This is a genomic window from Flavobacteriales bacterium (assembly GCA_020635395.1).
Taxonomy (GTDB): domain Bacteria; phylum Bacteroidota; class Bacteroidia; order NS11-12g; family UBA9320; genus UBA987.
The window spans coordinates 519,044-576,714 of the sequence record JACJZV010000001.1; the positions used below are offsets into that span (position 1 = coordinate 519,044).

The 57,671-nt window shown below is 38.4% G+C and carries 44 protein-coding genes (2 of these 44 running past the window's edge); 26 read left to right on the top strand and 18 right to left on the bottom strand.

Annotated features, from left to right (window positions below; all coding sequences use genetic code 11):
* The 4 genes from H6607_02235 to H6607_02250 all read left to right on the top strand — a co-directional run.
* A protein-coding gene (locus H6607_02235; protein MCB9261180.1) for an efflux RND transporter periplasmic adaptor subunit crosses the window boundary here: on the top strand, nucleotides 1-1,416 show its 3' portion. Its footprint begins 384 nt before the window's first position; only the last 1,416 of its 1,800 coding nucleotides appear in the window; its start codon lies beyond the left edge, outside the window; it ends in the stop codon at nucleotides 1,414-1,416.
* A 26-nt stretch (nucleotides 1,417-1,442) separates the two neighbouring features.
* Complete coding sequence (locus tag H6607_02240) at nucleotides 1,443-1,697, top strand: hypothetical protein (protein ID MCB9261181.1); 255 nt, start codon at nucleotides 1,443-1,445, stop codon at nucleotides 1,695-1,697.
* Between the two features lie 86 nt (nucleotides 1,698-1,783).
* On the top strand, nucleotides 1,784-4,507 hold the full coding sequence (locus H6607_02245) for a copper-translocating P-type ATPase (protein MCB9261182.1): 2,724 nt from the start codon (nucleotides 1,784-1,786) through the stop codon (nucleotides 4,505-4,507).
* A 1,064-nt stretch (nucleotides 4,508-5,571) separates the two neighbouring features.
* Complete coding sequence (locus H6607_02250; protein ID MCB9261183.1) at nucleotides 5,572-6,084, top strand: hypothetical protein; 513 nt, start codon at nucleotides 5,572-5,574, stop codon at nucleotides 6,082-6,084.
* A 148-nt stretch (nucleotides 6,085-6,232) separates the two neighbouring features.
* On the opposite strand, the gene H6607_02255 is transcribed toward H6607_02250, so the two are convergent.
* Nucleotides 6,233-7,039: a hypothetical protein gene (locus tag H6607_02255; protein MCB9261184.1), complete on the bottom strand. Its 807-nt coding sequence runs from the start codon at nucleotides 7,037-7,039 to the stop codon at nucleotides 6,233-6,235.
* Nucleotides 7,040-7,111: 72 nt separating this feature from the next.
* Here H6607_02255 and H6607_02260 point away from each other — a divergent pair, with 72 nt between their 5' ends.
* The 3 genes from H6607_02260 to H6607_02270 all read left to right on the top strand — a co-directional run bounded on the left by H6607_02260 (nucleotide 7,112) and on the right by H6607_02270 (nucleotide 11,088).
* Nucleotides 7,112-7,624, top strand: a complete 513-nt coding sequence (locus H6607_02260; GenBank protein ID MCB9261185.1) for a thermonuclease family protein — start codon at nucleotides 7,112-7,114, stop codon at nucleotides 7,622-7,624.
* Between the two features lie 462 nt (nucleotides 7,625-8,086).
* Nucleotides 8,087-10,147 (top strand): NACHT domain-containing protein, encoded by a 2,061-nt coding sequence (locus H6607_02265; protein MCB9261186.1) that lies wholly within the window; start codon nucleotides 8,087-8,089, stop codon nucleotides 10,145-10,147.
* Nucleotides 10,144-11,088 (top strand): hypothetical protein, encoded by a 945-nt coding sequence (locus H6607_02270; protein MCB9261187.1) that lies wholly within the window; start codon nucleotides 10,144-10,146, stop codon nucleotides 11,086-11,088. Before H6607_02265 ends, H6607_02270 begins: the two co-directional genes overlap by 4 nt.
* Nucleotides 11,089-11,191: 103 nt before the next feature.
* On the opposite strand, the gene H6607_02275 is transcribed toward H6607_02270, so the two are convergent.
* On the bottom strand, nucleotides 11,192-13,312 hold the full coding sequence (locus H6607_02275) for an RNA-binding transcriptional accessory protein (GenBank protein MCB9261188.1): 2,121 nt from the start codon (nucleotides 13,310-13,312) through the stop codon (nucleotides 11,192-11,194).
* A gap of 163 nt (nucleotides 13,313-13,475) precedes the next feature.
* On the opposite strand from H6607_02275, the gene acs reads away from it, so the two are divergent.
* The 4 genes from acs (at nucleotide 13,476) to H6607_02295 (ending at nucleotide 17,855) form a co-directional block, all read left to right on the top strand.
* Nucleotides 13,476-15,377, top strand: coding sequence for an acetate--CoA ligase (acs, locus tag H6607_02280; GenBank protein MCB9261189.1), 1,902 nt, complete (start codon nucleotides 13,476-13,478; stop codon nucleotides 15,375-15,377).
* 160 nt (nucleotides 15,378-15,537) lie between these two features.
* Entirely contained in the window at nucleotides 15,538-16,674 is a 1,137-nt protein-coding gene (locus H6607_02285) for a hypothetical protein (GenBank protein MCB9261190.1), read from the top strand.
* A gap of 5 nt (nucleotides 16,675-16,679) precedes the next feature.
* On the top strand, nucleotides 16,680-17,234 hold the full coding sequence (locus H6607_02290) for an RNA polymerase sigma factor (GenBank protein ID MCB9261191.1): 555 nt from the start codon (nucleotides 16,680-16,682) through the stop codon (nucleotides 17,232-17,234).
* A 3-nt stretch (nucleotides 17,235-17,237) separates the two neighbouring features.
* Nucleotides 17,238-17,855 (top strand): hypothetical protein, encoded by a 618-nt coding sequence (locus H6607_02295; GenBank protein MCB9261192.1) that lies wholly within the window; start codon nucleotides 17,238-17,240, stop codon nucleotides 17,853-17,855.
* A 5-nt stretch (nucleotides 17,856-17,860) separates the two neighbouring features.
* Here the strand turns inward: H6607_02295 and H6607_02300 are convergent, their stop codons facing one another.
* Nucleotides 17,861-18,766 (bottom strand): SRPBCC family protein, encoded by a 906-nt coding sequence (locus H6607_02300; GenBank protein ID MCB9261193.1) that lies wholly within the window; start codon nucleotides 18,764-18,766, stop codon nucleotides 17,861-17,863.
* Between the two features lie 92 nt (nucleotides 18,767-18,858).
* On the opposite strand from H6607_02300, the gene H6607_02305 reads away from it, so the two are divergent.
* Entirely contained in the window at nucleotides 18,859-19,590 is a 732-nt protein-coding gene (locus H6607_02305) for a hypothetical protein (GenBank protein ID MCB9261194.1), read from the top strand.
* Nucleotides 19,591-19,601: 11 nt separating this feature from the next.
* Here H6607_02305 and H6607_02310 read toward each other — a convergent pair whose 3' ends face one another.
* The 3 genes from H6607_02310 to H6607_02320 form a co-directional block, all read right to left on the bottom strand.
* Nucleotides 19,602-20,681, bottom strand: a complete 1,080-nt coding sequence (locus tag H6607_02310) for a Fic family protein (protein MCB9261195.1) — start codon at nucleotides 20,679-20,681, stop codon at nucleotides 19,602-19,604.
* 74 nt (nucleotides 20,682-20,755) lie between these two features.
* Nucleotides 20,756-24,115, bottom strand: a complete 3,360-nt coding sequence (locus H6607_02315) for a hypothetical protein (GenBank protein ID MCB9261196.1) — start codon at nucleotides 24,113-24,115, stop codon at nucleotides 20,756-20,758.
* 15 nt (nucleotides 24,116-24,130) lie between these two features.
* Nucleotides 24,131-27,541: a hypothetical protein gene (locus tag H6607_02320; GenBank protein ID MCB9261197.1), complete on the bottom strand. Its 3,411-nt coding sequence runs from the start codon at nucleotides 27,539-27,541 to the stop codon at nucleotides 24,131-24,133.
* Nucleotides 27,542-27,775: 234 nt separating this feature from the next.
* Between H6607_02320 and H6607_02325 the strand changes: the two genes are divergently transcribed.
* Nucleotides 27,776-28,282, top strand: a complete 507-nt coding sequence (locus H6607_02325; GenBank protein MCB9261198.1) for a DUF1905 domain-containing protein — start codon at nucleotides 27,776-27,778, stop codon at nucleotides 28,280-28,282.
* A 57-nt stretch (nucleotides 28,283-28,339) separates the two neighbouring features.
* On the opposite strand, the gene fahA is transcribed toward H6607_02325, so the two are convergent.
* From fahA to H6607_02360, 7 genes are all read right to left on the bottom strand, one after another.
* Nucleotides 28,340-29,569, bottom strand: coding sequence for a fumarylacetoacetase (fahA, locus tag H6607_02330; protein ID MCB9261199.1), 1,230 nt, complete (start codon nucleotides 29,567-29,569; stop codon nucleotides 28,340-28,342).
* 173 nt (nucleotides 29,570-29,742) lie between these two features.
* The gene (locus H6607_02335) at nucleotides 29,743-30,201 is read right to left on the bottom strand and encodes a hypothetical protein (GenBank protein ID MCB9261200.1); all 459 of its coding nucleotides are present in this window, start codon (nucleotides 30,199-30,201) and stop codon (nucleotides 29,743-29,745) included.
* Entirely contained in the window at nucleotides 30,198-30,863 is a 666-nt protein-coding gene (locus H6607_02340; protein MCB9261201.1) for a hypothetical protein, read from the bottom strand. The genes H6607_02335 and H6607_02340 overlap by 4 nt, the downstream gene beginning before the upstream one ends.
* An 11-nt stretch (nucleotides 30,864-30,874) precedes the next feature.
* Nucleotides 30,875-31,318, bottom strand: a complete 444-nt coding sequence (locus H6607_02345; GenBank protein MCB9261202.1) for a hypothetical protein — start codon at nucleotides 31,316-31,318, stop codon at nucleotides 30,875-30,877.
* Nucleotides 31,319-31,596: 278 nt separating this feature from the next.
* On the bottom strand, nucleotides 31,597-32,556 hold the full coding sequence (locus tag H6607_02350) for an HmuY family protein (protein MCB9261203.1): 960 nt from the start codon (nucleotides 32,554-32,556) through the stop codon (nucleotides 31,597-31,599).
* Entirely contained in the window at nucleotides 32,553-34,769 is a 2,217-nt protein-coding gene (locus H6607_02355) for a TonB-dependent receptor (GenBank protein ID MCB9261204.1), read from the bottom strand. Before H6607_02355 ends, H6607_02350 begins: the two co-directional genes overlap by 4 nt.
* A gap of 12 nt (nucleotides 34,770-34,781) precedes the next feature.
* Complete coding sequence (locus tag H6607_02360) at nucleotides 34,782-35,975, bottom strand: T9SS type A sorting domain-containing protein (protein MCB9261205.1); 1,194 nt, start codon at nucleotides 35,973-35,975, stop codon at nucleotides 34,782-34,784.
* A 175-nt stretch (nucleotides 35,976-36,150) separates the two neighbouring features.
* Here H6607_02360 and H6607_02365 point away from each other — a divergent pair, with 175 nt between their 5' ends.
* Nucleotides 36,151-37,011 carry a helix-turn-helix transcriptional regulator gene (locus H6607_02365; protein MCB9261206.1) on the top strand — a complete coding sequence of 287 codons (861 nt, stop codon included), beginning with the start codon at nucleotides 36,151-36,153 and terminating at the stop codon, nucleotides 37,009-37,011.
* Nucleotides 37,012-37,020: 9 nt separating this feature from the next.
* Here the strand turns inward: H6607_02365 and radC are convergent, their stop codons facing one another.
* The 3 genes from radC to H6607_02380 form a co-directional block, all read right to left on the bottom strand.
* On the bottom strand, nucleotides 37,021-37,710 hold the full coding sequence (gene radC / locus H6607_02370; GenBank protein MCB9261207.1) for a DNA repair protein RadC: 690 nt from the start codon (nucleotides 37,708-37,710) through the stop codon (nucleotides 37,021-37,023).
* Between the two features lie 69 nt (nucleotides 37,711-37,779).
* On the bottom strand, nucleotides 37,780-38,031 hold the full coding sequence (locus H6607_02375; protein ID MCB9261208.1) for a 30S ribosomal protein S20: 252 nt from the start codon (nucleotides 38,029-38,031) through the stop codon (nucleotides 37,780-37,782).
* Nucleotides 38,032-38,150: 119 nt separating this feature from the next.
* Nucleotides 38,151-38,732 (bottom strand): acyltransferase, encoded by a 582-nt coding sequence (locus H6607_02380; GenBank protein ID MCB9261209.1) that lies wholly within the window; start codon nucleotides 38,730-38,732, stop codon nucleotides 38,151-38,153.
* Between the two features lie 275 nt (nucleotides 38,733-39,007).
* On the opposite strand from H6607_02380, the gene H6607_02385 reads away from it, so the two are divergent.
* Nucleotides 39,008-39,787: a restriction endonuclease gene (locus H6607_02385; GenBank protein MCB9261210.1), complete on the top strand. Its 780-nt coding sequence runs from the start codon at nucleotides 39,008-39,010 to the stop codon at nucleotides 39,785-39,787.
* Nucleotides 39,774-39,947 carry a DpnD/PcfM family protein gene (locus H6607_02390; protein MCB9261211.1) on the top strand — a complete coding sequence of 58 codons (174 nt, stop codon included), beginning with the start codon at nucleotides 39,774-39,776 and terminating at the stop codon, nucleotides 39,945-39,947. The genes H6607_02385 and H6607_02390 overlap by 14 nt, the downstream gene beginning before the upstream one ends.
* A 41-nt stretch (nucleotides 39,948-39,988) precedes the next feature.
* On the opposite strand, the gene H6607_02395 is transcribed toward H6607_02390, so the two are convergent.
* Complete coding sequence (locus H6607_02395; GenBank protein ID MCB9261212.1) at nucleotides 39,989-41,407, bottom strand: oligosaccharide flippase family protein; 1,419 nt, start codon at nucleotides 41,405-41,407, stop codon at nucleotides 39,989-39,991.
* Nucleotides 41,408-41,470: 63 nt separating this feature from the next.
* Here H6607_02395 and H6607_02400 point away from each other — a divergent pair, with 63 nt between their 5' ends.
* Nucleotides 41,471-42,712, top strand: coding sequence for a mechanosensitive ion channel (locus H6607_02400; protein ID MCB9261213.1), 1,242 nt, complete (start codon nucleotides 41,471-41,473; stop codon nucleotides 42,710-42,712).
* A gap of 21 nt (nucleotides 42,713-42,733) precedes the next feature.
* On the opposite strand, the gene H6607_02405 is transcribed toward H6607_02400, so the two are convergent.
* Nucleotides 42,734-43,780: a hypothetical protein gene (locus H6607_02405; protein MCB9261214.1), complete on the bottom strand. Its 1,047-nt coding sequence runs from the start codon at nucleotides 43,778-43,780 to the stop codon at nucleotides 42,734-42,736.
* Between the two features lie 34 nt (nucleotides 43,781-43,814).
* Between H6607_02405 and H6607_02410 the strand changes: the two genes are divergently transcribed.
* The 9 genes from H6607_02410 to H6607_02450 all read left to right on the top strand — a co-directional run.
* Nucleotides 43,815-44,540 carry a PorT family protein gene (locus tag H6607_02410; GenBank protein MCB9261215.1) on the top strand — a complete coding sequence of 242 codons (726 nt, stop codon included), beginning with the start codon at nucleotides 43,815-43,817 and terminating at the stop codon, nucleotides 44,538-44,540.
* A gap of 9 nt (nucleotides 44,541-44,549) precedes the next feature.
* Nucleotides 44,550-46,187 carry an NAD+ synthase gene (locus H6607_02415; GenBank protein ID MCB9261216.1) on the top strand — a complete coding sequence of 546 codons (1,638 nt, stop codon included), beginning with the start codon at nucleotides 44,550-44,552 and terminating at the stop codon, nucleotides 46,185-46,187.
* 71 nt (nucleotides 46,188-46,258) lie between these two features.
* Nucleotides 46,259-47,557, top strand: a complete 1,299-nt coding sequence (locus tag H6607_02420; protein MCB9261217.1) for a hypothetical protein — start codon at nucleotides 46,259-46,261, stop codon at nucleotides 47,555-47,557.
* Between the two features lie 122 nt (nucleotides 47,558-47,679).
* Nucleotides 47,680-48,486, top strand: coding sequence for a hypothetical protein (locus tag H6607_02425; GenBank protein MCB9261218.1), 807 nt, complete (start codon nucleotides 47,680-47,682; stop codon nucleotides 48,484-48,486).
* 79 nt (nucleotides 48,487-48,565) lie between these two features.
* On the top strand, nucleotides 48,566-49,009 hold the full coding sequence (locus tag H6607_02430; protein ID MCB9261219.1) for a hypothetical protein: 444 nt from the start codon (nucleotides 48,566-48,568) through the stop codon (nucleotides 49,007-49,009).
* Nucleotides 49,010-49,071: 62 nt separating this feature from the next.
* Nucleotides 49,072-50,751, top strand: a complete 1,680-nt coding sequence (locus H6607_02435; protein MCB9261220.1) for a DUF4139 domain-containing protein — start codon at nucleotides 49,072-49,074, stop codon at nucleotides 50,749-50,751.
* 155 nt (nucleotides 50,752-50,906) lie between these two features.
* Nucleotides 50,907-51,932 (top strand): DUF4340 domain-containing protein, encoded by a 1,026-nt coding sequence (locus H6607_02440; protein MCB9261221.1) that lies wholly within the window; start codon nucleotides 50,907-50,909, stop codon nucleotides 51,930-51,932.
* Nucleotides 51,933-52,022: 90 nt separating this feature from the next.
* The gene (locus H6607_02445; GenBank protein ID MCB9261222.1) at nucleotides 52,023-57,434 is read left to right on the top strand and encodes a PKD domain-containing protein; all 5,412 of its coding nucleotides are present in this window, start codon (nucleotides 52,023-52,025) and stop codon (nucleotides 57,432-57,434) included.
* A gap of 155 nt (nucleotides 57,435-57,589) precedes the next feature.
* On the top strand, nucleotides 57,590-57,671 hold the 5' portion of the coding sequence (locus H6607_02450; protein MCB9261223.1) for a phosphoesterase. 488 nt of this gene lie beyond the right edge of the window; 82 of the gene's 570 nt are visible here — the first part of the coding sequence; it begins with the start codon at nucleotides 57,590-57,592; its stop codon lies beyond the right edge, outside the window.

Genomic DNA, 57,671 nt, shown 5'->3' on the forward strand with positions numbered 1-57,671 from the left:
CTGGTTTCTCATATTCCGGGAAGAATAGAAAAACTATATGTAAGCTATACCGGTGAGCAAGTAAACAAAGGTCAGAAGATAGCAACGATCTACTCACCAGAACTAATAACTGCTCAAAAAGAATTGTTAGAAGCTCAGAAAATACAAGATATAAGCCCCGGCCTTTTAGCAGCAGCCAGGAACAAGTTGAAGTATTGGAAAATCGGAGATCAGGTAATACAAGACATTTTGAGTTCCGGTACTATACGAGAGAATTTTAGTATTTATGCCGATCATTCAGGAGTCGTAAATCAAAAAAGAGTAGCTGTTGGAGATTACCTTTCAACAGGCGAAGTGCTATTTGATGTGCAAAATTTGTTTAGCCTATGGGCTTTATTTGATGTGTATGAAAATGACTTACCAAATGTCAAAGTTGGCCAAACCATAAACTTTACAACTCCTTCAACACCCAATAAAATATTCAAAGCCAAAATCACTTTTGTTAATCCGGTTATTGACCCCAATACAAGAGCGGCAACCATAAGAGCTGAAGTGAGCAACACCACCGGAAAGTTGAAACCTGAAATGTTCATAACAGGTGAATTAGCGACTTACAAAAAATCAAATGTGCTTACAGTTCCTAAATCAGCGGTCTTGTGGACAGGACAGCGTTCAGTGGTTTATGTAAAAGTTCCTGATACAGACATTCCTTCATTTGAATACAGGGAAATTGAATTGGGTGAAGCCAATCAAACAGGATATAATGTTATTAGTGGCTTAGAATATGGAGAAGAAGTGGTGACCAACGGAGCGTTTGTAATTGATGCTTCCGCTCAATTAAATAATCAAGCAAGTATGATGAATAAAAATGTGATGGCTAAAAATACTATTCACTCAAGCCACCTTCCCGACTATACTGCTAATACACCCACAGCATTTAAGGAGCAACTAACAACGTTGGCAGACACATACTTCGCAGTAAAAGACGCTTTGGTTGAGAGCGATAGTGAGAAAGCCATTGAAGCAGCAAACGGAGTGCTCAATAGAGCAGCAAAAATAGATATGTCTTTGGTGAAAGACAAAGCACATATCTATTGGATGGAACAATTAAAAGCCATTCAATCACACGGAAAGAAAATAACCGAAACAAAAGACATTGAAGAACAACGAAAACAGTTCGATTTTCTCTCTCAGGCACTCATTAAATCTATAAAAGTATTTGGTATTGCTAATGATACTTTTTATGTACAACATTGCCCAATGGCGAATGACAATGAAGGAGCAGATTGGCTGAGTAAACACGAAAAAGTGCTTAACCCATATTTCGGAGATAAAATGCTGACCTGTGGAACAGTACAAGATACAATAGACATAAACTTCAAAAACCCACCGATGCAAGAGCAGTCAAACGTTCAAATCAATTTACATAATCATTAATTATTCACAATTTAAATTTTATTACAATGAAAAAATCAAAATTCAAATTTCTAATCGTAGCACTATTTGCTATAGGTCTCACACTTACTTCGTGCGGCAACAAATCAAACAATTCCACCCAAACTGAACAATCAGAAAAGCAAGGAAAGGAATACACTTCAGCCTATGTATGTCCGATGCACTGCGAAGGAAGTGGCAGTGATGAAGCAGGTAAGTGTCCGGTTTGTGGAATGGACTATGTAAAAAATGAAAACCATAAAAAAGACGGGCATAAACATTAAGTCTATTCCAAATGATGTAATTCTTAACCAATACTTTGAAAGCCTATGGTTGCGATAGTAGATAAATTTGCATAAAACAACAGAATATGATTCACAACTATCAACTACAAGGTATGACCTGTAAAGGTTGCTTACGTAATATCCATACAGCATTGTCTGAAATAGATGGTGTTATAGATGTCGATATTGCTTTTGAAGAGTCTATTGCTACCATAAAAATGGAAGAACATATACCATTGGAAGTTTTGGAATCAGCTGTCCAAAAGAAAAACACCAAGTATCATATCCATCCAGATAAAGGTGATGGTTTAATCACAAGGACTTTTCCTGTGAATGGGATGACCTGTAATGGCTGTAAAGCTCACGTAGAAAAAACACTTTCTTCTGTTGAAGGTGTTCAAAGCGTATCAGTAGATTTAGAAAAAGCCGAAGCTACCATTGATATGAAACCAGAAATACCAATCGAAAAATTTCAAAAGGTTTTAGAAAAAGATGGTGGCACGTATAGCATTTTTAAAGCAGGTCAAAGACCTAATGTTAATAAGGAGAAACAAGAAAAACCAAAAGGTAAAGGCACAGGAACGTTTTATTGTCCTATGCATTGCGAAGGTGACAAAACCTACGATGAGCCAGGAGACTGTCCTGTTTGTGGTATGGATTTAGTCGAAGAAGTAAGTCTATCCACAACAAACAAACAGCAATGGACGTGTCCTATGCATCCAGAAGTTGTAAAAGATGAAGCGGGTGCTTGCCCTATCTGTGGTATGGATTTAGTTCCAATGCAACCCGACCTTTCCGCAGAAGAAAAAACCTATAAAAGTTTACTGAAGAAATTTTGGATAGCAACTGTTTTTACAGTACCCATATTTATTATTGCAATGAGCGAAATGCTCAATAACAATCCATTGTATGATATAATAGAACAAAAATATTGGAATTGGATTCAGTTTGCACTATCTATTCCAGTTGTGTTTTATGCCACTTGGATGTTTTTTGAACGTGCCTACAAAAGTGTTAGGACGTGGAATCTCAATATGTTCACTCTTATAGGCATTGGTGCAGGTGTGGCGTGGTTGTTCAGCGTTGTAGGAATGTTGTTTCCAGATATATTTCCAGATCAGTTCAAAACGGAATCAGGAGCGGTCCACGTTTACTTTGAAGCAGCAACAGTTATTCTCACATTAGTTCTTTTAGGTCAGTTATTAGAAGCTCGTGCACATAGCAAGACAAACTCTGCCGTAAAGGAATTACTAAAATTGGCACCTAATAAAGCGGTCAAAATTATTGATGGGGAAGAAGTCGAAGTCAGCATTGATAGTATTGAACTAAACGATATTCTCAAAGTAAAACCGGGTGATAAAATTCCTGTAGATGGTGTAATAACTGAAGGTGATACCAGCATAAATGAATCTATGATTACAGGAGAGCCAATTCCAGTAAATAAGGCAGCCGGTGATAAGGTGAGTAGCGGAACAATCAATGGCAATCAATCTTTCTTAATGAAAGCTGAAAAAATTGGAAGTGATACTTTGTTATCACAAATAATTCAAATGGTAAATGATGCCAGTAGAAGTCGTGCACCTATTCAAAATTTGGCAGATAAAGTATCCGCCTACTTTGTTCCGGTTGTGGTCATTATATCCATATTCACATTTATCATTTGGTCATTATTTGGTCCTGAGCCAGCTTATGTTTTTGCTTTCGTTAATGCCATTGCGGTTTTAATCATTGCTTGTCCTTGTGCATTGGGTTTGGCTACACCAATGAGTGTTATGGTTGGCGTAGGCAAAGGTGCTCAAAATGGTGTGCTTATAAAAAATGCAGAAGCACTCGAAAAAATGAATAAGGTAAATACACTTATAGTTGACAAAACAGGAACAATCACCGAAGGAAAACCGACAGTAGAAAAAGTAGGTTCATTTAATGATGATTTTAGTGGAAGAGAAGTACTGAATTACATTGTTTCATTAAATGCTAACAGTGAACACCCGTTAGCAGAAGCCACTGTTAAATATGGAAAAGAACATAATGCTGATAAATTAAAAACAAACGACTTTAATGCTGTTACTGGTAAAGGTGTAGAAGGCATAGTTAATGGTCATAAAACTGCATTGGGAAATCCAAAAATGATGGAATATGCTCAAGCAGAAATCACTTTCGAGAAGCGTTCAGTAGCCGACCAATATCAACAACAAGGAAAAACGGTCTCGTATTTGGCGATAGGTGGTAAAGTTATCGGGTATGTGGTTATTGGTGATAAAATTAAAAAGACCAGTGCCACTGCAATAAAAAGTTTACAAAAGCACGGAGTAGATGTAATTATGCTTACAGGTGACAATCACAATACCGCACAATTTGTTGCTTCTGAGTTACACCTATCTGGTTTTAAAGCCAGTATGCTTCCCGAAGATAAACTCAAAGAAGTAGAGAAGCTTCAAAAAAGTGGCAAAGTGGTGGCAATGGCCGGAGATGGGATAAATGATGCACCTGCGTTAGCCAAAAGTGATGTAGGGATAGCAATGGGAACAGGTACAGACGTTGCGATAGAAAGTGCTACGATAACTTTGGTAAAAGGGGATTTACAAGGAATTGTAAAGGCTAAAAATTTGAGTACCGCTGTAATGAAAAACATTAAGCAGAACCTATTCTTTGCACTTATCTATAATACATTGGGGATACCAATCGCAGCAGGAGTTTTGTTTCCATTTTTCGGAATATTGTTATCACCAATGATTGCTGCTCTGGCAATGAGTTTCAGTTCGGTATCAGTCATAGCAAATTCACTGAGATTAAAAGGTGTGAAAATATAGTCCCACCCAAGCCAACCCACAAACACGGCTAATGTAGTGACCCAACCCACAAAGCCAACGCAATTCACTACATTCTATGGTACTGCCGCCATTTTTAACTGTCATACTTTTTGTGTGGTGTGAGCCACCCTTTCAGCACATTGCTTTTAATTGGTTAAGCATTATTTTATTAATGGTACGATTTAAAAGCAAAGAGCTGAGCCAACCCTTCACACCAAACAAAAAGACCGCTACATTCCAACCACCACCACCATTTCGCTTATGCCAGTATAAAAATGTCGGAAGCATACATTAACATAATGTGGCATTATAGTACTTTATCCCCTCGCTTATAGGCGACTATGCCAACCCTATAAAGTCCTATAATAACATTATGTTAAGTAGCCAGTACCATAGCTGTCCTTATCAGTCCAGAGCCGTGTTTTAGCCACCGCACCCCACCCAAAATCCAACAATTCCCCACCACCCTTTTCAGCGGTCAGAAAAAAAATAAACTATGTCTTGTTTTCGGCTTTTAGTAGGTGCTATTCCGTTTCTCTACATACCACCCACTACAGCCTATAATAGCCAAGCAAGAGTAACTACTGCATTCCATTTCACGAAAGCAACCCTCAATTCCATTACGCAATCCGTATGCTTATCCAAGCAATAAACTTTGCAGTTATGTAAAGTTTGCAAAGTTTGCAATCCTGCAAAGCATACAGGAGTGCTTCATTTCATTCCCACCCAATTCGTTCCATTTCATTCCGTCACTACACTTGCAACCCTCAATGCCCTCGCTTCTAATAGCGGTATAGTTTATTTTTTTCTGGTCATATTACCCCAAATGGAATTGAAATCTGCATATCAATAAGAAATAATAGTGATGAAATCATTTGAGCAAAAAGGAACAAAAAGGGCAGCAAAAATAGGGCGGCTCGCTCAATGCCAACCCTCTTAAAAAGCCAAAAGACTACGGCATAATGAAAGGCAAATATTAGTTGATTATTAAATAAGGTATTTGCCTTTCAGCCTTCGGCACTTATTCCGTTTCCTTTTGTCTTTTTAGCCTCGCCACCCTGTCAATGGGCTTTCTTTTTTTTCCGTTTTTTTCTTTGTCAAAAAATTTTTGTGGTGAAGCGAAGCGGAACAATCCAAAAGTCCGTTTTATGAAACAGAAATTCACAGTTAAAACAAACAGTCCTTCAGCTAATCTGAACAAACCACACTTTTACGTCCTATCTAAAGGATTGAACAGCGGAAAGCCACTTGATGCACCTTGTCCGAATTGCTTTATCGTTACTACACGTAATGAAGCCTTAAAAGAGCAGTTGTACTGGCTTTGTCATAGCTTGTTGCAATCAAAAGCCTTACATAAGCATTTAAGAGGTTCAGTCATTCCCTTTATTTCCATAGTAGAATTTAGAAAAGTACTTTCTTTAAATTTTGAAGAGGTGGCAAAAGATGAACCGAGATTTAAAAAGTCTGTTCAAGCTCTACAAGCCTTGGATAAAAAGCAATGCCAATATTCAGAGAATATCAGACTAATTGAAGAAGCAAAGAGAATTGTTATGTATCGCTACATTAAAAGGCGGTAGATACGTGTTTAAGTCCACTTTAAACCGTATTTAATTCCACCCTAAAGGCACACCTTTGGAAAATGAATGCAAACTATACCAACAAAGAAAAAGCCCAACTGCCATAGGCAGAAGGGCTTCTTAATCCAAAATTCTAAATAACGGCTTCTTAGAATAGTTCGGAGATTTTCATTGCGTTACCTTGTGCGAACACGTAGTAATCTGAATTTACTTGTTGGTAGAACTCAATACCAACCACATTCACCACCATAACGTCAGTAGTCATAGTTGGAGTACCAGGTAATGTAGCTACCAGTGAGGTAGTAGTGGTGATTGCTTGGTCTACAGGAAGATAGTTTGAATACTCAACCGCTTTTAGCTCATTCAATGCTGCGTCTTTTGGTTCATAAACCTTTGTAGCTGCATTGTACTCAAAATCAGAAATCACACTTATCCCATTGATGATTCTGAAGTGAGTTGCACCAGAAGGAATGTTCAAATAGTTCAGTGGGTTGAACGCTGGAACGTCTAAAGTTGACTCGTCCCGGTTAGCACCTGCGGTAATGGTATAAGGTGCAGAGAATGTTCCGTCAAAAGATGTGAAGCGATTAAACTCGAAACCACTTAAATACTGTGGAACTGAAGAAATAAGAACAGCTCTTTTACCTCTGGATTCTGAACCGTCTTCCAAATTGATTTTCTTCATAATAGCAGTAAGTCTTCCAGTCACTTGACTGTCAGCCATATTTTTCATTAGGCTTGCTAACCCAACTCTAATAGATTTTCCTGCCAATGCACAACCGCCAAACTCGTTCATATTTTCACGAGTTCTTTGGAATGCAGGATCTGTTGCGATTTGGTCGGCTGTTGGACCACCTGTTAGTCCAGCAAAATAGCCTTGATTTCCCTTGATTTTAAAATGTCTAATGTCGCCAAGAGTTCCGACATACTTTAATGGTCCTTTTTGCCTTGCCATAATTTTAATTTTTTAATGTTATACAAATAATTATTACTATTGCAAAGTAACTAATAACTAATTGATTATCAGTTGTTAAAAGAAGGTAAGCAAGTGCAAACAAATGCAAACAAACAAATAGTGGTAAGACCACATTTTGAAATCGTCAAAATACTTGATGGTGATGGTATGATTGTAAAAAATATTTTCAACAATAAGGAAGAAGAAATTAGACTATTAGGAATTGATGCACCAGAGATAAAAGTCAGTTCAAAGACCAAAAAAGATGAAAGGGAAACTCATATACCTGCACAACTTTTACTGGAGCTTGGCTATAAGTCAATGAATTTTCTAATCAAGAAAACAAAAAACCAAAGTTCTGTTACACTAATCCAAGAGCGAAAGAATTTGAAAGACCGATACGGAAGAAGTTTAGCTTATGTTCGTTTGCCTAACGGTAAAACTCTTAATGAAATTCTAATCCGTAGAGGCTATGCAAAGCCATATAACAAAGTTTATTGCTCTGAGCTACACAACTATCAAAAGCTAAATCTAAGAGCAAGAACAAAGCAAAAAGGCTTATATTCGCTTACTCAATCCTTCTAATAATCTGACTTTATTTATCTTTGTTTTCCTTTGATTATCAACTTATTGTTGCCCATTTGTTGCCGAAAACACCTAACTAACTGATAATCATATATCAATTATTTATTGTATTGGGAAGTGAATATACAAAAAATAGTATTAGGAATTAAATAATAGGTGTCCACAATGTTGATTATAAGTTTAATCTGAAAACAGTTGTTCGTCATTATTGAATCGAAGTAATTTGATGTTTCAAGATTTCAACAATTAAGAGTTTTATTCCACATTTATTTTTACCCAACTCAGAGTAGCTTAAATTTACCTTTAAATTGGTCTTTCAACAAAGCAAGACTGAAGGTTGGTTTCAAATCAAAATTATATTTAATGACTAAAATTTTAAATTACAAGGAGGTTGATAGGTTATTTCTTTCTTATAACTATCAGTTGTCTTCGTTGTCTAGTACATCAATTAGGATTTATACATTGAAGTACGGCATGTATAATGCTGCGGAAATTGTTAAACTCGAAGAATCCGAAGATATTGAGAATTTTAAAAGTGAATTTTCGCATTTAGGCTATGCGACCATTGTAAAACATTTCGACAATTTAGTAGATATTGAAGAGTACCTTTTTAATGGTTTTTTTATAGAGACACCTCTTGGGAATGAACTCAAAAGAAGATATGAGAAATTTGTAAAAGGTCAGCTTAAGAACTTACCTCCCAAAAGCAAATACGAGTATATTGATAGTGCTTTTAGCTATGTCTTACAAGATGAAAATGGTACAGTCCTAGAAAATAGTTTTGTTGAGGGGAACGAGGTAAAGCTTATTGATAAAATAAGTGAAGTGCTAAGCCAAATCAATAGAGCCATTTTTATTATTATTGAGGCTCCAGCCGGATTTGGTAAGACATGCAGTGCGTATGAATTGTTAAATTATTTTTCTTCGGAAAATTTAAATAAGCTACCATTCTTTAGTGAGCTTTCAAGAAATCGAGAAGCTAGAATTTTTAAACATATTTTACTTAACGAGATAAACGACCAATTTCCACTCGGAATAAAGGATAACATAGTTCTTGAGCAAATAAAAAAGGGGCGTATTCCTTTGATTGTGGATGGTTTTGATGAGCTTATAACGCGTGATAGTACTAAAGAGGAAATTGAAAGCATGCTATCCACAATCTTGGAACTTTTAGATGGTAAAGCGAAAATTATAGTGACAACAAGAAAAACAGCTTTGTTTTCTAGTGAGGAGTTCTTTGAAAGTGTTGAAAATAGTACGAAAGATTTCCATGTTGCTCGGTTTGAAATTTTTCAACCTAATATTGATAATTGGCTAAGCAAGGATAAAATTAACCTTATCGAACTTCATGGTATCCCAAAAGAATCAATTGAGAATCCGGTTCTTTTGTCTTATTTGCGAAATATCTCATACGAAGTATATTCAAATTATTTTGGAGTAAATGCTACTGATAATCTAATAGATAAGTATTTGAATTACTTATTGATAAGAGAGAAAGAAAGGCAAAATATAAAACTGAGTCCAACACATCAACTTCTAATCTTTAGGCGACTTGTGGCTTTGATGGCTGAATTTAACTTTACATCAGAAAGTAAACCAGTTTTTAAGGAATTTATCCTATCATTTAATGATGCAATTTTGAAGGGTAGTTTAACAGAATATCCGGTATCTGAAAAACCAACGCTTGAAGAATTGTCTGAAACTCTTACTAATCATGTGTTTCTGGATAGAAAAACCAACGAAGAGATAGGTTTTGTAAACGATTTCATTTTTGGAACTCTAGTTTCACAAAATTTATTAGATGAAGGATTTTTAGAAGAAAATCCAAATTTCATTAGATGCCTACCGCAAGATTTTGCAATCAAATCCCTCCAAGCGTCTAAAATTCAGAGTTCTGAGGTAAAAAAATCACTTTGGGATTCATATAACGGCTTCAGTAATCAAGCCTATGATGTTGGTTTTAATTTTTACCTTGATTATCACTTTAATAAGGAGACTAAAAGAAATTTTGAAAGTCTAATTTTGGACAATTGGAACATCAAAGACTTTGAGTTTACACAAAGCCACTTTAGCAATTGTGTTTTTACATCCATTAAATTCGAGAATTGTTTGTTCGATCTTAGCCTATTTGATGGCTGTTCTTTTCAAAATTGCAAATTTATTAATTGTATGTTGGCGGCTTCGATATGTATAATAGAGCATAATAATTTTGCTCTTTATGCATGTGAGTCCAATAATGATTTTGTAAAAAGGGTGGGTGATCGACAGAATTTGAATGATAAAGAACAAATCGTTTTGCCAGATATTGAAATACTTAATCTTTTCCTAATCCCGAAGAAAAATAATGTTGTCCCAAGAACTATTGGATTCATCAAAGAGAGTTTGAAAAATTACCCGAAGCCAGCAATTAATAAATGCATAACTAGTTTAAAGGGCAATTCTCTAATATATTTTCGAGATGATCTTTGCTTCATAACAAAGAAAGGTTTGGATTATAGAACAAAAATTAACAGAAATAGATGAACAGACCTCACAAGTTGGCAGGTGCCGAAATAATCTGTAGGGAAATTGTGTCGGACATATCCTTTCAATTGGATAAAGCAGGCTTATTATACCGAATTTTTTCAAGAGTGAAGGCACTTGATTCAATAGGTGAAAAATTCATCAGAAAAAAATCAGAAGGAGAATCTTATTCAAATGGTGGAAAAATGTTGCAGGATTTCATTGGAATAAGAGTTACATCTTACTTCCATGACGACATCCATCCAATAATGGAGTTAATAAAGTCTCTTTCCAAGTATAAAATTGTTGATGAAAAAATCGACCTGCATTCGTCAAGCGAGTTTAAGCCAAAAAGAACCAACATAGTATGTAAAATGTCCGAAAGTCAAAAGGAAGATTTCTCATTTATTATACGCTCATTAGGAAGTGAATATGAAGGAAAAATAGATTCCACTTTCGAAATTCAGCTAAGAACAATAATTTCCGAAGGATGGCACGAAATAGACCATAATCTTAGATATAAATGTAAAGAAGATTGGATTTCTCATTTGGAAAGTGACAGAATGTTAAATGGAATCTACGCATCGTTGGAGACAAATGAGGTAGCATTGAAAGAAATGTTCGAAAGACTGGCATATAATCATTATAAGGAAAAAAATTGGGACGCATTATTAAGAACCAAATTTAGATTGAGGCTTCAGCTAGATTCAATATCAAACGAACTAAAAGCAATTCTAGATGCTGATAACGAATTAGGGAAGAAAATTCTGAAGGCAGAAAGGGCTGAACTAATTAAAACTTTTATAAAACTGACAGATTCCGTACCTGTCACAATGGATAATATAATTTATATAATAAATTTATTGGGTTCGGGAAATGAGAAAATATTATATCTAACACCAAAAACAATTTCCCAAGATGATATTTTTAAGAAAACAAACGAACAAAAGTTAGCTGTTTAATTTACCCGGAGAACAGAATACCACTTGTAGTTTTGCATGTAATCGCAGGATAAGCTGAAGTAATTAGATTGATGCCATTTGGTTGAACTAAATCTACAATTCCTCACCCCTCCACCAAACTTAACGAAATCCGTTTTCGGGCAATGTCCACCTCCACCACTCGGGGGTAAACTTCCTGTCGCAGTTTTAGCACTTCGTTGGGCGAGGAAATGCGGTTGTGGCTCATTTTAGATATGTGAATGAGGCCATTTTCTTTGATGCCTAAGTCAACAAACGCACCAAAGGCCGCCACATTGGTAACAATTCCTGCCAGTTTCATGCCCACCACCAAATCGTTTATAGATTTTATTCGGGGGTCGAAGGCAAAGGTTTTTCGTGGTTCTCGCGGGTCGAGGCCGGGGTTTTTAAACTCAGAAACAATGTGTTTTAAGGTAGGCAAACCTACTTCAGGTGTCACAAAATTTTCCAACGAAATACCTTCCAATTTTTGAGGATTTACGAACATATCCTCCGGTTTTGCACCAACGGCATGGCACATTTTTTTGGCCAAATCGTAGCTTTCGGGGTGAATACCCGATTTGTCTAACACATTTTTGCCATCGCTTATTCTCAAAAATCCGGCACATTGCTCAAACACTTTATTGCCCAACCGAGGAACTTTTTTAAGCTGCTCTCGGGTATCAAACCGACCATTTTCTTTTCTGAAATCGATGATGTTTTCGGCGGTTTGCTGGCCGAGGCCACTCACAAATTGCAACACATGTTTGCTGGCAATATTCAAATTTACCCCAACCTTGTTTACGCAACTTACTACCACTTCGTGTAGTTTTTCTTTGAGTAGGGTTTGGTTTACATCGTGCTGATATTGCCCAACACCCAATGATTTTGGGTCAATTTTTACCAATTCTGACAAAGGGTCTTGCAATCTTCTGCCAATGCTGATAGCCCCTCTATACACCAAATCAAGGTTCGGAAACTCCTCTCTGGCGGTTTCGCTGGCCGAATAGATGGAAGCTCCGTCTTCGTTTTCGAGAAATATCATCGGTTTTGCATTTCCAAAATCTATGTTTTGAATGAATTGTTCTGTTTCTCGTCCAGCCGTGCCGTTGCCCACCGCAATGGCCTCAATGTTCAGTGCTTTTACTTTTTGTTGAATAATCTGGCTACTCTTTTCAGGCTCCCTGTCCGGAAAAATAGTTCCCTTTTCTAAAAAAGTGCCAAACTTGTCGAGGCAAACCCATTTGCAACCCGTGCGAATGCCCGGGTCGATGGCTAAAACCGATTTGTTGCCCAACGGTGGAGCCAAAAGCAAATGTTTCAAGTTGTCGGCAAAAACCAATACAGATTCTTTATCGGCTTTCTCTTTTAACTTCTTTTTATATTCCGATTCAATTTGGGGTTGCAACAGCCGTTTGTAGGCATCTTCCGCTGCTTTGGCAACCAGTTTGCCGCAATTGTTGCGTTTCGGAACGCATTTAAACACAATGTCGTTAATGGCTTTTTCGGCATCAGGTTCAATCGAAACGGATAAAAAACCTTCCTTTTCGCCACGCATCATGGCCAAAAACCGATGCGATTGAATGTGTCTCAGGTTTTCATCGTGTTTAAAATAATCTTTATAAACCGCCGCTTCGGGTTCTGTGTCTTTTTTGCGTTTTACTCGGCACGATACCACACCAAATTTTTCAAAACGGTCTCTTACCGAGTTTCGCATAGAGGTATTCTCGCTCACCCATTCGGCCACAATATGCAAAGCTCCTTCAATGGCATCATCGGCAGTCTTTACATCGCCTTTTACAAAACTTTTTGCCTTAAAATAGGGGTCAAATTCACGTTGAGCATAAATGATTTGTGCCAAAGGTTCTAATCCGTTTTTTCGTGCAGTTTCGGCTTTGGTCGATTTTTTTTCTTTATAGGGCAGATAAAAATCTTCGAGTTGGTCGGCATCAAAACAGCCGTTTATTTGTTTTTCGAGTTCGGCAGTTAGCTTGCCTTTTTCTTTTATTTTCTGCAGAATAAAATTTCGCCTTTTTTCTAATTCTTTGAAAAAAGTGTAAAGGGTTTCTATCTCTGAAATCTGCACCTCATCCAAACCTCCAGTTTTTTCCTTTCTGTATCGAGCAATAAACGGAATGGTAGCCCCTTCATCAAGCAATTTCACCGTGCCGGAAATACTTTTTGGGTTTACATCTATTTGGCTGGATATGTAGTTTTCTGCAAGCATTTTTAAATTTGTGTTGCGGCGAAATTATGTGTAATAATGACAATTCAACCAAAAAAAGAAACACAAGCTATGATAAAAATTGACCTTTTACGTGTGTCGATATTGATATTTTCTCATTAGTTTTGGAATGACAGAGGTTCAGTTAAAAAAATAAAAGTAACAGATGAACTACATAGTTTCAAATATAGAAGAATACCAGAAAGCTTATGAAGAAAGTGTAAACAACCCTGAAGCATTTTGGGATGGCTTTGCCAAAGAGTTTGTGTGGCATAGGCATTGGGATAAAGTGCTGGATGCCAATATGCACAAACCGGAAATACATTGGTTTGTTGGGGGAAAACTAAACATTACCGAAAACTGTATTGACCGACATTTAGAGACAAAAGGGGAGCAAATTGCCATCATATTTGAACCAAACAATCCGAATGAAGCTTCGCAGCATATTACCTATCGGGAGTTGGCCAAAAACGTAAACAAAACGGCGAACATGCTGAAAAATATGGGAGCCAAAAAAGGCGATAGAATTTGCCTTTATATGCCCATGGTGCCGGAATTGGCGTATGCCGTGTTGGCCTGTGCCCGCATTGGGGCTGTGCATTCGGTGGTTTTTGCAGGTTTTAGCAGCAAAAGTTTATCCGACCGAATAAACGATGCTGAGTGCAATATTTTAATTACCGCAGATGGGGGACTTCGGGGTGATAAAATAACGCCATTAAAAGATATTGCAGATGAAGCATTGTGTTCGTGCAACACCATTCAGAAGGTTATTGTTTTGAAACGGGCATTGAACAACTGCAATATGACGGCTCAAAGAGATGTATGGTGGCACGAAGTTTTTGAGCCTGCCTCAACTGAATGCCCTGCGGAAGTTATGGATGCAGAAGATATGCTGTTTATACTTTACACCAGCGGAAGCACAGGCAAACCAAAAGGTATGGTACACACCTGCGGTGGCTACATGGTATATACCAATTTTAGTTTTAGAAATGTGTTTCAATATGCCGCCGGAGATATTTATTGGTGTACGGCTGATATAGGTTGGATTACAGGACATTCCTATATCCTTTATGGGCCTCTCAGTGCGGGTGCCACTACCGTTATATTTGAAGGTGTGCCCAGCTATCCCGACATGGGAAGATTTTGGGAGATAGTAGAAAAACACGAGGTGAACATCTTTTACACCGCACCAACGGCCATTCGCTCGCTCGCACAGTGCGATGACTCATTTGTAACAAAACACAATCTTTCTTCTTTGAAAACACTGGGCACTGTGGGCGAACCAATAAATGCAGAGGCTTGGGAGTGGTATGATACAAACATTGGCAAACATAACTGCCCCATTGTGGACACATGGTGGCAAACAGAAACGGGGGGAATTATGATTTCGCCATTGGCAGGCATAACGGAGACAATTCCAACATTTGCCACCCTGCCGTTGCCCGGAGTGCAGCCCTGCCTTATGGATGAGTCGGGTAATGAAATGGAGGAAATGGAAGCCGAAGGCAGACTGTGTGTAAAATATCCGTGGCCGGGCATGGCCAGAACCATCTATGGCGACCATCAACGATTTAAAGACACCTATTATTCCAGTTTTGCTGGAAAATATTTTACTGGAGACGGAGCAAAACGCGATGCAAAGGGCAATTATCGCATTACAGGTCGGGTGGATGATATTGTAATTGTGAGTGGTCATAATCTTGGAACAGCGGAGATAGAAAATGCCATCAATGAACATCCAGAAGTGGCCGAATCGGCGGTGGTAGGCTATCCGCACGATATAAAAGGCAATAGCATTTACGCTTTTATAACGCTTAAAAACAACAGCCAATTGAGCCAAGCGGCATTGGAAAAAGCCATTGCCGATTTGGTTTCTAAAACCCTGGGGCCAATCAGCAAACCCGAAAAAATACAGTTTGTCAATGGTTTGCCCAAAACAAGAAGTGGGAAAATAATGCGGCGAATATTGAGAAAAGTGGCGGCAAACGAGTTGGAAAATTTTGGAGATACCTCAACACTTTTAAACCCCGAATGTGTAGAAGAAATTGTTAAAGGCCGAAAAATGTGATTTTGGAGCAAATAAAAATTTTACCCAAAAAAGTATTTAAGCAAATTTATCTAACTGATATTAAGTGTGTTGCTATGTAAATCAATTGGCTCGACTTTTCATTTCTTTTTAAAATTGAAAATTAATCTGAACCTTTTTACTTGTTTTGGATACTATGGGTATGAAACGATTTTATTTTTATTTACTGGCAATGGCAATAGGCTTGGGGTCTTTTGCTCAAAGCGAAACAAAGCCCGAAAAGGTTTACTCATTGGTGAAGCAACGACGCACAACCGAGTGGTATAGAATTCAGGCCGAACTTTGGAAAAAGGAAATTGATAAAAACCAACAAAATGTGGATGCATGGCACAATTATTATCGAGCCAAAAGAATGTTGAAAATTTATAAAGAAGGGGTGACGCAAAAAGATCTCGACAGCATTGTGTCCACAATGAGTACAGCCATTCCAAACACGTTCGAGTATCACTACATTTCTTTTTACAACTCTGGTTTTCGGAATCCGGAAATAGATGTGACACATTTAAGAAAAGCACAAGAACTGGGGCCTGACAGAGTAGAAATTATGGCGGATTTAATGACCTACTACGAAGTAAAACGTAACCATAAACAACTTGAAACAATTGCCCAAAAATGGTTTGCATCCAACGACATTTCGACCGGTATTTATAGCTTTTGTTACAATATGCTTATGAGTGTTGATGATAATGCTATTCTGATAACCTACGGTGATAATGATACCTATCCATGCTGGATTTTGCAGTATGTGAAGGGTATAAAACCAAATGTCAGCATTATTAATGCATCGCTCATTATGCAGGATGAATACAGGCATTTGCTTTTTAAAGAAATGGGGTTGCCCGATTTAAAATTTGATACGACTAAAAGTGATTGGTTTAACACTGCCGAAGAGAAATTGCTCAGACACATTAAATCAAACACCAACCGACCTGTTTATCTGGCAGTTAGTGTTCATAAAAATCGGTACGAGTTTATAAAAGATGAGGTGTATAATGTGGGGTTGGCTTATAAATGGTCGGACGAAAAATTTGACAACATCGCTGTTATTAAAAAGAACTACGAGAAATATTTTTTGAAAGATTACATAACGCACCAGTTTCAAAACGACATAAGTCAGGCAGTGGTGGATGATATGAATTCGAACTACCTGGTGCCGTTGGTTACGCTTTATCATCATTATAAAGAAAGTGAAGACCCTGAGCAATTGGCTTTAAAAAGTGTCATATTAACCATTGCAGGTCAGGTAAATCAGTTGGAAGAAATAAAGAAACTACTCTAATCTGGGTGAATAAAATTCACAACCATACCGACGAATCGTTGATGAGCTTTGTTCAGCAAGGCTCATCTTCGGCGTTAGAAGAGTTGTATAAAAGATATAGCAAACCCCTGTTGGTGTTGATATACAGAATGCTCAACGGCAACGAAATTGCAGCTCAAGACTTGCTGCATCAGGTGTTTCTAAAAATTATGGAGAAACCTAAAAAGTTTGATACAACCAAAAAATTTAAACCCTGGCTGTTTGCCGTTGCTGCCAATGAGTGTAGAAAATCGTTTCGACAAGCTACCACAGAAAACCTAAGTGAAGTAGCTGATTGGGCTAATGCCGATTCGCAAACGGCAAGATATGAGCAGAGAGAGTTTTACCATCAACTTGAAATAGCGTTGAACAAATTGAATTACGAAATGAGAGAAGTATTTGTTTTAAAACACCAACAGCAGTTGAGTATAAAAGAAATTGCCACCGTTTTGGAGATACCCGAAGGCACCGTAAAATCTCGGTTGCATTATGCCCTTAAAACATTGGCCACACAGTTAAATGAGTTTAATCCGAAAAAATAGTTTATGAAACAGTTAGAAGAGGAAATAATGGAATGGGCAGAGAAATATTCGTTCGACCAACTCAGCCCCGACATGCAAAAAAGTGTGCTTTCTTCTATTTCGAGCGAAGAATACAATCAAGTACACGAAACATTTAATAGCTATTCCGCTTTGTTTGGTGCCGACGAGAATAAACTTCAGCCTTCTGCACATATTTTGCCAGATTTGATGCAAAAACAAAATGCTAAAAAGAATGGTTTGGCAAAAATATTGGTTTACAAAATGCCTGTTTATCAAGCTGTTGCGGCTTGTTTTTTGTTGTTGGGTTTGGCCTATTTTTCTTTAAAACCAAAGGTGGAATCGGCTGCTGAAATTGCGGTACAAAAGCCTGTAGTTGAAAGAATTTACGACACGGTTTATATAGAAAAACCATCAATAGAAAAAGAACCACGGGTAATTGAAAAAAAAGTGTTTGTGCAGGGCAAGTGCAACGAGCCGCATTTAAACAAGGTCAATGCCTCGCGAGAAAAGTTTTTGGCACACGATAGTGTTACTCCAATTTCGGTGGGTGATATAGTGCGGTCGTATGGCAACACGACCGTAAGTGCAGAAAAACTCGAAAAATTTAAGATGCCGATGTAAGCAAATTACACAGCAAAGCAAATATCGCTTATCAGGTTTTCGGGGGCCGTATCTTTTGGACTATTTCGATAAAACTCGTAAGGATGAATGCCTTTTTTGGGTTTAAATTCTTTGGCACGAATCATCATTTGCGAAGCTGCCCATGCATTTCCAATATGGTCGTATGATCCTATGTGTCTTATAGTGTGAAGATTGCATTTCTCAATTTCGCCCTTAACCCAACCTGCCGGAAGATTTTCCGGATATTCGGTAACGCAAACCGCCGAGGTAAATTCCACTCCACCATTAACAATATCAAATTTGTGATATTGCGAAAACCAAACGTCGGATAAGTGTTGCGAACCATTAAATTCGTTAAACAAAGCATCAAAATCTTTTTGCATAACGTCGCCAATGGTGTGCATTGTTGCGTTTCGTTTTATGCCAACGTATTTTCCTCCATTAAATGGCTGAACGCCTTTAAATTCGAGTTTGCTGTGAATGTTTCCGGTTTCGCAATAGTCTTTTAGCATTTTTAAACCACGTTCAAAATCCATACCGATGCCGGCTTGCATTATTTTTTTAAAGAAGAACATGAAGAAGGGTAATGAGCCATGCATTTCCCAAGAAACAGAAATTTTTGAGTCCTTTTCCTTTAACCGAAAATAAATTTTTGAGGTTGACTTCCACGGCTTTAAAAAGGTTAAATCCATGTCAATAACATCACCCGTTTGCCCATTATTTTTCATATTTCCGCTTCCGGTTCGTTTGCCTTGCCATTCATAAAAATCGGCTTTTTCATTAACCGAAATTTTTACCTCTGGCTCTAAAATAGCCCATGGCGACCATTTTTGCCAAATAGTGTAGTTGTTGATGGCTTGCTCAACCGAAGCTCGGTTAGCATTAATTTCAATAGATCGAGAAACGAACATTTTGGGCATAACTGAAAAATTTTGGCTCGAAAATAGATTATTTAGTTAAACCTCGTGTTAAGAAAAAAAATGAAAAAAGGATAGATTTGAATATGCGAAATCCTAAAGCACAATTCTGCACCAACGGCTTTGTTGAAAATCCTTACAGCACAATCGGTATGGCCACTGCCGCCGGAATGGGTTTAATGTTTATGGGAATCATGACTGGGTTGCATGTATATATTTGCATGGCTCTGCTTTTTGGAGGTATTCTATTGGTTTTCGGTTTTTCCATTGCTACCATAAAATATGAAATATTTGATGATGGAATAACTCAGCAAATAAGACGAAAAATACCTTATCAATTATGGAAAAAAGAAGAAAATAGAACCATAAACTGGCATGAGGTAAAGTCGTATAAAATTGATTTTGACAAAAATCGGTCGGGAAAGGAATATGAGTATATCAAACTTTACCTTAAAAAATCGCCTGGTCAAATCTGGATAACCGACCAAATAAATAGAACAGGATTTGTGGAGTTTAAAGAAGTGTTTTTACAAATAATAGAAAAGCATGAACCTCAAAAACCAACCGCCACACCTCAAACCGAAAGGGCTGTGCAGCCACCTCAATTAAAAGCTGAGCATATCGTGATTGAAAGAAAATCAAGTTTTTACGACACTTTTTTCGCCAAAATCGTAACCGTTTTCTTTTTGATTCTTACGGCTATATTGCTCGCTATTGGATTTATTCACGGGTTTTCCGGCACCCAATGGTGGAAAGTGAACATCATTTTATTGCCCGGAACTATATACATGATGCGGCGGGTATTTTTTGCAAAATAAAAAACCCTGCACTACACAGGGCTTGAAAGCTCAATATGCTCTTTGAGCGACTCTTCGGCCTTTTCAATAATTAAATCGTAAAAGGGTGTGGTGTCATTATCAACCTGAACGGCCTCCAACGCATCATAGTAGCGTTTTCTTGAGGTCAAATCACCCTTTAAGGAAGTGATAGTGTAGCCATTTTGAAGTAGAATAAAATTCATTATTAACCTCGATGTGCGGCCATTGCCATCAATAAATGGGTGGATGCTTACCAAACGCTCGTGCATTTCGGCTGCTAAAAGCACCGGATGCATGCGTTTTTTTTGTATCTCATAGTGCATAAAATATTCTTCCATCATTTTTTCGAGAAGATACGGCTGAGGCGGAACATGCTGGCTACCCGAAATGCGAACTGGAACATTTCGAAACCTTCCGGCATTTTCATTATCAATACTTTTTAGCACTAAACGATGCACCTCTAAAAGCGAACGGCGATTAAACTTTTCTTTTCCCGAAACCAAATCTTCAATAAAATCAACAGCTTCGGCGTGGTTGATGGCCTCCAAATGCTCTCGCATACTTTTTCCGCCAACGGTGATTCCTTCGTTTATAACCAAATGAGTTTCTTTGAGAGTCAGCGTATTCCCTTCTATTTGGTTGCTGTCGTAGGTATATTGAATTCTGAAATACTCCTTTAGCTTATACAAAGCCGAGCCTTGCAATGGTTTTAGAGCCTTCAATTGATTTTTAAGCTTATCTAACTTGTCGAGTTTTTCGGTATAACCTGTGGGCAACTCGGGCAAAATCAATGCTTGATTTGATGTGAGGTATTCTACACGGCTCTCGGCCACCATCAATATTTCGGCATAATTTTGCTCGTATTGAACGAGCTTGGCAATTTTATCTGCCAACAATTCTTTTTTGATTTCCGAAAAATCAATGTGCATTGCCTCTGAAAGTTGAACCAAGTGTTTTTCGGAAGGAACCCGCTTTCCGGTTTCGTATTTGGATAAAAGTGCTTGATCTATACCAGTTTTGGCTGATAATTCAAGCATGGTTTTGTTGCTTTCGGTTCTCCATTTTTTAAGCGATAGGGCAAGATTTTTCATAATAGACAAAATTTAACATGACAAATTTAGTCATATTTTAATGTATTTTTACATTTTTCTCTTTTTTGACTTTTTTAATACAAAGGGAGAAAGATTATATATCTCCTACCATAGGGGTTGCCATTGTCTTTGTAGGTGGTTTCTTCTATACGAAAGGAGTCTGTGATTATTCCGGTTTTATAGATGTCATCTGTCTTAAAGGCACCAACTTCGCCCGGTAGGCAAATATTTTCGTAGTAGGGTACTGCTTCCAAATCGCCACTTATCCAAATGCCGGTACGCTCGCCATTTTCATATTTACCCATCTCTTCGAGGTGGCCATTGGGGTCGTAAAACTTCCACATTCCATTTCTTTTGCCGTTGGCAAATGTTCCTTCCAATCGCTTTTCGCCATTGTTGTGATATTCGGTTATTGTTCCACCGGAATAGTCGAGCGTTTGATTGCCGTTTTTGTCGTAATATGCTGTGTAATAAATATTTTCAAAGTCAACTTTCATTTCTTGGTCGCATTTAAAACGCTCAAAACTGGACAACACCAAACCGCTAAGAAGTTTATTACCGTTAGGATTCCACATTTCTATAGTGCCGTAATACTTTGTGGTGTCGTTGGTTATGGGGTTTATATACCACCCGGTGTCGTAGTTTACAGTCTTGTACTTTTGTCCATTCAAATTATTATAAACCCAAAGCCCAACTTTTGCACCTTTCTCAACCCTTCCCACACTGGCCACAACCCCGTTTTTGTAGTAATAGGTATAATCGCCCGTGCGGGTGCCATTAAAAGCAATAATATTTGATCTACTTAAAGACGCATTGCCAATTATTCTTGGATATTTTATGAAATTATCCATACTGTCTCTGCCCCAGTATGAAAATGTGGAAGTATTGTCTTCGTGTGAATAACCATGATCCATAATACGGACATTTTCGGAATAACTTAGCTCGTAAGTGTAATCATTTTCGGAATAGTTATGCGAACTATATGAAGAATTCTTTAAATAAAAGACACTGTCTTCCAAAGAGTTATAAACTTTTACTTTTAAGCCACCTTCTTTGAAATAGTAATAACCGGTATCAACAAAGAAGCCGTGATGCAGGTTTACCTCCACCGAAGTGGGAGCCGTCACATTGCCTCTCCAGTATCTGCCATGTGGGTAACCTTTCTCAAACGTAACGGTTTGACTTAGCTCTTGTGGTCGAACAAAACTTTGAAATGGCCCGTGCAGTGTATCGAGATGATAATATGCCTTATATTCAATTTGGTTTGGGTAATATTTTTCCGGCGAGTAATAATCAAAACCAATACAATATCCATGTAGTTTGTCATAATAATATTCTTTCAAAAAGGACGAACTATTTCCATAGAGTCCGTGTCTAACCCCCTCAATATAGTTGGCATTGTATGGAAAATCGTAGGCGGAAGAATATGTGCCGTCTATTTTATTGTTTTTGTAATGGATTGTAGTTCCCCAATTCTGCTGAATTGAAGTAACATTTCCCGATTCAACATAAAGCGAAGATTTTTTCCGCCAATTATAATGACTGCTGTTGCCCGAATATTGGCGTGGTTCCTTCACAAACAACATACTGTCGATTGACCCATCTTTATGTTTAATTGTTTTTAATTTTACCTCGTATGCTTGCTTTTTGGAAGTTTTTGAGTTTATCTCTCCAGTATATAAATGATTTTGATAAATCACAGAATAGTCTAATTGCTTAGGTGTATTAATCAGGTCTGATTTTCCAAGTATCTCTTTTGTGCCAATCTTAGAATATATACGGGCGGCATATCTACTTTCTTCCCCATGTTCATCCATCAATTTTGGAATTTCGACATAGTCTATAGAAGTTACCTTAAAATCTTGATTTTTATCTTGCCAAAAATGCCTAAGTTGCAGATAATCCTTTCCATTCGAGTCAATCCTCTGCCATTCGGTATATTTCGTTGTGTTTCGCTTTTTGTCTTTTACTGCTCGATAATATTCATCGGTGTGCAGAAGGCAAAAGGTTGTGTCGGTATATTTTTTTTGAGGTTCTATTTTGCAAACAACAAACCCGGTACTATCTCTATATTTTTTCGACAGAAAGTAGTTAGAGTATTCTTCAAACACAATTTCCTCTTTTTTGCCGTACACAATTCTTTGAGAAGCGTTAGAACCGTTGTAATTGTCAAACCGTTTCATGCCGGTCTTTTTTGTCCAATATTTATTTTCTGTTGGGCTTGAAGAAGTATAATAATAAGTTCTAAACTCCATTTTTTTTCCGCTTTTGGGGTCAAAACGGGTTACGTTATAGTATTTTTCAATTTCATTTCGCTCAAATTTTTCGAGTACTATTCCCTTGTCGTTATATAGATATATGGGTTTTGTAAATGTATCTTTAGTTAGGTCAAACTCCAATTCAACCAATCCATTTTTATGATATTTTTTAAACGAAACAGTATTGTCAGGAACAATGTTAATGTTTTCGACATAAAGCATTGAATTGTACCAATAGGGTATCGTCCATTTTTTAGTTGCTTTATACTCACTCAAATAAAAATATTTAAAAGAGGTATATTCTCTTTTTACATTTCCATTTTCAAAATAAGAAATCGTACGACCCATGCCAGTGCTATCAAACCAAAATTTTTGATAGGTTAATTTTCCGTTGGAGTAGCCTTTCTCATACGTGCCATCGCCAAAATTGCGGTTATACCAATAGGTAATTTGCCCTTTTTTATCATATTTTTTTTCTTCAATTAGTCTGCCCATGTCGTATATCCACTCGCCGGAAATGCCATTTTTATATTTGCTCTTAAAATTCTGCTCTTTTCCGTTTTTGACTCCCAGTACATAATTTGCTGTATGACTTAGCCTGCCTTCGTAATATGTTTTGTGTTCGCCATTAAACTCCCCATCTTTATAGGTATAATGATATTCTTTATTTTTTCTAAGAATTTTCCAATCTCCGGTTTTAATGTTGTCGGCATATTCTCCGGTTTGCACAATGTTATGCCCTTTGCCATAGTCATACCACACCGCCTTTCCGTTCTTTTTATTTTCTTTAATTGAAAAAAGCACCGCCACAATGGTGGTGTCTATATGGCTATATACGGGGTTGCCCCATTCATCAAATTTGTACTTGTCTTTGGCGTAATAAATCAAATAGTCGCCATCGGGTAGCTTAAATGGATTGTAGGGCAAAAAAAGTTCATCATCCGAATATCCTTCCCATATTCCCGATATTTTGGTTTTAGATTTTCGCGAATGACGAGAATAACCATTTCTGCTATAATACCTATCGCCATAGTATTCATGGTTGCCACTATTAAATGGCACTCTTACTGGATAGATATTATATGTTTTACCTTCAAATGTGGTATGAGTAATTTTTAGCTGAGCCCAAGTTGATATTGGCCAACAGGCTATTATCAGAATTATTAGTCTATTCATTATGTCCTTTCTTTTTTAAAATAATGGTAACAATTTGATATACTGCACATCTCCGTCATAAGAGGCACCATATCGGGTTTCGGTTATACGTATGGGACTAACTACCACATTTGTCTCGTCAATATCCGGAAATTGGTAGGCATTTACATCGCCTTTTACGCACATGTTTTCGTAATATGGCACAGCTTCTAAATCGCCTTTTACCCATAGTCCCGCACGTTTGCCGTCCTCATATTTGCCTATTTCTTCCAATCGACCATTGGGGTCGTAAAATTTCCAAACGCCATCGCGTTTGCCATATTTAAACTCACCTTCCAATCGTATCAATCCATTATTTTGATATTCATAAATTTTACCACCTTCATAATCTAAAGTTTGGTTGCCGATCGAGTCGTAAAATTCGGTATAGAGCAATCGTTCAAAATCAACTTCCATTTCTTGGTCGCATCTAAAACGTTCTTCGCTGTTTAATATCAATCCTTTCAGCAGTTTTGTGCCATCAGGCCGCCACATTTCTACCGTTCCATAATATCTTGTAGAGTCGTTGGTAATTGGGTTTACATGCCATCCGGTGTCATACATTACCCGTTTGTGCAATTGGCCGTTTAGGTCAAAATAATCCCAACTGCCCACTTTTTGCCTATTTTCTACTCTGCCCACGGCAGCCACCACATTGTTTTTGTAGTAATAGGTGTAGTCGGCCGTGTTGTAATTGTTGAAATGAAGTAGCATACCCTTCAAGTCTTCATATCCGGTTTGAGGTACAGGTTTTGTTTTGGTGGATGGGTAATAACGCATATACTCATTATTCTGTACTGATGCGTAATAAACACTATCTTGAAGTCGATAAAATACCTTGGCCTTTAAGTTGCCTTCTTTAAAATAATAATACCCTGTATCTATCAAATAACCATGATGGAGGGTGGCCTCCACCGAGGTGGGAGCAGTGACATTTCCTTGCCAATATTTGCCATGCGGAAACCCTTTCTCAAAAGTTACTGTTTGGCTTAGCTCTTGTGGCCGCACGAAACTTTGAAACGGGCCGTGCAGCGTGTCGAGAGTGTAGTAGGCTTTGTATTTTATTTGGGTACTTAGTTCCTCTTCGGGGCTGGTGTATCCATAGTCCAGCACCAGTCCGTGCACCATTCCTTTATAATATTCTGCCATGCCGCCTCCGTTTTCGGCTCTGCCGTGTAGCAAGCCATCTTTGTAATAGGCGGATGAATTATACGATGTTACTTCCCCTTGTTTTTTGTTATTCTGATAGCTAATTCCGCCAATTTCGTATGGTTTTCCTTGAGAAAGCAAAATTCTGGCTCTACTCATATCTGGCGATATGCCGTGCGATGTATGGCTATGATATCTACCCCCATAATACCCTTCATACACTGGATATGCATGTTTATTTTTCTTTCTTTTTAGGGCATATTTTAATTTTCGCAGAGGTTTGAATTTTTTCTTACCATACCCATAATAGTCATAATCCCGATTTTTGTTCCGTTTGAACTTTTTTCTATTAAAAAACCTTTCCATTCCGGGTTTTCGGTACATGTAATTTTTAAAAAAATCATCAGCTTCAGGATTAATGGTTACTTCATAAACATAATCTTGCAACTTCTCCGATAATTTTTCGTCGTATGTGAAGCTGTATTTGTATGGTTTAAATTTTTTTGAACGCTCGTACTTAACCAATCTTACTTGCCCGCTTATTGTTTCGCCGTTTGCAAAAACCGTGTAGTTCAGCGAATCGGCGGCTTTCGATAGCTCCAGTACTTTGTCAGAATAAGAAACTCCTCCATACGATTTTTTGTTTTGGAGAGAATAAACGGGGAAAGCAAATCTATGAACAACCTTGTGGCTGGTATCTTGACCGTATTCAGTTACAAAGGCTTCCACCATTTCTTTTTTGGTAATGGAGTCTAAAAACTGATTAGACGAGAATGAAGATATTACCCTACCATTGAACTCGTTGGTTTTAAAGGAGATATATGGGCTGTGTAACAAATAAAATTCCCGCTCAATTTCTTTGTTTTTCTTTCCATAGGTTCTATTGGTTGCAGATTTTAGTATGAATCCTGTTTCATTTTTGTGCAGCGAGTCGAGATATTTTGACGAATAGTGTTCCTTAACAACAACTCCATTTTGGTCATATTCTTTTTCCATTAAAGAAGAATAGCTCCCACTCTTGGTTTTTTCAGAAATTAATTGGCCGTTTTCTGGATTGTATTCATATTCATGCAAATAAAAGTTAAATACGGGGTCACGTTCATATTTGTTTGTTATTCTGCCTTCTTGGTCATATCTATAAACGGGCTTTGTAAATGTATCCTTGTCAAGGTCGTATTCTAACTCCACTTGTCCGTTCGGCCAATAGCTTTTGTATTTTTTACAATTTTCCATTCCATTAATGGTTTGAGCCATAGTCATAAACTTTTGACTGGTTAAAAAATCAAACGTTAATGACTTGTTCAAATAAGAATAGTAGTAATAATAGTAATACCATTTTTCGAAATCTGAAACGATATTTCCATTTTTTGAATAGAAGGTAATGTGTTCACCAAAACCGAACGAATCAATTTTTTGTGAGGTAGTTTGTTTCAACACTCCACCTTCATATAACCTATAGTTAATTCCATCAACGGGATCGGCCACAAAATGTTCTTCCAGTTTTCCTGCTGCGTTATATTTTTTGTGTTCTGTTTTTAATCCAAAATTGTAGTTGTATTCCGTTTTAATGTGGTATGGTTTTTCATCGTAATAGGTAATGGATTGCCCATTTATTACCCCTAAAACATAGTTGGCCGAAAAAGTCAGTCTATCGCCTCTCCACTTTTTATGTTCTCCATTTAGCAAGCCATTTTTATAGCTGTATGTTTCTTTACTAAATTCGGAATATAAATTCCATTCGCCTGATTTTTCACCGTTTTCGTAGCCTCCGGTTTGTATTATATGTTGCTCATCGGAGTAGTCATACCAAGTGGCGGAGCCATTTTTTCGGTTATTTTTTATAGTGAAAATTGCGGCCACCAAGGTGGTGTCGGCATGGCTGTATATGGGGTTGCCCCACTCATCATAATTTACTGCTCGCTTTTCATAAAAAACCAAATAATTACCATCGGGTATTTTAAACGGATTGTAGGGCAAGAATTGCTCTTTTGGCCATTGATTCCAGTATGTTTCTGGGGTGTCTTTTTTCTTCTTTTTATTCTTCTTTGCACTTCGTTTGGTGGTTTCCACAATATCATAAATGTCATAATCAATTTCTCCAAAATCCACATAATCCACTATGCGTTCAAAATCGCCATAGTAATCATAATCATACCTATCTGGTATTGGTATTCGCACCGGATATACGTTGTAGGTTTTTCCTTCAAATGTGGCTTGCGTTATTTTTAGTTGGCCATTAGATGCAAAATAGCATTGCACAATTAGTGCAATTAATAGGGTCTTTTTTAGCATTTAGTTGTTGTTTTTGTACGAATTAACGCAAAAAAACGAATCACATTGCCAAGAATTTTGTAAATGTCTCAATTCGTTTGAAATTCGGGAATTTTCAGTATTTGTTAAAATGTAGAGTAAGGTATTGAGGCCATAGTTAACAATTATTCTTTTTTTTTGTAATGATGATAAAATAATCACCCACAATTCGGAATATCAAGAATGAAGGACAGGTTTGAAACGGTATTGGAAAAGTTGGACAGCAAGGTTTGGAGTGTGGGCATCAAAGTGCCTTCTGAAGTTTCAAAAAAATACATTGGTCAGGAATACAAAAGAGTGCTTTGTACACTTAACGATATACACACGTATCAAGCCCCGCTTTTATCAATGGGAGAAAGCAATTACTATATCAATGTAAATCAGCAAATTCAGAAGAAACTAAAGATAGGAATAGGGGATAGCATAATGGCCGAAATAGAACCCGACAACAGCAAATATGGCCTGCCCATGCCCGAAGAACTGAGCGAGCTACTCAAAATGGACAATAAAGGAAGCGAGGTTTTTCATAAACTTACTCCCGGCGTTCAACGAAATCTCATTCATATTGTTGGCACACCAAAATCATCCGAAATTAGAATCAGAAAGGCAATAGCCATTGTGGAATATATAAAGCAGGTGGACGGAAAAATCGTTTTTAAAGAATTGAATATTGCATTAAAAAATGGGTAGATACGCAATGTAGAGACGCAATGCATTGCGTCTCTACATTGCGTATCCATTGCGTATCTATTCTAATATTTTTCCCACACATTCACCAAAACCCACCCGAAATTGGTTGTTTTCTGAATAGGCTCTCATGGTTATCGTATCGCCGTTTTCAATGAATTTTCGGGTTTTCCCGTTTTTTAGAATGATGTCTTTTTGGCCGCTCCAACTCAATTCCAACATACTGCCAAAACTATCTTCAGTTGGGCCGCTTATAGTTCCGCTGGCCATCACATCGCCCACATTTACATTGCAACCGCCAACGGTGTGATGTGCCAATTGTTGAGCCATATTCCAATACATATATTTGTAGTTGCTATGGCAAATGGTGGTGCTTTCATCGCCTTCTGGGGCAATGGCTACTTCCAATTTTATGTCGATGTTTTTGTTTCCTTCAAATTGAAGGTATGGTAAAACTTCCGGATCTTGTTTTGGACTTTCTATTCTAAATGGGTCGAGAGCTTCCATAGTAACAATCCAGGGTGAAACCGTGCTTGCAAAGTTCTTGGCCAAAAAAGGGCCAAGCGGCACATACTCCCATCTTTGTATGTCGCGGGCACTCCAGTCGTTAAAAATCATCATTCCAAAAATGCAGTTGTCGGCTTCATTTACAGAAATTTGTTCTCCAAGTTTCGTTGTTTTTCCAACCACAAAAGCCATTTCCAATTCGTAATCCAACCGTTTTGAGGGGCCAAATATGGGTTGCTCAGCGTTTGGTGGAACGGTTTGGCCATGAGGTCTTTTTATATCGGTGCCGCTTATCACTATTGAGCTGGCTCGGCCATGATAGCCAACCGGAAGGTGTTTCCAATTCGGAAATAGAGCATTGGCGGGGTCTCTAAACATTTTTCCAACGTTTGTTGCATGGTCAATGCTGCTATAAAAATCGGTGTAATCGCCAATGTGTATCGGTAACAACATCTTTGCTGAAAGTCGGTCTTTCAAGATATCGTTTTGATGATTAAATAGTTTGGAAGTATTGTTGCACAACTGTTGTTGCATTTCTTTTCTAACAGCACTCCAAGTGCTTTTTCCGCAGGCAATAAAATCATTCAAAACACAACTATCAAATACAGTTTTGTCAAAATGGATATTATCAAATACCCCCAAATTGGTGGCGGCCTTTAGGTCAATAAGGTTGTCGCCAAAAGCCACACAGGGCGTGGCAATGCCGTTATTTTGGTATATGCCAAAGGGCAGATTATAAATTGAGAAATCGTGAAAATCAGAAACGTTTAACCAGTTTTGCATTGTGTTTTAAATTTGGTTCAAAACAACATAAATAAAATCTAAAACAAGTCTTTAGAACAAAAAATTGGTTGAAACATTTGTAAAAGGGATTGTAAGTTTTAGTTATTCCGCGGAAAAATGTGGTTCAAATGCGTAGATTTTCCCGCGGAATAATTTGTGCTTCTTCTATAAGTTTAAAATGAAAAGTAGAGGAATGCATCAAATGGATTTAATGAATATCCACTATCACGCACAATGGGTTTTTGGCCATTAAAGAGGGCGTGCAATCCGCTGTCTGGTGCAAATCGAACATCGTTTAATTGGAGTAAATGTTCGTCATCTTCTTCGCAATAAATAGGCGAAATTTTGTATGAAATTAGCATTTTGCCAATGCTTCCCGAATCACGAAAAAATTCATAGTTCATGGTGTCGGCATTCATGTCTAATGGCAAATAATGGGGCTTAAATATAGTATCTCCCTCAAAATTATTATTATAACACCGCACGCTAAATGGCGAAGAAGATTCATTGTATATGTCGATAGTTGGTTCCGAACGAAAATAGATTTCGGAGCATTCGCCATGTTCAACAATAATAACGCATGATGATAAACCGAAAATGGCAAGAGCCAATAAAAGCAAAATTCTTTTCATGTCTGTTTTCTTTCTCTATTTAAAATCAGGTTGATGCCAAATCCAGCGTTGAATCCGCCCCAATCAATGCCAATGCCCGGAACAAAAGGTGGGGCAAATGCAGGCTTAGATTTTGCATAGTAGTTCGTAAATACCAGAGGATAAAAATCAAAACGCACCAAATCATGCCAAAACCATTCAATACCAAAACGTACATCAGTATAGCGATAGCTCAATTTTTTGAGTTCATAGGAAAAGGTTTTGTCTCCAAAACTGCTGCCTTTAAATGTCTTTTCTCCATAAAAATCAAGCACACCACCACCATAGTTGTATGATAAGCAGGCGGTTAATCTTTTGCGTTTTTGCTGACCCTGAGCATTTACTTTTCTATTTACAAAATCTCTGGAATGCAGCGTTATGCCCACGGCAAAATAACCTCCGGAGGTGGTAGATTTGTCGTATTGATATAAATTTCCGGCAAACTTTTGGCTACCACCTCCCATCCTAAATTCGACGTGAGGCATGGCCATAATACCATATTCTACCACATAAGCCGAAGCGGCTCGTAGGTGAACGCCGGCACTGTATATATCAATTCGTTTTGTTGATTTGATTGTATCGGTTTGTGCATTTGCTTTTGGAACTACCAAAACAAATAGGATTATGACAATTATTGCTCTCATAAAAGCAAAATCTAAAACGAAAGTTGAAGCATGGTACGCCAATCAATATCATAACCGGTATCCTGCTTTATAGGAAAGTCCTGATAAAATTTGGCATTTAGGCTGCTGTCGAATGCAAAAAATGCTTTTCCAAACCGAAACATTTGTTTGTCGTCTATATCGCAAAAGAATGGAACAATGTGGTAGTAAATGCTCAATTTTCCGATACTGCCGGTGTCTCTAAAAAATTCATAATTCATGGTGTCTGAGTTCATGTCGAAGGGTAAATAATGTGGCGATTTTATGGTGTCTCCCACATTTTTTTGGTTGTAGTGCCAAACGTAAAAATCATTATTGGCCGAGTTTTCCATCATCAACGTTGGTTCTTCTTCATATCCATCGCACATTCCAATTTCTTTTGAATCGCATCCATAAGCCATAACGGCAATCATCGAAAATAAGATAAGTCTTTTCATTGTTTTAAGTGTATAAAAATGCAGAGTGATAGATTGTACAAATTAGTTCTTTTTGCAACGTTAAGCTCGATGTTTTGTATTGTAATTGCCTTTAATTCAACACAATATGAAGGTTGAGTAAACAGGTAAATACCCAAGATTGGTAGCCTATACTCTTTGCTTTTTGTAGAAGTTTCTTCTTTTTGAGCAAATGAACTCAAAGATATAAAAAGGAACATGGCTATGGCGGTTGTACATTTCACAAAAGCAAAAGTAAGCCTTTGAAAAATATAGAATTGTCACAACTGTTTAAATTCTATTTTGGGGTATCCCGCGTCTCCATCAATGCTGTAAAAATCAACAAAATGAGCTTTGTAAAAATAGCCGGATGATGATTGAAGAATAAAACATTTCTTAGGGTTCACCACATACACGCTGTTGCCGAAATCATACCATTTCCAATCGTATCCAATGGCATCTTGTGCATCGCTAAACGGGTGCTCTAAGGTGTCGGATAAGGTTATGTTTTCAAAATCAACCCCTTTAATAATCGACACTTTGGTGTTGTATGGATTGGTTAATGCACCCACCACCAAATAGGGCAATTCTTCGGCCTCAAAATAGTAGGTGTATTGCCTAAAAATCAAATCGAAGGTTTCTTTTGGCGGTTCCACATCCACTATTTCATGGCTTATAAAAGAAAAGTAGGTTCGGTTAAAATTGCCATTTTTTGTTAGTGTTGCCGTTTTTATTTCGGTTGAATTAAGCTCTGCATATTCAATGTTCAACTCTTGATTGACAAGTTTAAATTTAACTTTAACAAAGCCTAAATCTTTGTTTTTCAAATCTTTACCCAAGTTTATAATCCAAACAAAAGTGTGGTTTTGCCAACCGCTCAAGGCAGTGCTATCGTCTTTTCCGTTGCTCCAATCCCACATAAATTTAAGACCAGTGGTGTCACTGATTTCCGCAAGCTCGGTGGCTTGGGTAACGGCGGCAAAAACACTTTTTCCGGTGTTTAGGTAGATGGTTTGATTGTTGGCCGAACAGTTAAATGCAACATCCCAAAGGCCGCGGTCAATGCTTTTTACCACCTCATTTTGAGCAAGGTTAAAAAACAACTGATTCTCATACTTTCTGCCCATACCAATGGTTTGCTCTTGCACATCACCTCGTGGAAAAGGTGCAATGGGTGTTTCTTTTTCAAAACAACCTATGGTCAACATGGATATTATTAAAATGAGTAATGCCTTTTTCATTTTGAGAGTTTTAACGCCAATCGCATAAAATAACTTCTGCCCGTGCCCATAGATAGTCCGGTATTTTGCGTATGCACACCGTTTGAAACAACTGTGCTTTGGAGGTTTGTTACGTTCATCAGGTTTTTTACCCCTACACTCAAGTCCAAACGCTTATTCATAAAATGTCTGTTCATTTGAAAATCTACCAACCCAAAGCCGGATATTTTACTTTCGGTAATTTGGTTGTCGGTAAGCGAGAAAATGCTTTTGGGTCCTGTATATTTTCCTGAAAGGGTAAATTTTATTTTTCTCCAATCTTGATTGATAGATGCCTGCGTTTCGATATACGAAAAATCTGTTTTTTGATTCGTTTCAGCATTGTTTATCGAAACAACGTTGGTGGCAGAAAACCCAATGTTTACCCTTGTTTTATTTGTTGCTACTGCCAAATTTACTTGCCCACCCAGACTTTTGAACTGATCGAGATTTACGTAGGTATATTCCGTACCTGAAATGTTGGCGAGTGTTATTTTGTCAAAAATATCATTATAAAATACAGACAATGAGGGCCTTATTACTCCTTTTTTAATCTTATGAAATCCGGTAACGGATGTTTGAAAGTTGTGTGATTTTTCGGCTTTTAAATTTTCGTTGCCAATCACATTGTGGTTTACATCCACAAAATTTAGATAAAGTTCCTTTATATCCGGGGCTCGAAAACCACGGCCATAGCTAAACCGATAGACATATTTTTTTACCTCATATCGAGCAGAAAAAGTGGGGGCGATTGGCGATTTGTAAACAGAATTGTATGCCAGCCGAATGCCGGGCTTTATAGAGAAATGGCTGCCAACCATCATCTCAGATAGGGCATATACCGCCATATCGGTTATAGATTTTACTCCTTCTTCAATGCGAGCCCCTGTTCCATTTTGAAAAATAAAATCATATCCCAATTGGGTGTTCCATTTTTTGGTTTTGGTCAAAAAATTATACGAACCTCTTGACTGCAAAGCCACAAAACCTGTGGTATCCTGCCCATCGGTTGACGGAACTTGTCGGCTTTCGAGAGTCACCAAATCGCGATAATACTTTACACGTTGTCGGTTGTATAGATTGTACGAAACAAAAGCATTTAGATTTTTATTACTGTCGATAATCCGATCATATTGCACCTTTTCGTCCAATCTTGTGGTATAAAAATGCTCATCAAAAGCTGTCTCAAAATAGGGTGCGTTTGCTCTTCCTTTGTTAATTAGTAGCTCTCTAAAACCTTCTGATTTAATCAAAAATTGATTTTTCTGATTTCCGGTTGATACCTGAAAACGCCCAAAAAATTGCTCTTTAGGTTTCCAAGAATCGTATCTGCCCTCGTCTGTGGCATTCCAACCTCTAAACATATTGCGGCCTGCCTCTGCTCTAACATTCACTTTTTTGAGCTGTTTGCCTCCGGTTATGCCCAGATTATACTGTCCAATACTTTCGTTATAATTGGTGAGCAAAACCTCACCGGCAGTCGGACTTTTCTTCTTTGTTATGATGTTTATCACGCCGGCAAGAGCATTGCTACCGTAGGCAGTCGATACAGGACCTTCAATTACCTCAATTCGCTCCACATCGTTTAGGTTTATTTGGCTCAAATCAATGTTGCCATCCAATCGGCCAATTACAGGCACTCCATCTATCAATATTTTTACATTCTGCCCAGAAACACCCATCAGACTAACCGCACTTCCTGTTGAGTTGTCATTGGCAATCTGCACATTCAATTGCTGCTCCAGAGCCTGTTTCAGGTTAAACACGGAGCGATTTTCTAAATCTTTAGCGGTAATTACCGTTATTCTTTCCACCGCTTTTTGGGTGGTCTGTGCTTTTGCCTGAACCGTAACCACCACTTGGTCGAGATTGTTTGAAGTAGGTTTTAGATAGATTGAAACAGAGGTTTGATTTGGGATAACTACCACCGCATTTTCGGTGCTGTGCGATACTTCGGTTGATTTGATAAAATATTTTCCGGCAGAAAGTTCAAATTTAATTTGGCCGTTTTCGTTGCAGGTTCCGGCCTTAACAATGCTTTGGTTCGAAAAAGTTTCGTTTGTGGCCACAACAACCTCCGCATAACTAATGGCGGAGCTGTCGGCAGCAGAATGCACCAAAACGGATAAAGTGTTTTGGGCGAACAAGTCGCCCAAAACACACATCACTATGAACAAAAAGCCGAGTTTTTTCAATCAAAAAATGGATTATCTGGCAATGATTAATGGAGTGCAAGCCGAACCATTTTTGGTTAAAATGGTCACAAAATACAAGCCATTGCTAAGGTTGTTGGTGTTTATAAAGTTTTCAGTTTGCTCCACGAGCGTTTGTCCATTGCTGCCTATTATGGCAATACTCAACAGCTCTTCGTTGATAGGCAACTGAATGGTCACCATGTCATTTGCAGGATTTGGAAACATCGAGAATTGAAAATCATTGGTTTTGGCAATGCCAATGTTCCCAACCTTTTCTTTCACAAAATGAATTTCGCTGCTGCTATACGAGGTGAAATACAGTTTCCAAACGGCTCCGGCCTGAGTTCTCACAAAAAATACCTGATCTGGTGTTATGTCATACGACGTGCCGTTCCAGCTTTTCCAGTCATATCCTATTTCGGTAATGTTTGTATTCCAGTCTAAAAAAGAAGTGTCATTGCTCGTTACGTCCAATCCGTCTCGCTGAGCGTTTTCGGTGTTTTTATTCAATTTTACACCATATACCGGGTAGTTAATAATTTGTCCTCCGGCATCAATTGGGGCAACATATTTGGTAAAAACAAAATCCCACGATACAGCATCGGGCTCACGATCCAAAAATGCATCATTAACAATGGAATAATAGGCAAAGTTGCGGCCGGTATAATCTGTTTTTTTCAGTGTCTGAGTTATTTTGTTTGTTCCGTCCACATTGGCTATTACAAATGTGTAGGTAGAGCTGGCAAGTTCGTCAATATAAATTCTTCTGAAAGATTTGTCGCTCAACTGAATGAAATAAATCGAATCGCCAACCACCATGTGTGTTCCGGGGTCGTAAACTCCCCAACCCAAATCATAATCGCTGGTTAGGTTTTGGTTAAAGGCACCTCCGTCCCAAGTTTCAACAGAGTTGATGTGTGAAGGCCAATTTTTAAAACCGGTGCTGTCGAAATTGTCCCAATCCTCTATTGCATAAGGGCTAGAGTATAGCATAACGCCGTTTTGACCATTAATTAAAATTGAACCTGCAAAGCCTTTGGCCTCTATGGCAATGTCCCAATTTTTGTTCGAAATAGCTTTAACCTCCCCATTTTCGAGGCTATAAAAAATATCCGACTGTGTGCCGTTAATCATTGCTGTGTCGGGTGTTTGGGCGGCAACTCTAAGGCCAACCAACAAAATTGCTAAAGTGAAAAACTTCTTCATTTCTATTATTTAGATGAATTTTAAATAGTGGTGCAAATATGGTCTTCATAATCCTGTATTTTTGCCGATTTAAGGAGAAATAATGTCGCTTAAAGTAGAAACTAAATGATTTTTATTTTATATTGATAAGTTTCATTATTTCAGTAAGTTATAAATTTTTATTTTTAATAGTTGTATGGAAAATGTCGCTAAAATTGATAAAAATCAGAAATTAAAAACGGAAAATGCCACTTTATGGATTTTTAACCAAAACGAAGTTGGCTTAGAAAAAACAATGCCGTTGAGCCACGCGATGGTGCACTTTTTTTATTGCAAAAGCGGCGATGTGGTTTTCAAATTTTCGGAGCAATACCAAAGACAGCTTCCGCAGGGTTCTTTTTTTACTATTTATGATTCTCAACGATCGCTACACACTGAGTTGATTTCCGAAAAATGTCAGTTGGTGTATATGGCCATGTCGCCAGAGTTCATACATCAAATGTTGCTCGACGACAATAAAAATATGGTAAAGTTGGGTTTTGAAGGTTTTGGTGTGCGAGAATATTCTGTAAAAACCATTGGTTTTGGTTGCGACATACTGCTCGATCAATTGCTTAATGGCAATGAGCCTAATGTACTAAAATCGGCATTTTATCAAGCAAAAGTACTGGAATTGCTCAGTTATACCTTTGATGTGGAAGAAACAAGTTTGTATGAAGCCTGCCCTTTTTTAAAGGAAAAAGACAACGTAGAACGCATCAAAAATGCCCGAAATATTTTAATAGAACAATATGAGTTTCCACCGGGTTTGGCAGAGTTGGCCAAACTGATTGGCATGAACGAATACAATCTTAAAATTGGTTTTAAAAATGTTTACGGGTTGCCACCATACAAATATTTGCAGGAATACAAGCTCAATATGGCAAAAAAAATGTTGAATGAAGGGCAGATGCAAGTGGCCGAAATTGCGGATAGCATTGGCTACAAAAGTGCCAGCCATTTCATTGAAGCGTTTCGAAAAAAGTTTGGCATTACCCCAAAAAAGTTTGGGAGGTAGGGCAAACCATCATATCAACCCCTCATCGGCAAAACTAAAATAGGAAGTGGGTGTAACAATCAGGTGGTCAAGCACATTGATGTCGAGCAAGAGGCCAGCATTGGTTATTTTCTTAGTAATGTCTTTGTCGGCTTGGCTGGGTTTGAGACCGCCACTGGGGTGGTTGTGACAAAGTATGATAGACGAGGCATTTTTTTCGAGAACTTGTTTGAAAACTTTTTTTGGGTCAACCACCGTAGCCGAGACACCGCCTTCGCTGATACGGTGTTCGCCGATAATGATATTTGCATGATTGAGCAGCACAATCCAAAACTCTTCGTGGTGTAAATAAGCCAACCGATGATTGATGTATCTGTAAATTTGCTCGCTGCTGCTTATTTTCTTTACCTGAAGTGCCTGTTCTGCATTTTTGCGACCGCCCAATTCAATGGCACTGATTATGGTAATGGCTTTGGCCGGGCCAATGCCGTTTATTTTGCACAAATCGGCCACCGTAAATCGAGCTAAATTATGCAAATTGTTGTCGGCGGCTGTTAGAATATCTCTTGCCAAATCAATAGCCGAGCGATTTTTGGTTCCGGTGCCAATTAAAATGCCCAAAAGCTCGGCATTGCTCAAACTTTGTTTGCCGTTGTTTTGAAGTTTCTCGCGGGGTTTTTCGTCATCGGCTCGGTTTTTTATAGCTATATATTCAGGCATATTGCAAAAGAAAAGGCTTTTGACAATATGCCAAAAGCCTTTATGTAATTTATTTTGTTAAGATTTTTTTTAAAGCGAATTAACGTGCTTTGTCAAGCTGCTTTTTAAGTTGGCAACTTTGTTTTTGTGTATCACGTTGTTTTTGGCAAGTTTATCCATCATCGAAAAAGTTTCTTTCAACAACCCTTCGGCTTCAGATTTTTCGGTAGAAGTACGCACTTTTTTAATCCAAGTACGTGTGGTTTTGTGCTGATAACGGTTTCTCTCGTTTTTAACCTCGTTGCTTCTAATTCTTTTTATTGAACTTTTATGATTTGCCATATCAATTTTTAAAGGACGGCAAAAGTAATATTTTGGTTTTGAAATGCAAAAGTTGTTTTTATTTTTTTTGAGACACGAGATTGGTTAAGGATTCCTGAGCAACTACCTATCTAAAGTAACTATGCTTCTCTCTTTGCAACAATCTCCAAATTGCCTTTTACCTGTCGCACAATGCTGTTGTCGGGTATTTCGGTTTTGATGTAGCACCCGGCACCCACCGTTACGTTGTTGCCTATTTTTGCACCTGCCACTATGCTGCAATTGCCTCCAATCCATACATTGTCGCCAATAGAAACACCCATTTTGCTGGCAAACTTGGCATGATTGTGTGGCGAGTGGTTGGTAGTAGATATGATGGTATTTGGGCCAATAATTACGTTGTTTCCAATGGTTAGTCCGCCAGTGGCGTTGATGTAGTTGCCCATGCTGCCACCCGGCATCGAAATTTTACCGTTTCGTTCAATGTTTTGCCAATCAATTACTTGCGACCGAAAATCGACCGGCCACGGCACATTGCCATTTATTCTCAGAATTTTTTGAAAAAAGAAATACCGTTTGATTATTTGGAAATAATACACCTCGCCGGGATAAATGTTTTCAAACGCCGGATACCAGAGTTTTACCATCAACTTAAACAAACTGTTGTCGAGGGCGATAAATATTTTTTTTATCAATCGTATCAAGCTGTTTTTTCTTGCCATGCAAAAGTAGGAAAAAGTGGGGTGAGGGGATAATGTAGAATAGATTTCAAAATCACCAAAAACTGAGAAAAGCAAACGAGACCCTAAATTTGGTTGATATTTCGTTCACGGAAATTGGAAGAAAAAGAGTGTAAATTTGCTTGACAAAAAATAGTAATAGGTCTAATGACAGGTAAAACAGCAAAACCATTTTTAAAATGGGCAGGTGGAAAAACACAACTCATTGCAGAGATTGAAAGGTGGTTCACAAATGTTATTAATTCTTTCACGATTAAATGAACTTGAATTTCGATACCAAACTTGCCGAAAGGTTCAGAAGTAGTTCGCAAATTGCAAGAGTTTTATCAGAGAATTGGGTAAAAGATAATTCATATTGCCCATGCTGCGGTGAATTACCGTTAATTGAATTCGAGAATAATAGGCCTGTGGCCGATTTTTACTGTAAAAAATGCTCAGAAGAGTTTGAGTTGAAAAGCAAAGGTGGTAAACTGACAAAAGCAATTACAGACGGGGCTTATTCTAAAATGATTGAAAGAATCAGTTCTGAAAACAATCCTAATTTTTTCTTTTTGACTTATTCGAAAAATTGGTCTGTAAATGACTTTCTGATTATTCCAAAACAGTTTTTTACACCTGAAATCATCATCAGAAGAAAGCCATTGGCCGAAACAGCAAGAAGAGCAGGCTGGGTAGGCTGCAATATTGATATGTCAAAAATTGCAGATGCGGGTAAAGTATTTTTGGTTAAAAATGCTCGGGCAATTAATCAAGAAATTGTTAAAGAAAATTTTAATAGAACACTGTTTTTACGGGCAAAAAGTACAGATGCAAAGGGTTGGATTTTGGATATTATGAAGTGTATTGATGAAACAAAAACTGATGTTTTCAACCTTGATGAAATTTATAAGTTTGAGCAAAAACTTAAATTAAAATACCCTAACAATAATTTCATTAAAGATAAAATCAGGCAACAGCTTCAAATACTTCGTGATATAGGGGTTATTGAATTTGTTGGTCGTGGTAAATATAAAAAGATCAAGTATGGAAACATTTAAAATTGAAATTCAAGAATTCTTGTCAAGAATAGTTGAAGTGAAAGCTAAAACAAAAAACGAAGCAATTTCCTTAGTGCATGAAATGTACAGGAATGAGGAAATCGTTTTAGATGCTGGAGATTATATCGCAACAGAAATTGGAGAACATGTTTCTGAATGACCTGAAAGGAATTAAGCATAAATTACCCAATCTTAAAACCATCAACCCCAATAAAACCTAACCCCTTGCAACACAAAAATAACTGCCGCTAAGAGTGATAAGCCCACCAAAACCTGTCCCACAATCTTGGTTTTTAGTAGGTGAAAACAGTTTATAAGCATGGCTATTCGCACAATGGAACTGCATGCAGTGAAAACCAGCAAACCGCCCAATATGTTGTGAAAATAGTGGAGCGAAACATACAAGCCTACACAGCCCAATAGAGTAAACAACGAGGTGTAAACAAACTGTAGGTGTATTCTATTTTGCACCTCAAATGCCGATGCAAAGGGGCTGCTTATATACATGGCAAAGCTAAAAAGAGCCAATATCTGCACCATAGGGCCGGCATCCTGCCATGTTTCACCGAGCAGAAAGGGCGTTAAAACATCGCCCCAAACCACCAACACTGCCACAGGAATGATGGCCAAAAAAAACTGAAACCGCAAAATGTTGGTGGCCAATTTTTGGGTTTCTGCCACGTTGTTTTTTAGTCGAGCCAACTGCTCATATAGCACCTGGCTTATGGCAAAACTCACCGCTGTGAGCGGTAGGTAGGTCAGTTTGAGTGCATTGCCATACAGTCCGTTGGTTTCGCGGTCGAAAAACATTAGAATAATAAAAACTGGAAGTTGAGTGCCCAAAACATTAATTAATGCAGAGGGTGTGAGCCAAATGGCAAAACTTTTGTATTGTTTGGCCAACTGCCGAAATGGGGCAACATGAGGCTTGAGGAACAGTGCGAAGTTTTTGGGTAGATAGGCCACAAAACTGATGATTTGACCCAGTATATGGCCAAGTATTAAACCGTTGTTTTTGTTGGCAAACAAAAAACCGTGAAAAAGTTGGTAGGCCGATTTGGATGAAAAATTGAGTAAACGGTTCGAGCTTATTTTGGTGTAACGTTTTTCTCGATTCCACCAGATATTAAAAATATCAAAACCTGCCGTAAAATAGATGGCAGGAGGTGTAAGGTAAAACCAAAAAGGAACGGATGAAAAGCCCATGAAAGAGGCAAATGCACCACCAAAAAGGAAAAGAAACAGGTAGAATAAGCACACAAAAAGGAGGTTGATGAAAAGTGAAAGGCTTATCAAATTTTGAGCCTTTTCATCATTGGATTCTACCATGGTGGCGTGTTCAAATTTGAGTGTGCAAAACGCAACACAAACAGAAATGATAGAAGTGAAAACGGTAAGGTCTCCGTGTTGTTCTTTGCTAAAAAGTCGGGCTAAAAGTGGTGTAATCAACAACAGGTTAAGCACTTGCACAATGGCAGCACTGCCAAAAAGTTTTCCGGCATTTTTTAAAAAATCTGTTTTTATAAAGTTGAAAACCGACACCGGACGAAGGTCGGGTTTATTTTTGAAATTGTATGAAGGGTAATAAATTATCATGTTTTTGGCAGCACTGCGAGGCAAGTTAGGCAAAGAAAAAGGGGGTTGAATGACGAAATCACAATACATTTGCACTCGAATTTGCAAATGAAAAACGGCGATTTAGGACACACCATTTACCATTTTTTTATCCGTCAGGGATTTTCTGAAAATGCGGCACAAAATCTTAATTTGTGGGTGTTGCTCATAATTACGGTTGTTTTTATCATCCTTTCTGATTATGTTTTTAGAAAGTTGTTTGTGGCCGTTTTTCATCGGTTTGCGGCAAAAACCAAAACCGAGTTGGATGATTTTATGGTGGCCAACAAGGTACCACATCAGTTGGCTCACATACTGCCTTTGGTTATTGCCTTTAAAGTAGCCCCTTTGGTGTTTTCCGATTTTGAACCCTACCGAGCCTTTGCCGACAAGGCTTTGCACATTTCGGTGGTGGTGGTTATTCTGCTTTTGGTTAGAAGTTTTTTTAGAACGTTTCGAGATTATTTCAAAACGCTCGACAATTTAAAAGATAAACCCATTGATAGCTACATACAAGTAATAATGATGGTGGCATGGATTATGGGTATTCTTACCATTTTTGCCATTGTCACGGGCATTTCGTTTTTTAAATTTATTACCACGTTAGGGGCGGCATCCGCAATCATCGTACTCATTTTTAAAGACACCATTTTGGGTTTTGTGGCCAGCATACAGGTGTCTATCAACGATATGGTGCATATTGGCGATTGGGTAACTTTTGAAAAATTTGGGGCAGACGGCGATGTGATAGAAATAAATCTTGCAACAGTAAAGGTGCAGAACTTTGATAAAACCATAACCACCATACCCACATATTCCCTCATTGCCGACTCTTTTAGAAACTGGCGGGGCATGATGGAGGCCGATGGAAGAAGGATAAAACGGGCAATAAAACTTCGGCAAAACAGCGTTCACTTTTTAACGCCTAAGGAGGTAAATAAACTAAAGAGAATAGACTTAATAGCTGAGTATCTAACTCATCGTCAAGACGAAATAAATCATTTTAATGAGAAAAACGAAATTGATAAATCGGAAATAATAAATGGTAGAAACCTGACCAATTTGGGGGTTTTTAGGAAATATGTAGAAAATTACATTCGGCATCATTCGGCTATAAATAAGGAAATGACCATAATGGTTAGGCATTTAGAACCCACATTAGAGGGAATTCCGGTTGAGATTTATGCGTTTAGCAAAGACAAGCGTTGGGAAAATTATGAACACATTATGGCCGATATTTTCGACCACATCATTGCGGCAGTACCCATTTTTGGCTTAGAATTGTTTGAGTTGAACAGCCGAACGAATTAACCCATTGCGAAATTCTAAAAATTACGGTTTATAGCCCGACAATCTCAAAATCTTGTCGCTGTCGGTTTCATTCATCAAATCCAACAAGGTAATTTTTGGGTTTTTATCCATGTATTTCCGCACAATTTGCCACCCCGACCATGTAGCAATTCTGGCAGGTGATTCTTGCGGAACATTTGGCCCCGTGCTAAAAGGAGCATCGGTAATAATGCCTCTAAAACGGGCAAGTTCGGTGCTGTACAGCAAATTTTCGTTTATCAAAAAACTCCAAATTTGAAATTCGTTTTCAAAACACCATTCAATTTTCCCTTTTTCGTAACCAATTTTTAGCGAATCGGGCATTTCGGGCATTAGTCGGTCCATGGCATAAAGCAATTTACCCTCATAAATCATTTCGTCTAACAACCGTGATTGGCTGTTTTTTGATTTTTGAAACTGGGCATCAATCCATGCAAAAACGGCATTTCGGGTTATGTAATCTTTTCTGAATGTCCGTATTTTATATTCGGGAAGTTCTAAACTTGGGCTTTTATAGGGTGCAAAATCATCGCCTAAATAGTAATCCAAACTCACATATATAGCCGAGTCTAACAGAATATTTTGAGAGTACAATTGGGTGATTGCAGTGTTGAAAGTGGGTATTACAAGACTTGGAAAGTAATGATGATAGTAGCTAAAGGCCGAGTTGAGTTCTTTTTGTAAAAAATCCAGATTCTCAAAAGTTGAATCTACTGCATTGAACAAATGTTCAATGTCTTTAAAATGTAAAAATCGAATGTAAGCATCTGCCTGCTCTGGCACCGAATATCGGATGCCGCCAGTAACATGTCGCATAATTTCATTTTTGTAAAGGCTAATAAAATTGGAATCTAATTGGTCAAGTGCCACGTAGTCTTGCTCGGTTTCAACCGAAAAAAGTTTTTTTTCGAGCCGATTGAGTTTTACCTCAACTTTTTCTTCCTTTAAGTCTAAAATGTGTTTGTTCTTTTTTTTACAACCAGAAAAAAGTAGGGTTGAAAGCAAGAATAAACTTAAAATGAATCCAATATTTTTTGATTTTTTTATCATTTTTGTCGCACAATTCAATTGCAAAGTTATGAAGATGAAAAGAATAACATCCATCGGTTTTATAGTTATGTTGCTTTCTGTTTTTACCCTATCAAACGCACAAGAGCAACGTTTTCGTTTAGGAATGAAATTTTCGGGAAATCTTTCTTGGATTTCACCTGTTACCTCCAACATAAAAAGAGTGGGAACCTCCGTAGGATACAGCTATGGGTTGATGGGTGATTATAATTTCCAAAAGTATTATGCGTTGAGCAGCGAATTGCTTTTTACCAATATTGCCGGAACCATTCAGCACACAGATTTGTTGAATTATACCGACTCTGTAAAGGGGAAGTCTAGTTTCAGAGATGTAAAATACGAATACAAAACGCAGTATGTTCAGTTGCCTGTTTCCATAAAATTTAAAACCAAAGAGTTTGGATATTGGTCGTATTGGGTTCAATTCGGTATGGCTCCATCATTTCTTACTGTGGCAAAAGCCAATATTATTGGCCAATCATTGCCGTTTGACGAAACAGAAGGCATAAGAGTTAACAAAAAACAAAACGATAAATACCAGTTTGACGATTTTAATGACAAAGTGTTTTTATTGAGATTGCCCATGATAATTGGAGGTGGTTTTGAATATAGCCTTGCCGGAAATACATCGCTATATGCCGGTATCAGACTCGACCAAAACTTCGCGGATATGTTTGCAGCCGACAAATCAGTAATTGGCAAAAACAATTTCGTGAGCCTCAATCTTGGGGTTTTCTTCTAAATTTGGCCAATGAAAATTGTACTTGCTCAACTAAACTATACCATTGGCGACATATCAGGAAACACGGCTAAAATGCTGGCTCAAATAGAGCAGGCAAAAAAAGACAAGGCTGATTTAGTGGTTTTTTCTGAGCTGAGCATTTGCGGATACATTCCCAAAGATATGCTCAACTACAATAGTTTTATTGATAGATGTTGGCATGCAATCGATGAGTTGAAGCAAGCCACAGGTGATATTGCCATTTTGGTGGGTGCTCCGGTATTTTCTGGCTTAAAAAAGGGAAAGAGACTTTACAACTCAGCATTATTCATACATCAAAAAAAAATAGCATATCAAATAAACAAAACGCTATTGCCCACCTACGATATTTTTGATGAGTATCGATATTTTGAACCAAATAGCAGCTTTCAACTGATTGATTTTAAGGGGGTAAAGATTGCTGTTACTATTTGCGAAGACTTGTGGAATTTGGATGAACCATTTTTGTATGGGCAAAATCCGATGGATGAACTTATTGGGCAAAAACCGGATTTGATGATTAATCTTTCCGGCTCGCCATATAGCTACAACCATGTGGATGAGCGGAAAGACAGGATGGTTCAAAATGCCAAACATTATGGACTTCCGTTGGTCTATGTCAATCAGGTGGGAGCAAACACCGATATTTTGTTCGACGGTGGCTCCATGTTTATAAACCGAACAGGCGAAATAGCCGAAGAACTCAAGTATTTTGAAGAAGACTATCGCTGCATTGATTGGCACAAAGACCGAATTTATCAAGACAATAGCCAAGATTATCACGATGAGGATATAGAGCTGATACACGATGCTTTGGTTATGGGTATCAGAGACTATTTTGGCAAAATGGGTTTTAAAAAAGCCTTGCTTGGCTCCAGCGGAGGAATTGATTCGGCAGTAATAAATGCTCTGGCAGTAAGGGCTTTGGGAGCAGAAAATGTTTTGGCGGTGCTTTTACCTTCCAAATATTCATCGGAAGGCTCGGTAGTAGATGCCGAAAAATTGGCCAAAAATTTGGGTTGTCCATATACCATTGTTCCCATAAAAAATATGGTTGATGTGGTGGAACAAACCTTACAACCCCAGTTTGAGGGATATACAGTGGATGTGACCGAAGAGAATATTCAGGCCAGAAGCCGAGGATTGCTGCTTATGGCCATGAGCAACAAATTTGGAAGTATTTTGCTGAACACAAGCAATAAAAGCGAGACCGCCGTAGGTTATGCCACCTTATATGGCGATATGTGTGGAGGTCTATCGGCCATCGGCGATTTGTATAAAATGCAGGTGTATGAAATGGCTCGTTACATCAACAAAAACAGTGAAATTATTCCGGAAGAAATAATAAACAAAGCTCCAAGTGCCGAGCTACGCTTCGACCAAAAAGACAGCGATTCGTTGCCACCTTATGAACTGTTGGATAAAATTTTATTCCAATACATTGAAAGACAAAAGGGCTGGCAAGAAATTGTGCAGATGGGTTTTGAAGAAGCCACCGTGCGAAAAGTAGTTAAACTGGTTGACCGCAATGAATACAAACGGTTTCAAGCTGCACCTATTTTAAGAATTTCCAACCTTTCATTTGGTGTAGGCCGACAAATGCCGCTGGTGGCAAGGTTTAATAATTAAATTTCGTGAAAGCCTTTTTGCATAAAAACCCAGATTTTTTGATTCATCTGGGGTTTTTAATGCTGATGTGTATGAGCCTTTTTTTTTGGCAGGAAAGGTTGTATGCAGATTCGGCCTACTACACATTTCGGGTTATAAACGAAGGTAAATTTTGGGTCGAACATCATCGGTATATTTTGGGATTTTCCCAATTTTTTACGCTTATTGCCGTAAAACTTCACTTCCCTTTAAAAACAATTTTGGTACTCACTTCGGTAGGTCATGTCGTTTTTTTTTATGGTATTTATTTGTGGTGTCGATATGGATTGCAAAACCCCACAGCAGGCATTCTTTTACTAATGATTCAAGTTTTAGGCATAGCTCAAGGCTTTTTCGTACCCATGTTTGAGCTTTATTATGCTGCTGCACTTATTGTCCTTTTTTTTAGTATTCTCCGCAAAAAAGAAACGCCCGGATATATCGTTTTGTCGAGTGTTTTGTTGGTAATCATAGCCACAGCCCACTTTAATGCCATGTTGTTATTTGTCTTCTTTTTAGCACTGCATTTCATAGAAAATAACTATCAGTTTAGGTGGTATTATGTGGTATTTGGCAGTGTATTGGTTGGCACTTTTTTGGTAAAAAGTCAATTTCAAAGCCATTACGAAATGGCCAAAACGCAATCTTTTTTAAATAATCTTTCCATTAGGCATTTTAGCGGTAAGGCTCTCACCTCGTGGGGTGTTTTTCTAATGAAAAATTATTCTTTCCCATTGGCCATTTTCGCATGGATTGTGTATGTAATGTTGCAAAAAAAGAAAATCGTTTTGGCATGGGTTTATATGATTGGCGTGCTTTCTTTTCTTGCAATGGCTCACATTTCTCATCCCGAATTAATTCATACCAGATATCAGGAGCAGGTTTATTTCGCTTTTTGCTTTGCTGTTGGGTGGGCAGCAGTTTTGATATGGCCGCACATAAAATCAACGACAAAAAATACTTTTATTTTTGCAATATTCTCCGTCGGAATCGTCAGTATTTTGTGGGCTTCCAAAACATTTGTTGGCCGTACAAAAGAGATGAATTCTTTGGTAGAGAGGTCTTTGGAAAATCCGGCACAATCAAAATGGGTGGTAAATCAAAACCAATTGATGTATGAAACCAATTGGTCATACCCCATAGAAACCATGCTCTATTCTTCTGCCATTAAAAAGAAAACAATCACAATTTGCACGCTTGAAGATGTTGAATATAATGAGAATGGGAAGAAATTGGTTGATGATAACTATTTGTTTCGAAAATGGGAGCTGTATGACCAAAAGAGCTTAAATCGGGAGTATTTTGAACTTTCGCAGCAACCGTACAAGCCGATTTCTTTGCCCAATAAATAGTATATTGTAAAAACTAAACCGAACTAAAAAATAATCAAATATTTAGTATAAGTGTTTTAATATCAATGCTTTGTGTATGTGGTTTGATTTTTGCGGCAAACAATGCACTTAGCAGAAACATTATGAAAACAAAATTACTTCTCACCATTATTGTCTTTTTGAGTAATTGCCTATTCGGATTTTCTCAAACAATAGACCAAATCAAAAAAGCATCGGATGAACACAATGCCCCAAAGAAAACTCCAAAATCAAGTGAAGATGGAAACTCGAGTGATTATTATGAAGAGCCTCCACAAACACAAGTAGAGGAGGAGGAAGAAGAGGAAGAGTCCGTATCCGACAATAATTATTATGTTTATAGACAAAGAACGCCACGGCCACCGAGGCCTCCACGAATAAAATATAGTGATACTGCACAAAATTATAAGCCAAACGGTGGTTCGGTTGCTTTTCGATATACGCTCGACAATAGAAATTTATCTATCGGAGTGTTGGAGGCAAAATTCCATATTGGGGCACTTCAATTACGAATTAGGGAAAATATGCTCACTGAATTCCACCCCGACAAAACGGATCATTACAATACATTGGATTTGCAATTGTTTGGTTTTCAGACAAGAAGCAACGAGCCATTTGGCATTGCAGCAGGCATTGGCGTGATGAATGAACAATACTCGGGTAAGGCTTATTTTGAAATGACGGAGGAAATTAGGATGGATTTTACTCCCAAACTCGGTTTCGAAATTTGTGGCCGGCAGGCATTTAATAAGGGTGTCACGGTTCGTGTGGAGTGGAACAGTTCCGTAAATGTACTGCTGTTAAAAAAACCGAGGTATAAGGTTAAGCTAAACGGAATCTATAATCTTGCAACATACTATGAAACAGTTGATTATACTAGTTTTTTATGCGGTCTAACCATGTCTCTTTAGATGTGGGAAGTATGCTTACTTTTGTTGGATATTCAAAAAAAGGAGTATTCTTCAAAACCTTTTTAAAAAATTATCGTCTTTGAAAAAGAAGAAAAGAGAAATGAAAAAAGTACTGTCCATAATTTTTTTATTCATGGCTACGGCGGTTGTCGCACAAGCACAAACCGAGAAGCCATTGTTGGGCGATAGCCCATGGCAAATTATAGTTTCTGATGATATAACCCTTCAGTCTGGAGTGTTTGTAGAATATGAATTTCCGGCGGATACAGGATATGATTACGTACTTTCCATGACCCACGGAAGGCAAAACGTGCATGCAGTCATTGTTATCTCAAATGTTCAAGATTCCATTGTTTCCAGATATGTACAAGATCAAAACAGTAGAACGCTTGATTGTAATTTTTGGGTGGATCATTCGGCTTCATACAAGGCGTTGGTGGGCATTACCGACCCCGCCGGAGCCAGGGGAGATGAAATTGTTACCGCCTTTTCATTGGTAAGGAAAAAAAGAGTGGAAGAATAAAAAATTTTCATTTACCTACAACATTTTGGCGGTATGGAGACACCGTATTATAAAAATGTTGTATGAAAAATGTATTGTTGGCAGCCTTTGCTGTTCTGTTCTCCTTAAACCAAACCATCGCTCAAGACATCGTAAAAATCATTGATTCTCGAATTACCAATGTCACTGTATTTATGCAGGGTGCACAGGTTACCAGAAGCGGGAAAGTCTCGTTACCCAAAGGTCAGTCGTATGTGGTGTTTGACGAGGTGTCGCCATCAACAAATCAAGAAAGTTTGAAGGCTTCAGGAAAAGGAAGTTTTACAATTTTGGATATTAGCTATCGGGTTTTTTATCCGGAGCCAGAGGCCATCAACCAAAAAGAACAAAATGCTACTCAACAAAAAATCAATAAGGTTTTAGATTCTATCAAAATTCACAATCTGAATATGGCCAATAATTCGGAGAAAATAAATGCGGTGCAAACAGAAAAAAATCTGTTGCTCGGTCATCCGCTGTTAAGAGGTGGAGGAAAGCCAGATTCACTTGATTTACTCAAAGGAACCTTGGAATATTTGGAGGGGAAATTGAAAACATTGGCTGACAGATTGTTGGAGCTAAAACTCATCGAAAATAAAATGTTGGAAGAGAGCAACAGGTTGTCTCAACGCCATCAAGAACTGGTAAATTTTCAGCAAAACGGACAGTGGCCTATGCAAAAAGCTCCCAAATATCAAATCGTGGTTTCTGTAATGGCCGAGGCAGCAACTTCGGCAGAACTGGAAGTAAACTACAGTGTATTTTCAGCCGGATGGAGTCCGTGGTACGATATTTCGGCCAAAGATGCAGGCAATGATATTGAATTGATTTACAAAGCTGCGGTTTACCAAAATTCAGGCGAAGACTGGAGCGGTGTGAGGCTGCGAGTTTCAAACGCCAATCCAAATCAAAGTAATGTAAAGCCCGTTTTGCCGGTTTGGTATATCAACTATTATCAACACATTCAACGAACTGTAGCCAACAAAGACAAAGCCCTCAGAAAAGAGGCCTACTACTACAATACCACAGAAGCAAAGGCCGATATGGCAGAAATGGATGATGAAAAAGCACCAGCCGCAACTATGGCTTACGATTACAGTCAAAAAATGCAAAATTTCTCATCGGTAGAGTTTGATATTTCGCTGCCGTATAACATAAAAAGCAACGGAAAGGTGCACTATGTAACGGTGCAAAGACACGTGCTAAAAGCGGAATTTAAACATTTCTTGGTGCCAAAATTGGACAACGATGCCTTTGTGGTAGCTCGTATTCTTGATTGGGAAAACTTGGATTTATTAGTAGGCAATGCCAATATTTATTTTGGTAATACCTTTATCGGTCGCACCGTTATTGACCCAACGGTAGTAATGGACACTCTCGAGGTTTCGATGGGTAGATACCGCTCTATGGCTGTAAAGAGAACAAAGTTAGATGAGGAAAACAAAAACAAAATTATAGGTTCAAACAAGGTGTATAGTGCTACCTATCAAATAGAAGTTAGAAACAATAGCGGCAACCCCATCGATTTGGTGTTGGAAGATCAAATACCGACCACCACCAATCAGAACATCAAAATTGAACTGGTAAATGCCGATGGTGGGGAGCTGAATGCTCAAACGGGTTTGATAACTTGGCGAATGAAATTAGCTCCGCAGAAAAAACAGATTGTCAAATACAAATACACCATTGAATATCCTAAAGAACAGACATTGGGCGGATTGTGATGGATGAAACATCGGCAGGACACTGAATGAACACGCCGTAGGAACACGCTGTAGGAACACGCCTCGAGGCGTGTTCCTACAGCGTGTTCATTTCCGTTCGTCAAATAAGGCTTTTTGTTGATGCCGAACACCTTATTTTTGCCCAATATATCATCATGAGTTCAAAAAAATATTTGTTAATACTGATTTTGTTGGTGGCTGCGGCAGTGGGGTTGTATGTCTTGAGGGGCCAAAAACTAAATAGCCATAAAAACACAGAGGATTTTTACATCGAGAATCCCGATAAAGTGGAAATGATTTTTATGACCAATTTATTAGGGGATAAACAGATTTTTCTTAAAAAAAGTGCCGATGGAAATTGGACGGTAAATGACAGTTTTCCAGCCAACAAAAAAGAAGTTGATTTTTTGTTAAACGGAACTATGGCCAAACTGCGAACCACCGGCCCTGTGCCAAATGCAGCCAAGCAAAATATTATAAAAGCCATGGCCATAGATGGAATAAAGGTGGAAATATATGAGAACGGAAAAAACCCAATAAAGACCTATATTGTTGGAGGCACCACACCTTCATTGTTGGGAACCTATTTTAAAAATGAGGGAAATGTTGACCCCAAAATTGTTGCTATTCCTGGAGAAGAAGGGTTTGTAAATATTCGTTATTCGTTGGATTTAGACAATTGGATAAGCCGCACCATTTTTGACAGCAAGAGATTGGATATTGAAGAAGTGGAAGTGATTTATGGAGAAACTCCGCTGCATGGGTTTAAAATGGTTCAGAATAGCGATGGAAATATCGATTTTACGGCTGAAAAATTTGATGAGAAAATGCTAAACGGAGCGGCAGTGAAATCGTATCTGAATAATTTTGAATTGAAGAATTTTGAGGGGTTTATTTATGCTAATGATTCTTTAAAAGACTCACTTTTAAAAACAACGCCATATTGCACTATTCGGCTAAAAAGTAAGAACAGAGGTGTTGATGAACTTAAATTTTACCGTAAAAAAAGCTACGAAAAAATGCACGGTTTGTATGATTCACAAGGCAATCAATTGGCGTATGACCCAGATAGATTTTATGGAATCTACAACAAACTCGGCAGAGTGCTGATAGTGCAGGATTATACATTCTCAAAAAATTTAAGAAGCGTCAATAACTTCTTGCTCACAAACCCCGAGTAATATCATATCCGTCTAATGTTTTTGGCAATTATGGTAAATTGCCAAAAGGTTCGTAGCTTCGTACGTTCTGTTATACCACATTTGAATGATATGAAACGGTTATTTGGCCTACTATTTCTTTATATTTTTTATTTCAACGCCTATTCTCAAATTACACAAGACACTATAAACAATCCATATTGGGTTGAAATGATGCAAAACCCATCGGTAAATTTTTTCCAAACCCAGCGGGCATTTGAACTTTATTGGAGTAACAAAACCATCGAAAAAGGCTCAGGTTACAAACCCTTTAAACGGTGGGAATATGCCAAATGGCAAATTATTGACAGCTTGGGAAACATTCCGGCTCCCGGAGTTTTGGAAGCAGAAGTTGAAAAATATCTTAGACAAAGAGGTGCAATGGGAGGTGGTTTTGGAAGTTTTAGTCGAGGTGGAGCTTTGGGAAGTGGGACACCTACTTGTCAGCAAACTGGAAATTGGTTAGAAATTGGCCCCAGATATTTGCCCTCAAACCGAACTGGACAGCCCAATGGTTTGGGAAGAATTAACTCCATTGGTTTTCATCCTACAGATAGCAATATTGTGTATGTGGGTGCACCAGCGGGTGGACTTTGGCGGAGCTATGATGGCGGAAATACATGGGCAACCAATACCGATTCGTTGGCTACGCTCGGTGTTTCGTCTATAGCCGTTGACCCCAATAATCCCGACACAATTTATTTAGGTACGGGCGATAGAGATGCCAGCGACAGTTATGGCCGAGGTGTCTTTAAAAGTACGGATGGCGGTCAGACATGGAATCAGACTGCTACGGGCATGGGCAACAGAACCGTTGGTAAATTGTATATCGACCCACGAAACACCCAAATTTTGTTGGCAGCTACCGATGGTGGAATATACAGAAGCACAAATGGCGGGAATAATTGGACTCAGGTTCAAACTGGAAATTTTAAAGATTTAACACTTGATGCGGTCAATCCGGACTTTGCGTATGCATGTGCAAGTTCAGCAAAATATTATAAGTCAACCGATAATGGAGCAACCTGGACAAACATTACCACAGGTTTACCCTCCGGGAAATCGAGAATGGCCGTGGCAGTTACCCCAGCCGATTCCAATTTTGTGTATGCGGTGGTCACCAATTCCAGCACTTTTGCCGGATTGTATTTGTCGGTGGATAGAGGAAGCAGTTTTACATTAATGAGCGATACCCCGAACATTATGGACTATTCGCACCTCGGCACCGGAACGGGGGGGCAGGCATGGTATGATTTGGATATAGCCGCCGACCCATTGGATAAATCCATTTTATATGTGGCCGGAGTTAATATTTTTCAGAGCAAAGACAGTGGTAAAACATGGAAAATAAACGCCCATTGGGTGGGCAGTGGTGGTGCACCCGAAGTGCATGCCGACAACCACGTTATGGAATATCAACCTGCTACCAATACACTTTTTACCGGAAATGATGGAGGAATTTATTTTACAAAAGATTTGGGAAAAAATTGGACCGATATAAGTTCTGGAATCGGCAATGCCCAAGTATATAGAATTGGTCAAAGTGCCACCAATAGGGATATGCTCATAAATGGCTATCAGGATAATGGAACAGGATTGATGGAAAATATGAGCTGGTTCACCACTGTGGGCGGAGACGGAATGGACTGCCTCATTGACCCCAGCGACCCTACGTGGAGCTATAGCGATTTGTATTATGGCGATATCCGACGCTCAAAAAATGGTTCGAGTCAAGGAACCATCGGTGCCAATGGCAAAAACGGCATTACAGAGCAGGGAGCATGGGTAACTCCTTTTGTGTTGATGGAAGGCACACCCAGCACCATGTTTGCCGGATACAAAAACGTTTGGAGAACAACCAACGTTACGGCAGCAACTACTTCAGCGGTTACCTGGACTAAAATTTCAGACAATGTTGCTGGGTCGAATTCACAAAATATTATTGCCTTAGAAAACGCTCCTGCCGACCCTGATATTTTGTATGTTTCCCGCTCGGGAAATGTTTTTTACAAAAGCACCAACGTTTCTGCCGCCACACCAACTTGGACAGATTTAACATCAAACTTACCCAACAATGCCAATGTAATGACCATAGAGTCTCATTCAACAATGAAAAACAGGGTTTGGATTACGCAATCAAATAAAGTGTATCAATCAGACGATGGGGGCAGCAATTGGACAAATATCTCAAGCGGACTGCCTAATATTCCGTTGTTAAGTTTGGTTTTCGACAGCAGCAGCCGACTCCAGGGCATGTATATTGGCACCTATATGGGGGTGTTTTACAAAGATACCACCATGAGCTCATGGCAGTGGTATAACGACAATATGCCCATCAATACTCGAGTAAATGATATTGAAATATATTACAGCCCGCAGGGTAGAGACAAAAGCCATGTGGTGTGTGGCACGTATGGGCGAGGCAACTGGCGGTCTCCGCTTTATGACGAAGATTTGGAAGCTCCCATTGCCGGAATGGAGTATTCATCTAATAAATTGTGTTTGGGAGAAACGCTTTCATTGACAGATACTTCCGAAAATTTGCCAACTGCCTGGCTGTGGAAATTCTCGCCCAATACGGTTTCGTTTGTTAACGGAACAGACAGTTGCAGCCAGCATCCGCAGGTGGTTTTTAATGCTAAAGGCAAATATTCGGTTAAGTTTTATGCCGAAAACTGTGCAGGGTATGATTCGTTAGAGATGATTGATTTTGTGGAAGTTTTTTCTTCCATTAAAGCGGCAAGTTGTACACCCAAAACAAATAACACCACCATCAATGCCGGATTTGGCACATACAGTGTAAGCATTGACGGAAAAACGGTTACCAGCAGCGGAACCCGAAGTGAGGGCGAATATTTAGACATGGCTTGCCAAGAAATATTTACCTTAAAAAATGATACAAGCTATTTTGTGGACGTAACTCATGGAAAGAGCTATAAAGAATATCTCAAAATTTATATCGACTTTAATAACAACGGAAACTTGGAAGATGCCGGAGAGTTGGTGGTGGATGCGGCCAATGGTTTTACCCACCACGACACCATACAAATTCCAATAACCGCGGTAACTAATACCCTTATTCGCATGAGGGTAATGGGCGATTATGGCACCATACAACATAGTTGCGATACCTTGGGCTATGGGCAAACCGAAGATTACGGCGTGGTGCTGGAAGCCTTAAAACCAATACCTCATTTTGTGATAGATACAAATTCAATTTGCCAAAACGGATTTGTTACCCTTACCGACAGTAGTGTAGGTTCGATATACAAACGCCGATGGTATATGAGCAAATATGGAACACTTACCTTTAAATCGGATTTGGATGGTCCGGTTACGTTCAATTTGCCCGACACCGGATATTATTATGCCGAGTTGGTGCTAAACGACAGCATCGTTTCCAAAAGAATAGATTCCATTGTTTATGTAAAACCGATTCCCAAAACCAATTTGGGTGTTATCAATGGGTCGAATACCGTTTGTGAAGGTGCAAGTGTTGTTTTGAAAAACACCACCAATTATAAAACGGCCAGCTTTGAGTGGTATAGAAATGGAGCAAAAATGAACGGATTATCCGATTCTATTATCACACTGGGCAATGTAGTTGTTGCTGATTCCGGCACGCTTGTTTCAACCGTAAGTTTAAATGGGTGTTCGGCCACCAGCAATTCGCTAAAAGTAAAGGTAAACCCAACACCCAAACCCAAGTTTGTTTTTAACAAAGCCGATACGTGCTGGTCTAACAATGGTTTTGATATGGTAAACACCTCGACCCTTTCAAGTGGTACAATGAGCTATAAATGGTCGTTTGATGATGGCAATACCAGCACAAAAACCGACGTATCGCACACCTATTTAGACACCGGGAGCCGTGCCATAAAATTGGTGGTTACATCCAATTTTGGGTGTAAAGATTCCATCTCAAAAAATATACATGTATGGGCAAATCCAACCGCCAATTGGCAGTTTAATCAACAGACTCAATGCCTCAACGAAAACAAATACATCTGCACAAATTTGTCGTCGGTGCCGTATGGTTCTATCGTAAAATATCATTGGGATTTTGGCAATGGCGATACAACGAATACGCCTGATGCCACAGTTTCTTTCAGTAAAGCTGGTAAATATGATATAATTTTCACCGTAACTTCAAACAAAGGCTGTTCAGCCGTTCTGCCTCAGCGAGCCATTGTGGCTCAAAGCCCCACCGCCGATATTGGTTTGGTGCAACAAAATGTTTGTTTGGCCGATAATCTGTTTGATTTTACCGACAATAGTTTGGGTGGCAATATTGTTTCGCACCAATGGACTTTTGGAGATGGAAATACTTCTACGACTGCCGATAATTTAGGATATTCCTACGGCAACGCCGGAAATTATCAGGTAGATTTGGTGGTGAAAACAGATTCAAACTGTTACGATACGGCCACCCGAATGATAGATGTTTATGCGAGTCCGATAGCGGCTTTTACCATTAACGATACTTCGCAGTGCGAAAAAGGAAATAACATAATTATTGCCAATAAAACCTTGTCAAACGGGGCTACCATTGCCGCTACCAATTGGGATTTTGGCAATGGAAATACCTCAAACAATGCCAACCCGGCTTCGTTTTCATACACCGCCGAAGGCAATTATAGTATCCAAATGATTGTGAGAAGTGATAAAAATTGTAACGACACAGCCACACAAAACGTTCGGATAAACGCCAGCCCCAAAGCTCAATTTTCGGGCGGAATTATTTGTTTGGGTGATACGGTGCAATTTCAAAACAGTTCAACCATATCAACAGGCCGAATTGTGAGCAATACATGGGATTTTGGCGATAAAATAACCTCCTCAAGCCTGAACCCGTGGCATGTTTATAAAAAGGCAGGAACCTATCAGATTCAATTGATTGTTGAATCGGCTTTGGGTTGTAAAGATACGTTGACAGACAAAACGGCTGCATTGGTATATGACAAGCCAACGGCTGATTTTACTTATAAAAAGTTAGCTTCGTTTGATGCCACCACCGAAATGTTGTTTGAAGAAAATGCTCAAAATGCCAATTCGTGGAACTGGCAAATTTTGGGAATAAGCAGTGGCAGTGGACAAAGTTATCAATGGCAATTTACCGATACAGGCACATTTGCCATAATGCTTTGGGTAGAAAATGCCAATGGGTGTCGAGACACAATCATTAAACAAATTTTTGTTTTTCCTGACGGAGAGTTGATGGTGCCCACCTCATTTTCGCCCAATAACGATGGGTTGAACGAAGTTTTTAAACCCTACGGCGTGCGGTTTGTGAAAGAATTTGAAATGACCATTTACAACCGTTGGGGCGAACAGATTTTTAACAGCATAGACCCTTCTATTGGTTGGGATGGCACCTATTTGGGTAAACAAGTTCCGGCAGGTCAATATGCCATTACCATAAAAGTGCTTGATTTTAGCAACGAAAAAATCATTTATAACAACACCATTACCATTTTGCGTTAGGGTAAGTATATGGCAAGATTTATTAGCGTTGAGTCAAGAAGCAGTGCGTTGATATGGTGAATATACGCCATAGAAGTGTGTATATATTGATGTTGGTGGCAAGGCTTGAAACCGACACCACAGAAAAAATAACAAGACAAAAAAAGAAATAAAATATGGACACAAATAATATATGGTTTACTTCTGACCACCACTTTGGACACAAGAATATAATCGAATTTTCCAAACGACCTTTTG

What these genes read in the sequence shown, in the direction of transcription:
- H6607_02240 (MCB9261181.1), top strand. Translation starts at nt 1,443, where the DNA reads ATGAAAAAATCAAAATTCAAATTTCTAATCGTAGCACTATTTGCTATA.
- H6607_02245 (MCB9261182.1), top strand. Translation starts at nt 1,784, where the DNA reads ATGATTCACAACTATCAACTACAAGGTATGACCTGTAAAGGTTGCTTA.
- H6607_02250 (MCB9261183.1), top strand. Translation starts at nt 5,572, where the DNA reads ATGGGCTTTCTTTTTTTTCCGTTTTTTTCTTTGTCAAAAAATTTTTGT.
- H6607_02255 (MCB9261184.1), bottom strand. Translation starts at nt 7,039, where the DNA reads ATGGCAAGGCAAAAAGGACCATTAAAGTATGTCGGAACTCTTGGCGAC.
- H6607_02270 (MCB9261187.1), top strand. Translation starts at nt 10,144, where the DNA reads ATGAACAGACCTCACAAGTTGGCAGGTGCCGAAATAATCTGTAGGGAA.
- H6607_02275 (MCB9261188.1), bottom strand. Translation starts at nt 13,312, where the DNA reads ATGCTTGCAGAAAACTACATATCCAGCCAAATAGATGTAAACCCAAAA.
- acs (MCB9261189.1), top strand. Translation starts at nt 13,476, where the DNA reads ATGAACTACATAGTTTCAAATATAGAAGAATACCAGAAAGCTTATGAA.
- H6607_02285 (MCB9261190.1), top strand. Translation starts at nt 15,538, where the DNA reads ATGAAACGATTTTATTTTTATTTACTGGCAATGGCAATAGGCTTGGGG.
- H6607_02295 (MCB9261192.1), top strand. Translation starts at nt 17,238, where the DNA reads ATGAAACAGTTAGAAGAGGAAATAATGGAATGGGCAGAGAAATATTCG.
- H6607_02300 (MCB9261193.1), bottom strand. Translation starts at nt 18,766, where the DNA reads ATGTTCGTTTCTCGATCTATTGAAATTAATGCTAACCGAGCTTCGGTT.
- H6607_02305 (MCB9261194.1), top strand. Translation starts at nt 18,859, where the DNA reads ATGCGAAATCCTAAAGCACAATTCTGCACCAACGGCTTTGTTGAAAAT.
- H6607_02310 (MCB9261195.1), bottom strand. Translation starts at nt 20,681, where the DNA reads ATGAAAAATCTTGCCCTATCGCTTAAAAAATGGAGAACCGAAAGCAAC.
- H6607_02315 (MCB9261196.1), bottom strand. Translation starts at nt 24,115, where the DNA reads ATGAATAGACTAATAATTCTGATAATAGCCTGTTGGCCAATATCAACT.
- H6607_02325 (MCB9261198.1), top strand. Translation starts at nt 27,776, where the DNA reads ATGAAGGACAGGTTTGAAACGGTATTGGAAAAGTTGGACAGCAAGGTT.
- fahA (MCB9261199.1), bottom strand. Translation starts at nt 29,569, where the DNA reads ATGCAAAACTGGTTAAACGTTTCTGATTTTCACGATTTCTCAATTTAT.
- H6607_02335 (MCB9261200.1), bottom strand. Translation starts at nt 30,201, where the DNA reads ATGAAAAGAATTTTGCTTTTATTGGCTCTTGCCATTTTCGGTTTATCA.
- H6607_02340 (MCB9261201.1), bottom strand. Translation starts at nt 30,863, where the DNA reads ATGAGAGCAATAATTGTCATAATCCTATTTGTTTTGGTAGTTCCAAAA.
- H6607_02345 (MCB9261202.1), bottom strand. Translation starts at nt 31,318, where the DNA reads ATGAAAAGACTTATCTTATTTTCGATGATTGCCGTTATGGCTTATGGA.
- H6607_02350 (MCB9261203.1), bottom strand. Translation starts at nt 32,556, where the DNA reads ATGAAAAAGGCATTACTCATTTTAATAATATCCATGTTGACCATAGGT.
- H6607_02360 (MCB9261205.1), bottom strand. Translation starts at nt 35,975, where the DNA reads ATGAAGAAGTTTTTCACTTTAGCAATTTTGTTGGTTGGCCTTAGAGTT.
- H6607_02365 (MCB9261206.1), top strand. Translation starts at nt 36,151, where the DNA reads ATGGAAAATGTCGCTAAAATTGATAAAAATCAGAAATTAAAAACGGAA.
- radC (MCB9261207.1), bottom strand. Translation starts at nt 37,710, where the DNA reads ATGCCTGAATATATAGCTATAAAAAACCGAGCCGATGACGAAAAACCC.
- H6607_02375 (MCB9261208.1), bottom strand. Translation starts at nt 38,031, where the DNA reads ATGGCAAATCATAAAAGTTCAATAAAAAGAATTAGAAGCAACGAGGTT.
- H6607_02380 (MCB9261209.1), bottom strand. Translation starts at nt 38,732, where the DNA reads ATGGCAAGAAAAAACAGCTTGATACGATTGATAAAAAAAATATTTATC.
- H6607_02385 (MCB9261210.1), top strand. Translation starts at nt 39,008, where the DNA reads ATGAACTTGAATTTCGATACCAAACTTGCCGAAAGGTTCAGAAGTAGT.
- H6607_02390 (MCB9261211.1), top strand. Translation starts at nt 39,774, where the DNA reads ATGGAAACATTTAAAATTGAAATTCAAGAATTCTTGTCAAGAATAGTT.
- H6607_02400 (MCB9261213.1), top strand. Translation starts at nt 41,471, where the DNA reads ATGAAAAACGGCGATTTAGGACACACCATTTACCATTTTTTTATCCGT.
- H6607_02405 (MCB9261214.1), bottom strand. Translation starts at nt 43,780, where the DNA reads ATGATAAAAAAATCAAAAAATATTGGATTCATTTTAAGTTTATTCTTG.
- H6607_02410 (MCB9261215.1), top strand. Translation starts at nt 43,815, where the DNA reads ATGAAAAGAATAACATCCATCGGTTTTATAGTTATGTTGCTTTCTGTT.
- H6607_02415 (MCB9261216.1), top strand. Translation starts at nt 44,550, where the DNA reads ATGAAAATTGTACTTGCTCAACTAAACTATACCATTGGCGACATATCA.
- H6607_02420 (MCB9261217.1), top strand. Translation starts at nt 46,259, where the DNA reads ATGAGCCTTTTTTTTTGGCAGGAAAGGTTGTATGCAGATTCGGCCTAC.
- H6607_02425 (MCB9261218.1), top strand. Translation starts at nt 47,680, where the DNA reads ATGAAAACAAAATTACTTCTCACCATTATTGTCTTTTTGAGTAATTGC.
- H6607_02435 (MCB9261220.1), top strand. Translation starts at nt 49,072, where the DNA reads ATGAAAAATGTATTGTTGGCAGCCTTTGCTGTTCTGTTCTCCTTAAAC.
- H6607_02440 (MCB9261221.1), top strand. Translation starts at nt 50,907, where the DNA reads ATGAGTTCAAAAAAATATTTGTTAATACTGATTTTGTTGGTGGCTGCG.
- H6607_02445 (MCB9261222.1), top strand. Translation starts at nt 52,023, where the DNA reads ATGAAACGGTTATTTGGCCTACTATTTCTTTATATTTTTTATTTCAAC.